This is a genomic window from Actinocrispum sp. NPDC049592 (assembly GCF_040675465.1).
Classification (GTDB): domain Bacteria; phylum Actinomycetota; class Actinomycetes; order Mycobacteriales; family Pseudonocardiaceae; genus Kibdelosporangium.
Map to the genome: position 1 here is coordinate 337,985 of NZ_JBFAPA010000004.1, position 55,864 is coordinate 393,848.

55 protein-coding genes and 2 pseudogenes (2 of these 57 cut by a window edge) are annotated in these 55,864 nt (G+C 68.3%); 35 read left to right on the top strand and 22 right to left on the bottom strand.

Annotated elements, in window-relative coordinates; genetic code table 11:
* From AB0J95_RS13815 to AB0J95_RS13835, 5 genes and pseudogenes are all read left to right on the top strand, one after another.
* Positions 1–445 carry the 3' portion of a maleylpyruvate isomerase family mycothiol-dependent enzyme gene (locus tag AB0J95_RS13815; RefSeq protein WP_364756894.1) on the top strand. The gene continues 329 nt to the left of window position 1, outside the view, so 445 of the gene's 774 nt are visible here — the last part of the coding sequence; its start codon lies off the left edge, out of view; its stop codon occupies positions 443–445.
* Positions 446–603: 158 nt separating this feature from the next.
* On the top strand, positions 604–1,152 hold the full coding sequence (locus AB0J95_RS13820) for a hypothetical protein (protein WP_364756895.1): 549 nt from the start codon (positions 604–606) through the stop codon (positions 1,150–1,152).
* Between the two features lie 77 nt (positions 1,153–1,229).
* Positions 1,230–1,724, top strand: coding sequence for a hypothetical protein (locus AB0J95_RS13825; RefSeq protein WP_364756897.1), 495 nt, complete (start codon positions 1,230–1,232; stop codon positions 1,722–1,724).
* A pseudogene (locus AB0J95_RS13830) lies at positions 1,696–2,830 on the top strand (amidase family protein); the annotation flags it as partial. The gene AB0J95_RS13825 and the pseudogene AB0J95_RS13830, both read left to right, overlap by 29 nt.
* 129 nt (positions 2,831–2,959) lie before the next feature.
* Positions 2,960–3,784, top strand: a complete 825-nt coding sequence (locus tag AB0J95_RS13835) for a DUF72 domain-containing protein (RefSeq protein WP_364757197.1) — start codon at positions 2,960–2,962, stop codon at positions 3,782–3,784.
* Positions 3,785–3,893: 109 nt separating this feature from the next.
* Here AB0J95_RS13835 and AB0J95_RS13840 read toward each other — a convergent pair whose 3' ends face one another.
* The 3 genes from AB0J95_RS13840 to AB0J95_RS13850 form a co-directional block, all read right to left on the bottom strand.
* Complete coding sequence (locus AB0J95_RS13840) at positions 3,894–4,955, bottom strand: hypothetical protein (protein ID WP_364756898.1); 1,062 nt, start codon at positions 4,953–4,955, stop codon at positions 3,894–3,896.
* A gap of 106 nt (positions 4,956–5,061) precedes the next feature.
* Positions 5,062–5,706 carry a response regulator transcription factor gene (locus AB0J95_RS13845; RefSeq protein WP_364756900.1) on the bottom strand — a complete coding sequence of 215 codons (645 nt, stop codon included), beginning with the start codon at positions 5,704–5,706 and terminating at the stop codon, positions 5,062–5,064.
* A complete protein-coding gene (locus AB0J95_RS13850) occupies positions 5,703–6,806 on the bottom strand; it encodes a sensor histidine kinase (RefSeq protein WP_364756902.1) in 1,104 nt (367 codons plus the stop codon). Before AB0J95_RS13850 ends, AB0J95_RS13845 begins: the two co-directional genes overlap by 4 nt.
* A gap of 311 nt (positions 6,807–7,117) precedes the next feature.
* Here AB0J95_RS13850 and AB0J95_RS13855 point away from each other — a divergent pair, with 311 nt between their 5' ends.
* The 4 genes from AB0J95_RS13855 to AB0J95_RS13870 all read left to right on the top strand — a co-directional run bounded on the left by AB0J95_RS13855 (position 7,118) and on the right by AB0J95_RS13870 (position 10,919).
* Positions 7,118–8,962, top strand: a complete 1,845-nt coding sequence (locus AB0J95_RS13855) for a hypothetical protein (RefSeq protein WP_364756903.1) — start codon at positions 7,118–7,120, stop codon at positions 8,960–8,962.
* Between the two features lie 296 nt (positions 8,963–9,258).
* Positions 9,259–9,558 (top strand): hypothetical protein, encoded by a 300-nt coding sequence (locus AB0J95_RS13860; RefSeq protein WP_364756905.1) that lies wholly within the window; start codon positions 9,259–9,261, stop codon positions 9,556–9,558.
* Between the two features lie 387 nt (positions 9,559–9,945).
* Complete coding sequence (locus AB0J95_RS13865; protein WP_364756906.1) at positions 9,946–10,257, top strand: hypothetical protein; 312 nt, start codon at positions 9,946–9,948, stop codon at positions 10,255–10,257.
* A 251-nt stretch (positions 10,258–10,508) separates the two neighbouring features.
* Positions 10,509–10,919 (top strand): hypothetical protein, encoded by a 411-nt coding sequence (locus tag AB0J95_RS13870; protein ID WP_364756908.1) that lies wholly within the window; start codon positions 10,509–10,511, stop codon positions 10,917–10,919.
* Positions 10,920–11,732: 813 nt separating this feature from the next.
* Here AB0J95_RS13870 and AB0J95_RS13875 read toward each other — a convergent pair.
* Entirely contained in the window at positions 11,733–12,578 is an 846-nt protein-coding gene (locus AB0J95_RS13875; protein WP_364756909.1) for a helix-turn-helix transcriptional regulator, read from the bottom strand.
* A gap of 103 nt (positions 12,579–12,681) precedes the next feature.
* Here AB0J95_RS13875 and AB0J95_RS13880 point away from each other — a divergent pair, with 103 nt between their 5' ends.
* On the top strand, positions 12,682–13,620 hold the full coding sequence (locus tag AB0J95_RS13880) for an SDR family NAD(P)-dependent oxidoreductase (RefSeq protein WP_364756911.1): 939 nt from the start codon (positions 12,682–12,684) through the stop codon (positions 13,618–13,620).
* A 255-nt stretch (positions 13,621–13,875) separates the two neighbouring features.
* Here AB0J95_RS13880 and AB0J95_RS13885 read toward each other — a convergent pair.
* Positions 13,876–15,027 (bottom strand): annotated as a pseudogene (locus AB0J95_RS13885) (IS3 family transposase).
* Positions 15,028–15,381: 354 nt separating this feature from the next.
* Here AB0J95_RS13885 and AB0J95_RS13890 point away from each other — a divergent pair.
* Positions 15,382–15,786 (top strand): hypothetical protein, encoded by a 405-nt coding sequence (locus AB0J95_RS13890; protein WP_364756913.1) that lies wholly within the window; start codon positions 15,382–15,384, stop codon positions 15,784–15,786.
* A gap of 30 nt (positions 15,787–15,816) precedes the next feature.
* Here AB0J95_RS13890 and AB0J95_RS13895 read toward each other — a convergent pair whose 3' ends face one another.
* From AB0J95_RS13895 to AB0J95_RS13905, 3 genes are read right to left on the bottom strand one after another with little or no spacing between them, the layout of a single operon-like run.
* A complete protein-coding gene (locus tag AB0J95_RS13895) occupies positions 15,817–16,974 on the bottom strand; it encodes a winged helix DNA-binding domain-containing protein (protein ID WP_364756915.1) in 1,158 nt (385 codons plus the stop codon).
* A gap of 46 nt (positions 16,975–17,020) precedes the next feature.
* Complete coding sequence (locus tag AB0J95_RS13900) at positions 17,021–17,554, bottom strand: GNAT family N-acetyltransferase (protein WP_364756916.1); 534 nt, start codon at positions 17,552–17,554, stop codon at positions 17,021–17,023.
* Complete coding sequence (locus AB0J95_RS13905) at positions 17,551–18,078, bottom strand: ABATE domain-containing protein (protein WP_364756918.1); 528 nt, start codon at positions 18,076–18,078, stop codon at positions 17,551–17,553. Before AB0J95_RS13905 ends, AB0J95_RS13900 begins: the two co-directional genes overlap by 4 nt.
* 316 nt (positions 18,079–18,394) lie before the next feature.
* Between AB0J95_RS13905 and AB0J95_RS13910 the strand changes: the two genes are divergently transcribed.
* Positions 18,395–19,630, top strand: a complete 1,236-nt coding sequence (locus AB0J95_RS13910; protein ID WP_364756920.1) for a glycoside hydrolase family 18 protein — start codon at positions 18,395–18,397, stop codon at positions 19,628–19,630.
* A 43-nt stretch (positions 19,631–19,673) separates the two neighbouring features.
* On the opposite strand, the gene AB0J95_RS13915 is transcribed toward AB0J95_RS13910, so the two are convergent.
* A complete protein-coding gene (locus AB0J95_RS13915; RefSeq protein ID WP_364757198.1) occupies positions 19,674–20,051 on the bottom strand; it encodes a YciI family protein in 378 nt (125 codons plus the stop codon).
* A gap of 114 nt (positions 20,052–20,165) precedes the next feature.
* Between AB0J95_RS13915 and AB0J95_RS13920 the strand changes: the two genes are divergently transcribed.
* The 7 genes from AB0J95_RS13920 (at position 20,166) to AB0J95_RS13950 (ending at position 27,042) form a co-directional block, all read left to right on the top strand.
* Positions 20,166–20,807, top strand: a complete 642-nt coding sequence (locus tag AB0J95_RS13920) for an SRPBCC family protein (RefSeq protein WP_364756922.1) — start codon at positions 20,166–20,168, stop codon at positions 20,805–20,807.
* Positions 20,804–21,568, top strand: a complete 765-nt coding sequence (locus AB0J95_RS13925; RefSeq protein WP_364756923.1) for a methyltransferase domain-containing protein — start codon at positions 20,804–20,806, stop codon at positions 21,566–21,568. Before AB0J95_RS13920 ends, AB0J95_RS13925 begins: the two co-directional genes overlap by 4 nt.
* Positions 21,569–21,598: 30 nt before the next feature.
* Positions 21,599–22,186: a PadR family transcriptional regulator gene (locus AB0J95_RS13930; RefSeq protein ID WP_364756925.1), complete on the top strand. Its 588-nt coding sequence runs from the start codon at positions 21,599–21,601 to the stop codon at positions 22,184–22,186.
* Positions 22,187–22,305: 119 nt separating this feature from the next.
* A complete protein-coding gene (locus AB0J95_RS13935) occupies positions 22,306–23,241 on the top strand; it encodes an ATP-binding cassette domain-containing protein (RefSeq protein WP_364756927.1) in 936 nt (311 codons plus the stop codon).
* Positions 23,242–23,246: 5 nt separating this feature from the next.
* Positions 23,247–24,029, top strand: coding sequence for an ABC transporter permease (locus tag AB0J95_RS13940; RefSeq protein WP_364757199.1), 783 nt, complete (start codon positions 23,247–23,249; stop codon positions 24,027–24,029).
* Entirely contained in the window at positions 24,026–26,314 is a 2,289-nt protein-coding gene (locus AB0J95_RS13945) for a DEAD/DEAH box helicase (RefSeq protein ID WP_364756929.1), read from the top strand. Before AB0J95_RS13940 ends, AB0J95_RS13945 begins: the two co-directional genes overlap by 4 nt.
* Complete coding sequence (locus AB0J95_RS13950) at positions 26,311–27,042, top strand: SWIM zinc finger family protein (RefSeq protein WP_364756931.1); 732 nt, start codon at positions 26,311–26,313, stop codon at positions 27,040–27,042. Before AB0J95_RS13945 ends, AB0J95_RS13950 begins: the two co-directional genes overlap by 4 nt.
* Here AB0J95_RS13950 and AB0J95_RS13955 read toward each other — a convergent pair.
* A complete protein-coding gene (locus AB0J95_RS13955) occupies positions 27,006–27,839 on the bottom strand; it encodes a PhzF family phenazine biosynthesis isomerase (protein ID WP_364756933.1) in 834 nt (277 codons plus the stop codon). The two genes, AB0J95_RS13950 and AB0J95_RS13955, sit on opposite strands and share 37 nt — an antisense overlap.
* A 49-nt stretch (positions 27,840–27,888) precedes the next feature.
* The gene (locus tag AB0J95_RS13960) at positions 27,889–29,277 is read right to left on the bottom strand and encodes a PLP-dependent aminotransferase family protein (protein ID WP_364756935.1); all 1,389 of its coding nucleotides are present in this window, start codon (positions 29,275–29,277) and stop codon (positions 27,889–27,891) included.
* Positions 29,278–29,343: 66 nt separating this feature from the next.
* On the opposite strand from AB0J95_RS13960, the gene AB0J95_RS13965 reads away from it, so the two are divergent.
* Positions 29,344–30,537: an MFS transporter gene (locus tag AB0J95_RS13965; protein WP_364756937.1), complete on the top strand. Its 1,194-nt coding sequence runs from the start codon at positions 29,344–29,346 to the stop codon at positions 30,535–30,537.
* On the opposite strand, the gene AB0J95_RS13970 is transcribed toward AB0J95_RS13965, so the two are convergent.
* Positions 30,506–31,474: an Lrp/AsnC family transcriptional regulator gene (locus AB0J95_RS13970; protein ID WP_364756939.1), complete on the bottom strand. Its 969-nt coding sequence runs from the start codon at positions 31,472–31,474 to the stop codon at positions 30,506–30,508. The two genes, AB0J95_RS13965 and AB0J95_RS13970, sit on opposite strands and share 32 nt — an antisense overlap.
* Positions 31,475–31,552: 78 nt before the next feature.
* Between AB0J95_RS13970 and AB0J95_RS13975 the strand changes: the two genes are divergently transcribed.
* Positions 31,553–32,680: an epoxide hydrolase family protein gene (locus AB0J95_RS13975; protein ID WP_364756941.1), complete on the top strand. Its 1,128-nt coding sequence runs from the start codon at positions 31,553–31,555 to the stop codon at positions 32,678–32,680.
* Here AB0J95_RS13975 and AB0J95_RS13980 read toward each other — a convergent pair whose 3' ends face one another.
* Both AB0J95_RS13980 and AB0J95_RS13985 read right to left on the bottom strand, forming a co-directional pair.
* Positions 32,681–33,382, bottom strand: coding sequence for a hypothetical protein (locus AB0J95_RS13980; RefSeq protein ID WP_364756942.1), 702 nt, complete (start codon positions 33,380–33,382; stop codon positions 32,681–32,683).
* Positions 33,379–34,527: a hypothetical protein gene (locus tag AB0J95_RS13985; protein WP_364756944.1), complete on the bottom strand. Its 1,149-nt coding sequence runs from the start codon at positions 34,525–34,527 to the stop codon at positions 33,379–33,381. Before AB0J95_RS13985 ends, AB0J95_RS13980 begins: the two co-directional genes overlap by 4 nt.
* 278 nt (positions 34,528–34,805) lie before the next feature.
* Between AB0J95_RS13985 and AB0J95_RS13990 the strand changes: the two genes are divergently transcribed.
* Together AB0J95_RS13990 and AB0J95_RS13995 are read left to right on the top strand one after the other, a co-directional pair.
* On the top strand, positions 34,806–37,607 hold the full coding sequence (locus AB0J95_RS13990; protein ID WP_364756946.1) for an AAA family ATPase: 2,802 nt from the start codon (positions 34,806–34,808) through the stop codon (positions 37,605–37,607).
* Between the two features lie 46 nt (positions 37,608–37,653).
* The gene (locus tag AB0J95_RS13995) at positions 37,654–40,005 is read left to right on the top strand and encodes a tectonin domain-containing protein (RefSeq protein ID WP_364756948.1); all 2,352 of its coding nucleotides are present in this window, start codon (positions 37,654–37,656) and stop codon (positions 40,003–40,005) included.
* A gap of 239 nt (positions 40,006–40,244) precedes the next feature.
* Here the strand turns inward: AB0J95_RS13995 and AB0J95_RS14000 are convergent, their stop codons facing one another.
* Positions 40,245–41,198, bottom strand: coding sequence for a sigma-70 family RNA polymerase sigma factor (locus tag AB0J95_RS14000; protein WP_364756950.1), 954 nt, complete (start codon positions 41,196–41,198; stop codon positions 40,245–40,247).
* Between the two features lie 134 nt (positions 41,199–41,332).
* Here AB0J95_RS14000 and AB0J95_RS14005 point away from each other — a divergent pair, with 134 nt between their 5' ends.
* From AB0J95_RS14005 to AB0J95_RS14040, 8 genes are all read left to right on the top strand, one after another.
* Entirely contained in the window at positions 41,333–42,058 is a 726-nt protein-coding gene (locus AB0J95_RS14005) for a DUF899 domain-containing protein (protein ID WP_364756952.1), read from the top strand.
* Positions 42,059–42,130: 72 nt separating this feature from the next.
* Positions 42,131–43,411: an RNA polymerase sigma factor gene (locus tag AB0J95_RS14010; protein WP_364756954.1), complete on the top strand. Its 1,281-nt coding sequence runs from the start codon at positions 42,131–42,133 to the stop codon at positions 43,409–43,411.
* Positions 43,408–43,896 (top strand): GyrI-like domain-containing protein, encoded by a 489-nt coding sequence (locus tag AB0J95_RS14015; RefSeq protein ID WP_364756956.1) that lies wholly within the window; start codon positions 43,408–43,410, stop codon positions 43,894–43,896. Before AB0J95_RS14010 ends, AB0J95_RS14015 begins: the two co-directional genes overlap by 4 nt.
* Positions 43,897–43,921: 25 nt before the next feature.
* Positions 43,922–45,193, top strand: a complete 1,272-nt coding sequence (locus AB0J95_RS14020; RefSeq protein ID WP_364756958.1) for an amidohydrolase family protein — start codon at positions 43,922–43,924, stop codon at positions 45,191–45,193.
* A 75-nt stretch (positions 45,194–45,268) separates the two neighbouring features.
* A complete protein-coding gene (locus tag AB0J95_RS14025) occupies positions 45,269–46,069 on the top strand; it encodes a metalloregulator ArsR/SmtB family transcription factor (protein ID WP_364756959.1) in 801 nt (266 codons plus the stop codon).
* Positions 46,070–46,149: 80 nt separating this feature from the next.
* The gene (locus AB0J95_RS14030) at positions 46,150–46,500 is read left to right on the top strand and encodes a YciI family protein (protein ID WP_364756961.1); all 351 of its coding nucleotides are present in this window, start codon (positions 46,150–46,152) and stop codon (positions 46,498–46,500) included.
* Positions 46,497–47,738 (top strand): RNA polymerase sigma factor, encoded by a 1,242-nt coding sequence (locus tag AB0J95_RS14035; RefSeq protein ID WP_364756963.1) that lies wholly within the window; start codon positions 46,497–46,499, stop codon positions 47,736–47,738. Before AB0J95_RS14030 ends, AB0J95_RS14035 begins: the two co-directional genes overlap by 4 nt.
* 219 nt (positions 47,739–47,957) lie before the next feature.
* Positions 47,958–48,935: an aldo/keto reductase gene (locus AB0J95_RS14040; protein WP_364756964.1), complete on the top strand. Its 978-nt coding sequence runs from the start codon at positions 47,958–47,960 to the stop codon at positions 48,933–48,935.
* Here AB0J95_RS14040 and AB0J95_RS14045 read toward each other — a convergent pair.
* Entirely contained in the window at positions 48,912–49,529 is a 618-nt protein-coding gene (locus tag AB0J95_RS14045) for a DsbA family oxidoreductase (protein WP_364756966.1), read from the bottom strand. The two genes, AB0J95_RS14040 and AB0J95_RS14045, sit on opposite strands and share 24 nt — an antisense overlap.
* Before the next feature lie 160 nt (positions 49,530–49,689).
* On the opposite strand from AB0J95_RS14045, the gene AB0J95_RS14050 reads away from it, so the two are divergent.
* Positions 49,690–49,968: an isoamylase gene (locus AB0J95_RS14050; RefSeq protein WP_364756968.1), complete on the top strand. Its 279-nt coding sequence runs from the start codon at positions 49,690–49,692 to the stop codon at positions 49,966–49,968.
* A 218-nt stretch (positions 49,969–50,186) separates the two neighbouring features.
* On the opposite strand, the gene AB0J95_RS14055 is transcribed toward AB0J95_RS14050, so the two are convergent.
* From AB0J95_RS14055 to AB0J95_RS14065, 3 genes are read right to left on the bottom strand one after another with little or no spacing between them, the layout of a single operon-like run.
* Positions 50,187–50,606 (bottom strand): ester cyclase, encoded by a 420-nt coding sequence (locus tag AB0J95_RS14055; protein WP_364756970.1) that lies wholly within the window; start codon positions 50,604–50,606, stop codon positions 50,187–50,189.
* 8 nt (positions 50,607–50,614) lie between these two features.
* Positions 50,615–50,749: a hypothetical protein gene (locus AB0J95_RS14060; RefSeq protein WP_364756972.1), complete on the bottom strand. Its 135-nt coding sequence runs from the start codon at positions 50,747–50,749 to the stop codon at positions 50,615–50,617.
* A complete protein-coding gene (locus AB0J95_RS14065) occupies positions 50,737–51,531 on the bottom strand; it encodes an MBL fold metallo-hydrolase (protein WP_364756974.1) in 795 nt (264 codons plus the stop codon). Before AB0J95_RS14065 ends, AB0J95_RS14060 begins: the two co-directional genes overlap by 13 nt.
* An 87-nt stretch (positions 51,532–51,618) precedes the next feature.
* On the opposite strand from AB0J95_RS14065, the gene AB0J95_RS14070 reads away from it, so the two are divergent.
* Together AB0J95_RS14070 and AB0J95_RS14075 are read left to right on the top strand one after the other, a co-directional pair.
* Positions 51,619–52,314, top strand: a complete 696-nt coding sequence (locus tag AB0J95_RS14070) for a TetR/AcrR family transcriptional regulator C-terminal domain-containing protein (RefSeq protein WP_364756976.1) — start codon at positions 51,619–51,621, stop codon at positions 52,312–52,314.
* Positions 52,311–53,624: a cytochrome P450 gene (locus AB0J95_RS14075; RefSeq protein WP_364756978.1), complete on the top strand. Its 1,314-nt coding sequence runs from the start codon at positions 52,311–52,313 to the stop codon at positions 53,622–53,624. Before AB0J95_RS14070 ends, AB0J95_RS14075 begins: the two co-directional genes overlap by 4 nt.
* Here AB0J95_RS14075 and AB0J95_RS14080 read toward each other — a convergent pair whose 3' ends face one another.
* Positions 53,625–54,476 carry a sigma-70 family RNA polymerase sigma factor gene (locus tag AB0J95_RS14080; RefSeq protein WP_364756980.1) on the bottom strand — a complete coding sequence of 284 codons (852 nt, stop codon included), beginning with the start codon at positions 54,474–54,476 and terminating at the stop codon, positions 53,625–53,627.
* Positions 54,477–54,560: 84 nt separating this feature from the next.
* Here AB0J95_RS14080 and AB0J95_RS14085 point away from each other — a divergent pair, with 84 nt between their 5' ends.
* Complete coding sequence (locus tag AB0J95_RS14085) at positions 54,561–55,013, top strand: carboxymuconolactone decarboxylase family protein (RefSeq protein WP_364756981.1); 453 nt, start codon at positions 54,561–54,563, stop codon at positions 55,011–55,013.
* Between the two features lie 43 nt (positions 55,014–55,056).
* Here the strand turns inward: AB0J95_RS14085 and AB0J95_RS14090 are convergent, their stop codons facing one another.
* Both AB0J95_RS14090 and AB0J95_RS14095 read right to left on the bottom strand, forming a co-directional pair.
* On the bottom strand, positions 55,057–55,491 hold the full coding sequence (locus tag AB0J95_RS14090) for a VOC family protein (RefSeq protein ID WP_364756983.1): 435 nt from the start codon (positions 55,489–55,491) through the stop codon (positions 55,057–55,059).
* Positions 55,492–55,551: 60 nt separating this feature from the next.
* On the bottom strand, positions 55,552–55,864 hold the 3' portion of the coding sequence (locus tag AB0J95_RS14095) for a class I SAM-dependent methyltransferase (RefSeq protein WP_364756984.1). Its footprint extends 596 nt past the window's final position; 313 of the gene's 909 nt are visible here — the last part of the coding sequence; its start codon lies off the right edge, out of view; it ends in the stop codon at positions 55,552–55,554.

Sequence of the window (55,864 nt, forward strand, 5' to 3'; positions counted from 1 at the left end):
GCGCTCGTCGCTGACCGTCGATCTCGGCTTCCTGCCGGAGCCGGTCCCGCTGGTCACCGCTCTGGGCATGCGGCTCAACGAGGTGGCCAACCACTCGTGGGACGTGCGTGTGGCATTCGACGCGGACGCCGGCGTGGACGCCGACTCTGCCGCGGTCCTCGTCGACATCCTGGCCGGGCCCCTGGGCTTCATGCTGGGTTTCCTTGGGAAGCCGGCCGAGCTCGCGGAGCCGGTGTCCCTCGCGGTTCCAGGCGCCGGTCTGATGATCGACGACACTGTCAGCGTGGTCGACCACCTGGAGTCACCTTCCGCGACGTTCAACGGGCCGCAAGAAGCGTTTGTCCGGCTGATCAGCGGCCGTCTCAAGGCCCCTTATGACAACGGCGTCACCATCGACGGCAACAGCACACTCGACGACCTGCGTCGGGTTTTCCGCGGCTTCTGACAGAATTATTCGTCGTCGACGCGGTCGTTGTAGCGCGCCCGGTCAGCAGTGGACACGTGCCTGGACCGGTTTTCAATCGGCTCGGATTCCCTTGCGAGCCAATGGTTTAGGGTGTCCATGGCATTGGCCATCGGACTTCTACGCGGAGGGGGCTGCGGATGACGGCGGCGCTGTTCACCCTGGCCGGCGCGCTCGTGGGGATGCTGGGCACCCTGGCCACCGAGCTGGTTCGCGGGCGGCGAGACGACCGCAAGCTCTGGCGTGAGGAGTTGCGGTCCACCTGCGCGACCCTGGCGAGTGAAGTGTCCCGCCTGCGGGATATCAGTCATGAACTGAGCAGGACACCCGACGACAGCCAGCTGCAGCGTGACGCCCGTCAGGCTCACTCGCAGGCACGAGCGTTGCAGGAGAGGCTGCGGCTCATCTCCAAATCCGTGGAAACCCAGGAGGCGGGCCGCCAGCTGATCCATCATGTGTACCACCAGTGGCGCGCCACCCAAGGCGGAGCCGCCGACTTCTGGGAAGCCCGAAGGGGGCTTGATGAATGGCTGACCAAGTTCTATGTGGCCGCCAGGGCGGAACTCGGCTTGGACAGCTCAAGCGTGTACGAGGATCCTTCCGAAAGGCTTCCCGTGCCCGGTGTGATCGGCGAGAAGGCCGCGGCCGACGTATTACCCATTGAGCCGGCTCCCGGGAAAGCACCCTGACACGTCACCATGACCGGAACAAAGTGCACCCGATTCAAACCAAGCCTTGACAGAGACAACGCCAAGATTGGGTCACTATGGACGGTCAGCCTCGCCATCATCACTACCGGTTTGCTCATGTGAGTTTGCCCAGAATCGCGCTGGGTGGAACGGTCAACCTTCGCCAGTTCGCCGACGAAGGCAAGCTCGGCCAGATGCTACGCGGCTTCTGGGATTTTGTGGGCACTCAGCAGGTGGCCGAAGAAGACCGGCTACCTGCCGATGGACTCTCCAGCGAGACGGTCACAACAGGGGACTCCACCGTCTTGTTGATCACCTTGCCACGTGCACTGAAAGCCACCGAGGCGTATTTCGTCGCGATTGCCTACCGAGCGGCCGCGGCGATCCCGCGATATTTTTGCCTCGAACACGGCACTCCGTTGTTCCCTGATACCACCATGATCGGTGAATGGGTCCAGGGGGAAGGGGGACTTTCTCACGTGAATCTCGGCGATGGACCCGAGCCGGACGCCGATGCGTTTCTCGATGCGATAACCCGCTTGTCTGCGACAACGGTCAGCGAACAGAATTGAGACATCTATCCTGTTGCGCGCACCGGAATTTCGTGTCCTTTGTGGCATACCGATAGCTTCGGACTCATGGAATGGAGCGATCTGCGTGCCGGACTTCGACCGTGCGCGGGTTGCCGCACACCGCGCCGACCAGGCACGGGCGCCTGGTGAGGACCGGCCGCTGCGCCGTTGGGACTGCAGGACATCCAGAGCTTCAACGAGATCTACGGCACCACCACCAACCCGTGGGATCACGGTCGCACGCCGGGCGGATCCTCCGGCGGGTCGGCAGCGGCCCTGGCGTCCGGGTTCGGCGCGCTGTCCATCGCCTCCGACATCGCCGGCTCGCTGCGCACCCCCGCACATTTCTGCGGCGTCTACGCGCACAAGCCGACGCTCGGACTGGCGGCCAACCGCGGCATGGTCCCGCCGTCAGAGCCGGCATTGCCGACCGACCTCGACCTCGCCGTCGTCGGTCCGATGGCACGCTCCGCCCGCGACCTCACGCTCCTGCTCGACGTCATGGCCGGGCCGGACCCGCTGACGTTCGGCGTGGCGCACCGTCGGCACTGCCGCCCGCCTGCCACGAGCGGCTCCGCGATTTCCGGGTCTTGATCCTCACGAGCATCCGCTCATTGCGACCGGGTCCGCCGTGCGGGCGGCCGTGAACCGGGTGGCCGCCGCGCTCGTCGACGACGGCGCCCGCGTCGAACGGCACAGTCCGCTGCTGCCCGATCTGACCGAAGCCGCGACGCTCTACATGCAGTTGCTGATTTCGGGCTCCCCGGCGCGTTTTCCCATCGAATCGGACGAGCAGCTGCGGATCCGCGCCGCCGGACTGAGCGCGGACGACCAGAGCCTTGACGCCGTGCGGTTGCGCGCCATGGTGTTCAGCCACCACGACTGGATCGAGGCGAACAACCGCCGCGAGATTCACCACCACGGCTGGCGGCAGCTGTTCGCTCGTTTGGGCGGGCTTGGCCACCATGCCCGGCCTGCCCGCCACCGCCATACCCACGGGCCGGTCCGCTGAGGGCCTGCCGGTCGGAGTGCAGCTCATCGGTCCGATGTTCGAGGACCGCACGCCGCTGCGGCTCGCCGAACTGCTCGAGCAGGAGGTCGGCGGGCTTCCAGGCACCGAAGTAGGGGCGTACTGGCCGGGATACGGCAGGAGCAGGTGCTGTCGAGAACAAGCTATCGTCACTCACGATCGATGGGAGTGGGGCGGAGTGGCACGTCTTCATGTCGGCTGCGCGATGTGGACCCACAAGGCGTGGCCTGGTCGGTTCGTGCCGCAGTCGCTGCCGGCCAACGAGCGGCTGCGGGCCTATGCCAGCTGGTGCAACGCGGTCGAGGGCAACACCACCTTCTACGCGACCCCTGCTCGGAACACGGTCGCGACTTGGGCGCAGCAGACCGATCCCGGCTTCTGGTTCCTCGTCAAGCTGCCCAAGGTCGTCACGCACGAACGCCGGTTGGTTGGTGTCGAGGCCGAGATGCGGGCGTTCCTGGATGCGATCGAACCCCTCGGCGAACGGGCAATCCTGTGGACCCAGTTGCCCGGCTCGTTCGGTCCTTCGGACGTTGACGCGCTCGGCCGCTTCCTGCGCAGGCTCCCAGCCGACCGCCGACGCGCTGTGGAGGTGCGCCACCCCGGGTTCTTCACCGACGCCGGCGCGACGTCGCAGCTGGAGGGGAGACTCGCTGACGCGGACGCCGAATGGGTGCCCTTCGACACCACGGTCTTCTTCCAGAGTCCCCCGACCAGCGAGGCCGAGCGGGATACCTGGACCAAGAAACCCCGGCTGCCGCGGCGGACACGGGCACTGACCGACCAGCCGATCGTCCGCTACCTGGGCCGCGACTCGGTCGAGGAGACAGTCGAGGGGTGGCGGCCATGGACCGCGGTGGTAGCCGACTGGCTGCGCGAGGGCCGGTCGCCGACGGTTTTCTTGCACACCCCCGACAACGCCGGCGCACCTGCGCTCGCCCGCCGATTCCACGATGACGTGCGAACGCTCGTGCCGGACCTCGACCCGCTGCCCGAGCCCGAGCCGGTTGAGCCTGCGACGCTGTTCTGAGCACCGAGGTCAACCGGTCGCCTCTCGTGCAGGAGTCGATCATGTCCATGTACGGCGCCTGTACGGGTTACCGAGGCTGTGAACGCCGGTGTTGTCCGCCGGTCGTGGGTCAGGAAGGGAACATGGCGGGCTCGCCTTCGTGCCGGAGTCCTTCGAGGTCGCCGGGCAAGCCGACGAGGGTCTTGCGCCGGTTCAGCTCGGCCCAGTAGGTGGGTTCGTGGTAGACCTGCCAGTCCAGGACGGCGGAGCTGAGCTCGGCGCGCCTGCCGAGGTAGAGGACGTGGTCGCAGAGGTCGGCGACGGCCTTGCCGGTGAGGCTCTCGATGAGCCCGGGCGGGTAGACGCCGGGAGCGAAGATGTCGACCGCCGGCAGCGCGCCGTAGGCGGTGCGCCGGGCGGGCGCGATGGCGGGTCGTGGCCACCCTGCGACGGTGGCCTCGACGGTGGCGTCCCGGCCGGCGGCCGTCGCCGAATGTGTGTGCACGACGCTGACGCAACCGGGGCGGCGTTGCTCGAGCAGGGTGGTCACGGTGTCCGACGTCTTGGGCAGCCCACGGTAGAAGTGCGTTGCACCGCCGACCGTGATGCACCGCCGCCCCGCGTCGAGAACCTCGCGGGTGATCACGCCCGCCCAGCTGTGGTTGCGTTGCGGGAGTAGCGCGAACAGGTCGTCCGGGCCGGCGACGCTCGACCAGTCGATCGGCGGGTCGGGCAACAGCACCCGCAGCGGCCGCGGTCTGCCGCCGTAGAGGTTGATCGCCCTGGCCAGGCTGAAAACCCGTTCCAGGGCGGGGAAGTCGCCGTTCGAGTTCGGGCTCTGGGTGGTGTCACGCCAGGCCCGTTGCAGGTCGGACCTGCGCACGATCTCCCCGGAGACGTAGGCGTCCGACATGTCCTGGTACCGCGCGTTGCCGAACTCGACCACGACCGCGTCTACGGCGTGGAATCTCGGGTGTTGCATGGACACCGCGAGGAAGTCCCACGTGTCCTGGAGGTGGTGCACGCCCTCGCCGAGCGCGACGACCGGGGTCGCCGTGAACAGGTCCAACAAGCCGTCGACACCGGGTCTGGGGTGCCCGGCTTGGGCGGTCGGTGCCGCGCTCACGGTGCCGGTGACTCCGGCGGCGGCCAATGCTCCGCCAAGGAGGGTGCGACGTCGTAGGGATGTCATGTGACAAGCCTCGTTCGGGTGCGGAGCGGGCCGCGACGGGCAAACGTCGCGGCCCTCGCACCCGCGTCGGATGACAGTGCGTGTCGTCCGATCGGGGGACACGGGCTCAGTCGATGGTCGGGAGCGTGATGAGGCGTTGCGCGAGGGCGGCGGTGACGGCGGCGGTGCGGTCGCTGACCTGAAGCTTGGTGAAGATCCGGGTGAGGTACGTCTTGACCGTGGCCTCGGAGACCATGAGCGCGGCGGCGATGTGCCGGTTGGTCGCGCCGCCCGCGACGAGGGTGAGCACCTGCCGCTCGCGGGCCGACAGCGGTTCGGGCCGGGCGACGTGGTGCTGGCGGACCAACGCGGTGGCGACGGAAGGAGTCAGCACCGACACGCCGTCCGCGACGGCGCGGATGGCGCCGAGCAGGTCGTCCCGGCCGGTGTCCTTGAGCAGATAGCCGAGCGCACCGGCGGCGACCGCTCTGGTGATGTCGGCATCCGAGTCGTAGGTGGTGAGCACGAGGACGCGTGGCGGTGACGGGAGCGCGCTGACGCGGGCGGTCGCGGCCACCCCGTCGACACCGGGCATGCGCAGATCCATGAGGACGACGTCCGGCCGCAGCACTGTGGCCAGCTCGACCGCGGCGGCGCCGTCTGCGGCCGTCCCGACAACGAGGAGGTCGTCGTGCGGTTCGATCATGGCGGCGATGCCGTCCCGGATGACGGCGTGGTCGTCGACGACGAGAACGCGGATCGGTTCGGTCACCGGTCCTCCCCGGTGGGCAGGACGGCGGTCACGGTGGTCCCGGCACCCGGTGCGCTGGTGATCGACAGGCTGCCGCCGACGGCCCCGACCCGTTCGCGCATCGTGGCCAGGCCGAACCCCGCCCTGGGCTCGGTCGAGTCGAACCCCTGGCCATCGTCGCGGACCATCACGTGCAGGACGTCGCCCCGGTGGTCGACGTCGACGACCACCTTGGTGGCACCGGCGTGCTTGCCGGCGTTGGCCAGCGCCTCCTGCACGATCCGCAGGGCGACGACGTCGACCCCGGGACGCCCGACGCCGCGGACGGTCGGTCGTGCCGGCACCCCGGTCATCTCGGTGAATCGCGCGCATACCTGGTCGACGGCTTCCGCCAGGCCACCGCTGTCGAGCTGCTCGGGCCGCAACGCCTCGACAGCGCGACGGGTGTCGGCCAAGCACGTCCTCGCCGACTGCCGCGCACGCGCGACGAGCACCGCACCCGGCCCGTCGAGGTGCTGCTCAGCGGCCTGAAGCTGGACGAGTACACCAGCGAGGCCCTGGGCGAGAGTGTCGTGCAGCTCGTGGGCGAGCCGCTGCCGCTCCGCACGGCGGGTCGCCTCCGCGAGCTCGGCGCGAGCGGCCACGAGCTGGTCGAGCAGATCCTGCCGGCGCCGGTTCTGCCGCCGCAACGCCTGCACCGCACCAGCGGTACACATCCCGGTGAGCACCGGCAAGGCGATCCCGACGATGCCCACGTAGGCAGGTCCGAAGCGGATGACAGCCCCCGGCTGCCAGCCGGTCCCAGCGAACCAGCCCCGCAACAACGGCTGCACCACCAGCGGCAACCCGGTCGCGACCACCCCGACCCCCACCGCGGCGACCCGCGACAGCCGCACGAACGTGATCGGCAACAACCCGAACGCCACAGCGGAGAACATCGGGAACAACGCCGCCCCCACCCCGGCGACGACCCCACACGCGGCCACACTCCGCCGCGCACCAACGCCCACCAGCACCAGCCCACCAGCGACCAACCAGTCCACGCCGACCGGAAACGTGACCAGGGTGGCCACCCCCGCGACCGCGAGTGTGAGGAGATACAGGCCGTTGAGAGCGTGCACCCACCGATCCCCGTCATCGCCCAGACTCCACACAACCCCCAGTCAACCCCCAACCGGATCAAGTGGAAGTAACACCAGCCTGCCGAACACCGGTCCCACCAACCGCGCGTCGGCATCAGCGGGTCACGCCGAATCGCCGATCAGCGGCATGTGCGGACGTTGCGGTCTGTGGGGACATCGTTGGCCAGCGTCGTGGTCTGGGACTGCCATACCGCGTCGATGTGTCGCGTGGGGCGCTGCCACGCGCGGGACGAAACTAGGACTGAGGTTGGGCACATGACACCGGGTAGCCGATGGCGCATCATCGTTGAATGACGGTCGAAGCGCCGATGCGCGGCTTGTGGCGCTGGGTGGGTCTGTTCTCCTGGGGCTTGACTGTGGCGTCGGCTGCTCTGATCGGTGTGGCCGTGGTGGGCTCGGTGTTGGGTGGTCTGGATCTGTCCGGGGCCGTGAGCGGTTTCGTGGTGACCAACGTCGCGATGGCTTTGTCGTTTTCGTTGTGCGGGCTGATCTTGGCGGTGCGGCGGCCGTCCAACTCGATTGGCTGGCTGTTCCTGGCGAGCGGTTTCGCACATGCGGTCACCGCGGCGGCGGTGCCGATGGTTATGGCCGGGACGGCTGCGGCTTGGCCCCTGTGGGTGGTGCGCACCATTGCGACCGCCGGGCTCTATTCCTGGCCGTGGTCGATCAGCCTTTTCCTGCCCCTGGCCCTGCTGCTGTTTCCCGATGGCCGACCGCCGAGTCGCCGGTGGCGGTGGTTGATCTGGACGGCGATCGCCGCAGCGCCGCTGTTCGTGCTGGGGCAGGGCGTCGTGCCGACCAGCCTGGTGCCGGGTAGCCCGTTGGGATACCTCACCATCAGCGACTTCGACCGCCTCGCGCCGGTTTGGATGGCCGGTGAACTGTGCCAGTTGTTGCTGTTGTGCGCCGGCGTGTCCGCTTTGGTGCTGCGTTACCGGCGTGGCAGTGAACCTGAACGTCGGCAGTTGCTCTGGCTGTTGCTGGCCACGCTGGTAACTCTCGGGGTGCTGATCCCGTGGGGGTTGCTGGACACCGGCCCGGTGCTGATGCTTCTCGCCCTCCCGCTCGTCGGTGGCGCCGTGACCATCGCGATCTTGCGGCATCAGTTGCTGGATATCCGGCTTGTCGTCTCCCGTGCAGTGCTGTATCTGCTTCTCACCGTCGGGGTTGTACTCACCTATGTGGTGCTGGTGACACTTCTCGAGTTGATGCTGCGCCGTCAGGTCGGACTCGGTGTGTCGATATTGGTGACGGTCCTGATCGCGGTGGGCTTCAACTCGATCCGAGTGCGGCTGCAACTTCTGTTTGATCGGGTCATGTACGCCGGGATGACGCCGAGTGATTCAGCGATCCGCAGTCCCGTTCGGTTTACCTTGCTGCGCTACGGTTTGTCCTCCGAAGTGGTCGACGAGGCCGAGCGCTTGAATGTCCGTTACCAAATTCGCGCCTTGGCGATACTGCTTATATTCGGCGTCGTTCTCAACAGTGCGCTCGCGGGTGGTCTGCTTCGATTGGGTTTCGCCCACCTGGATGACGAACAGGTGTGGCTGCTGGTGGTCTACGCGGCGATTTCCTCCGTGCTGACTGTCCTCTTCACCTCAGCGCTCCTTCAGTCTCTGATCAGGCGAAATATCGTAACGCACACCGTCCACCTCCTGCTTCAGGTGGTCGCCAGGCTTTCTCGACTGCAAGAGCTACGGCGGCTGAACGGTCAACTCCGCCACCGGCGACGCGTGTCCAGGATCCTTCTCACCACACGTCGTGAACTGCGCTCAAACTCGTGGCAACTGGCGGGGAACTTAGCTGTGCTGTCCGGACATGCTATGAGCGAACGAGACTGGCCACCCACAGCGCTACTGGGGCGATGGTTATGCTGGGTCTGCGAGGATCCCAACGACGCCGATCGTGTCGACGGTGCGCTGCAAGCCTGTGCGGACGCGGTGCAGCACATCATGAATTCGTCGTCCTTGGGTCGCCCGCCCCCGTTGCGGCATCCACCTAGAAAAGCACAAATGCTGAACCCCACCCGGAAAGAACGATGGAGCCGCTACGGATCCGGCGCGCGAACCGCCTTGATCTCCTCAATACCCCTGGTCACGGCATCGATCGGACTTGTCACCAAGCTAGTGCTATAAGAGTGCACGCGGGCTCCATATTGCTCCTTCAACATCCCGCGCGAACCGGACATATCGCCATTCGTCAACACCCACGCGCGAGATGGGCTTGCAAGCAATCGACAGCCCGGACCCAGTTCAACGGCCTGCATGTCGACCATCAGCACCATGCATCCGCTACGCGCGACCAGCGGCATAGAAAGACGTTCTGCGTGTCGGTCCGCAAGACGGGAACGTCCTCCTGATGCGCTTGTCGGGCTTGGTGTCCCATCGCAGGAGGAGGACGTTCGAGGGTCAGGGTAGTGGGGTTTCCAGGCGTGATCATCAGGATCGACCTGGCCGACACCAAACAGATGGTGGTCGTGACCGATCACGACTCGAAAGTGCTGGCACGCAACACCTTCCGCTGCCGCGCCTGGGACCTCGGTGCCGCGCTGGACGGGGCGGTGCATCGCGCGGCCGCGAAGGGGTTCGCCGGTGCGATGGTGGCTTGTGAACCCACCGGGTACCGGTGGCGGGTGCTCGGTCAGCTCTCGGCCGATCGTGGGGTGCCGTTTGTGTGTGTCCAGTCGATGGTGACCTCATGGTCACGGCGCACGGAAGATCTGACCTTATGACAAGACCAACGAGAAAGACGCCGTGCTGATCGCCCGGCTGACCGCACAACTTCGCTGCTATATCCCCGAACCGGTCGACGAGACCTGGGACCGGCTACGGCATCTGGGGGCCCCTGATTGTCGAGCAGGTCGGCCAAGTACAGCAGATCCGTGCCCTGCTCGAGTGCGTCTGGCCTGCAGCGCACCATAGGACGCCGAACCTGGCACGCGGTGGAGCAAACATGCTGATGAGAACTACGAACAGCGGCCAGGCCTTCAGTTGGCCACTGCCGAGCTGATGTAGACGGACCGTACAACTCGGACCACGGAGACCGCGACATCTGGACACCGCGGTGCCTGCCCAGCGACATTGCCCTCACAGCCCAAGATCGGGCATGGTCACCCATCATGGATCCTGACACCCTCTTCGACGACCTGGCCGCGGACCTCGCCACTCGGGGCGTGGCCGCCGGCGCGATGTTCGGCAAACGCGCCCTGAAGGCCAACGGCAAAGCGTTCGCCTGCCTCAAGAACGACGTGCTCGCCGTCAAGCTCGGCGACGGCACCCGCGAACACACCGCCGCGCTGGCCCTGACCGGCAGCGAACTGTTCGACCCCTCCGGCAAGAAGCGCCCCTTCAAAGACTGGGTCGCCGTTCCCATCGCCCACGCCGACCGGTGGCCCGAACTCGCCAAGGCCGCCCTCGCCACCACAGCCTGACCGCCGGCCCGCCGCCACGAGCGAATACACCTTCACCGCCAGCGGGACTACACAATGTGCGCTTCTCAGCATGATCAATTGGAACGCGCTGTCGGCGGCATGAGAGTGCATTGGTTTGGCATCTTGATCGCAAGGTTCGAACATTGCGGGCGTTGCTTTCAAGTGGGAGATAGATTGGCCGGTCATCCCGCCTCTTCGTCGGCCCGGTGTCGCCGACGCGTGGAGTCAGCGTACCTCGTAGAATCTCGCGCGTGTCGGAATCGGAACGTCTGATCAAGGAACTGTTCGGAACGGCGACCCATTGCGCATTCCCCGGATGCCTTGAGAAGCTCATCGTCGCGGACCGAGGGTTGACCACGGTCAACGTCCACATGGCCCACATCCGTTCGCCGAAGTTTGACGGTCCGCGCCATGACAAGGACTACCCGCCGGAGCTTATCCACAAGGCGCCGAACCGCCTGCTGCTCTGTACGAAGCACCACAACCTCGTCGACACTTCGGCCTCGGCGTACAGCATTACAGAGCTGGAAAGCTGGAAAGCTGGAAGCGTGACCAGACCGCCGACGGGTACGGCGGCGCGCTTCTCGATGGTCTTACGACGTCGGAGATTCTCCGGTTCTACGAAAATTCGCGCACCGCATCGCGAACGACCCGGAATTTGAACGCTGGCGACCCGACTTCGAGGAGATCAAGACCCCATCACCCCACAATGGCGCTGGTGGGTTCGCCTTTGTGGCTGGCGACCCGATCTCGGTATCGGCAGCCTGGTCGGTAGCACAGCTCATCGACGGCTTCGCACCAGCTGCCGTCGTCCTCCCACAACCCGCTTCAGCGTTCGGGGGATCTATCGCGGCATTCCTGCTTGATGACGAGGCCGGATTCACGATGCGGGTGGGACAGCTGGAGCGCTGCTGCAAGGTAGAGCCATTCGAGGCGATGCTGACGTCGCTCGCGTTCGGGGCCACGGCGGTGCGCTTGTGGGAGATAATGACCAGGCAGCCGGCGGACTTGCTGCGCGACAGTTGGGTCGCCGCTGGTCTAACGATCCCGTACCTCGCGGACATCGTGGTAGCAGCCCGATACGGGAGGACCGACCACGACCCTCTGCCCGGTCACTCAGATGACCAGCGGAAGGTGACCATGAATCTTGGCAGGGTAACCGCCATGACACTTCAGCTGGCTGTGGAGCACCAACCCAACCCGCTGGTTTCAGTCGTCCAGGACCTGCTAATTGGCGTTCAACGAGTGTCTGGGGAGTAGCCGCGAAAGTCGATACCAGTCGGGCGGCGGAAATGGCTCAGTGAACGCCGCAGGTCAGAACGGGGTCATATGTTGAAACCTCTCGTCGGCATGTGCGGGCGCGGGCAACGTGATCAATTCGCATGCGCGCGCTCGACGGCACTGAGCGGATGTCGCGGTTGTGGTGCGGCGGTGAACGCGCGGCTTGTATCTCTGCTCGCTCCGGATGTTCGTGCTCAGAGCTGTAGTGACTGAGTGCCGAGGACGATGGCGAGGGACAGGCGGTCGGCGTCTTCGGTGCCGGGCTCGGCGGTGTAAACGGTGATGCGCAGGTCATCCAGGGCGACAAACAGCGTGTCGCAGTCCAGGGTGATCGCACCGACCTCCGGGTGGTCAACGGTCTTGCGCCGGGATGGGTCGGTCAGGGGCGGCGGTGCCTCGGCGTCCCAGAGCTCGGCGAAGCGTGGGCTGCCAGAGGTCATGTCGGCGATCAAGCGCCGCAGCGCACGGTCGGCCGGGTAGCGCGAGGCGGTCAGGCGCAGGTCGGTCACGAGCCGGGCCTCGTGTTCGGCCTGCTCTCGCGCGGTGTGCACGACCCGGGAGGGTAGGCGGGTGACGTTGCGCCAGACGGCATTGCGGTCCGGGCCGCGCCAGGTGGTCGTGTCGCCCATGAGCGCGTCGTAGGGCGCGTTCGCCAGTACGAGTGTCCAGCTGGCGTCGTAGACGGCCACCGGGGTGTGGGAGAGCCGGTCGAGCAGCCGTTGCACGCTTGGCGGGATCCGCGACGACACGACGTCCGGGCCTGGCGCGGCGTGTCCGGCCAGCCGGTAGAGCAGGTCTCGTTCGGTGTCGGGCAGGCGCAGTGCCCGGGCCAGCGACTCCACCACCTGCGCCGACGGCGTGGTCGCGCGTCCCTGCTCGAGGCGGGTGAGGTAGTCGGCCGAGATGCCGGCGAGCGCGGCCAGCTCTTCGCGGCGCAGCCCGTCGGCCCGGCGTCGGCGACCCACCGGCACGCCGACGGACTCGGGTGCCAACCGGTCGCGCCAGCGGCGTACCGTCCGGCCGAACTCCCACGCTTCCACGGGGTTGAGTCTGCCCGGGCCTCGCACTCGTTGTCCTGGCCCTGGCAGTCCTACGAAAACCGGACGACTGTCCGCCACCTGGCCCTTCCCGCACGCTTCGGCCATGACCGAACCCGGAACCGTCCTGATCACCGGCCCGACCCGCAACCTGGGCCGTCGCACCGTGCTTGCCATGGCCGGCCGCCCCGAGGAACAGCGACCTGATCTCCTGCTCGTCGGCCGCGCCGGCCGTGACTTGACGGCGGTCGCCGACGAGGCCCGTGCCCTTGGCGCGCGCGTCCACGAGATCGGCTGCGACCTGGCGAGCCTGGCCGACGTCCGTTCCGCCGCGGCCACCACGCGCGGCCTGCTCGCTGACGGTGTCGTCCGACCACTGCGAGCGCTGGTCGCCAACGCCGGCACCATGTCGGCCGACACCCGGCAGGCCTCGCCGGACGGCTACGAGCTGACCTTCGCCGTCAACTACCTGGCTCACGCCCAGCTGATCGGAGACCTGCTCGGCTCGTTCACCGCGCCAGCGCGGGTCGTGCTGATCGGTTCGAACACCTACCACGCCAACTTCTGGCGCAAGTTGCTGCACGTGGCCGAGGCCGAGTGGGCCGATCCCGTTTCGCTGGCGCGCCCGGCTGCCGGTGAGCAGGTGCCGGGTATGTCGGCCGCCGGTGTGGCGTACTCCAACGCCAAGCTGGCGATCCTGTACTACGCCCACGAACTGCAGCGCCGAGCCGGTGCCGGGATCAGCGTGTCGGTGTTCGAACCGGGCTGGATGCCCGGCACCGCGCTGGGCCGCGGCGCCCCTGCGGTGTTCCAGGCGATCAGCCGCGTCCTCGGCCTGATTCCAGGCGTGTCGACACCACGGCGCTCTGGGCCGTTGCTGGCCGCGATGGCCCTCGACGACAAGTGGGCACACCTGCGGGACGGCGCGTTCGTGGTCAAGACCAAACTGACGGAGGTGCGGCCGGTCGCCCACGACCGCGACCGCGAGCGGCGCCTGTGGGAGGCGACCACCGAGCTGTTGGAACGTGCAGACGCGTCGCGTTAGTGCGCACCGGTGCCGGTCCGCAGCTCGCTGGGTCGTGGTCGTGTCGCCAACGCTGGTCACGACGCAGGACATACGCGACGGCCAGAACAACTATCGCCAAGAGCCGGTTCGTCTCGATGGAGTGGAATGCGGACACGGCGTGCTCAGGGCGGAGACGTCGCACGATGGCCGTCGGCAAATGTCCTTCAATGCAACATTGTCCTGAATGGCGATCGGTGATCCTGCCCTTGTTTCACGGAGTCGGGTTGCTGGAGTTCAGGCTACTGGGGCGATTCTGGCGTGTTGGAGTTCGTACTCGATCGGGGTGAGCATTCCGAGTGCGGTGTGGCGTCGTCGGCGGTTGTGGAACATCTCGAGGTACTCGAACAGTGCGTTGGCCAGTTCGAGTCGTATGCGCCATCGTCGGCGGTCGAGCAGTTCGGTTTGGACTCGTCCCCAGAACGATTCGATCATGGCGTTGTCGTAGCAGTCGCCGATTGATCCCATGGACGGCAGAAGCCCGGAGTCCTTGGCACGCTTGGTAAAGGTCCAGGATGTGTACTGAACTCCGTGGTCGGAGTGGATCACGGTACTCGTGGAGAGTGGGGAGCGATTGGAGATTGCCATGCCGAGCGCGTTGGTCGCGAGTGCGGCTGTCTGGCTGGAGTCGATCGACCATCCCACGACGCGCCGGGAGTGCACGTCCAGCACGACCGCGCAGTACACCTTGCCCTCACGGTCGGGTGTTCGGTGATGTCGGTGACCCACAGTTGGTTCGGCGCGCTGTGGGTGAAGTCGCGATTGATCGGGTCCGCGGCGGTGGGTGTGTCGTGATCCGGTCGTGGCCGGCGACGGTTGGGCAGGCCCTTGATCCCGTTGCGGCGCATGAGGAGTCCGACCGTGTTGTGCCCGACGGTGATCCCGTGTCCGAGGGTGAGTTCCGCGTGTATCCGCGGGGCTCCGTACACCTGGAATGACTCGATGTGGATCTGGCGGATCTGATCGGTGAGCCAGGCTTGGCGGATCGTTCGTGCGGAGGGAGCGCGGTCTCGCCAGTCGTAGTAGCCGGATGTGGACACGCCGAGGACACGGCAGGCGAGTTGGATTGACTGTCCTTCCGAGGCGATCACTGTGATCGCCTCGTAGCGTCTTTTGGGTGCTGCTCTCCTTGAGTAGTTCGGCGGCGCGGCGGTGGATGGCGACTTCGGCTTCCAGTTCGGCGATCCGCCGCCGCGCGGCGACCAGTTCGGCATTGTCGGCGCTGCTGGTTCCTGCCAGTTGCCCGGTGTCGATCAGTTCTTGGCGGCGCCAGGTGTAGATCGTCTGATGGCTGATGTCGAGATCCGCCGCGACCTGGGCGACCCGGCGGCCGGACGCGACCAGATCGAGCACCTTGCGCCGGAACTTGGGTGGGTATCGCTCGGGCATTGAGAGCTGTCCTCCGGGCTACTGAGATGAGTGATCATCCAGTAACCCGACTCCGAACAACCGGGTGAGGATCACGGTGTCCGTCACAACGGGGCAAGCTCACACCTTCGCAAGACGCCGCTCGATGGCGAGGTGGCGAGGTGGCGAGGTCAGTATCAACGATCTTGCTGGGCGCGGCTTCAAGGCGTTGATGCATGGCCGTCAGTTGCGCGCGTTTCGCGCGCGGGTTGTCACCCAGGAAAACCAGCCAGTGGGGCGCGGTGATCACCAGCGAACGGGACCTGCACGCGGGCGGGGTGTGGGTCGGTGGAAGTCGGTCGCTGGAGGTGGTGGGTAGTGGCACGATCACCGGGTATGACAACGGATCCGGCGATGGGGCTGCGCAACGTCGCCTTGGAGTGTGTGGGGTTGGTGGCCTCGCAGTTCGGTCGCACGTTGGACTGGAGTGTGGACAGCCTGGGTGAGCTCGACGTGGTGTGCGGCGAGTTGCTGGCTGAGGGGGAGTTGGCGGAGCATCGCTTTGATCTGTGGTGGAAGCTGATCGGTGCGTATACCGGTGAGGTTCTCGTGCGTGTCTATGGCGGGCAGTGGAGCACGCACGAGAAGGCACCCGGGGCTTTCGCCGTTGTGGTGAACGGGGTGACGGCGCTTCCTTTCGGTATCGCGGAACGGGTTCTGTCTGGCGAGCCGTACAAGAGCCTCGCCTCGTTCGGCCGAGTCTTTCCCGCGATCATCGAGCGGGAGGAACGGCGCGGCTGAGTCCGTCACGTCCCCGGGCGGGTGAGTGTCCTATGAGGACAGCTCGCGTTCGAGGGGCGTGCGGAAGCGGGGGATGACTCGGGTGGGGCCGAGCCATTCCTCGATACGCGCCGCGGTGTCGGCGACGGCGGTGGTGGCGCCGGTGCCGATGTCCTCCAGTAATCGGAAAACGACTTCGCCGGACGGGCGTTGGGCCCAGCCGCCGACGATGCGGCCGTCGCACCAGACGGTGGGCCCGACGTTGCCGGAGCGATCGAACAACGCGGGGCCGTGGCCGCCGAGGTACCAGTCACGTGCCTGCCACCCCATGGCGGTCGGGTCGAGGGCAGGCAACAACGCCACCCACGGCTCCGGTTGCTCGACCGGCGCCAGGTCACCGGCCAGCGCGATGCCCGAGACCCCGTCGAGGTCGACCTCGACCGGGCCGATCTCGGCCAGCGCCTTCTTGGTCTGCGCCGCTGTCCACCCGGTCCACCACCGCAGGTCGGACACCGGCGCGGGCCCGAACGCCGCCAGCCACCGGCGGGCCAGCTCCGCGCGGGCAGCCTCGGCCGACCATGGTTCCCAGCCGTCCGGCAGCCAGGAGTCCATTGTCGACCAGAGGTACTGCCCGCTGAGCCACGAGCCTTTGGGGCGTCCACGCACGATCCGCCCGTCCGCCGCGAGCAGGCCCAGCACTCGCGTGGTGATGTACGCGGTCGACCCGTAGCTCTTGTCCGGGGCGTAGACGAGGGATGTCCGCAGCCTCGGTTCGTCGGCGGCCAGCTCCGCCGCCGTCGCCGACCCACGGGCCGCCAGCGCGGCCGCGGCCGAATCCTCCACTTCGGACAGCCACGCCCCATCCCTGCCCACCTCGGCCAGGTGCTTGACCAGGTCGCGCCGCAGGCGGGCGGCGACGTCCCTGGTGCATGCCTCCTGGATGACGGGCACCAGATGCGACTCGACGACGAACATGGTGCGGCGCATCCCCAACATCCGCACCACGACCCGGTCGTCGTACAGCGCGCGCTCGACGCCGGACACCTCGGGCGCTTGCTGCCTGGCCGCGACCGCCAGGTACACGGTCGCGGCATCGGTGGCGTGCAGCGCGACCAGAGCCTCCGCCACCTGCTGGACCGTCCCCGCCTGGACGGCCAGCAGGTGCCGGAGGCCCAGCCGGGCCCTGCGCTGCTCGATACCGATTCGCATGCGACTGTTGTATCAGGGGCCACCGACAGTTCTGGGTTTGCGCAGGTCAGGCTCGGTCTATCCGGTAGATGACGTGGTCTCGGGAGTCGATCGGGTTGTCCGGTTCGAGCTCACCGGTGGCCACCTGCCGCATCCCGGCCTTGGCCAGCGCACGCCAGGACGCGCGGTTGTCCGCGTGCACCGGGATCAGGAAGCACGTCGCCCCAGGGCATTCGGCCCAGCTGCGGGTCAGCATCGAGCGGATCATCGCGGTGCCCAGGCCGCGCCCGGTGAACGCCGGCTCGCCGATCAGGTAGTCCATGCTCATCGCGCCCGGGGGAACGTCCACAATGGGCGCCAGTTCGGTGACGTACTCCGGGAAATCCTCGATCCGGTACCGCTGAACCAGCCCGAACGGCTGCCCGGACAGCAACGCCAGGTACATCTCAGCGGGCTCCCCGCCGCGCACGGCCACGCCGAAGTCCCGGTCGAGGGCCTCATCGGACGTCTCGTGGTTCCACCACCGCGCGACGAACGGTTGCTCCAGCCAGGAACGCAGCAACGGGAAGTCGGCGAGGGTCAACGGCCGCCACGTGATCATCGGACCCCTCCAGCGGGGTGCAGCCTGCGGTAGTACCGCGCCTGCCGGTCGCGGTGACTGCAGGACGGATGACAGAAACGCCGGCGCGAATGGGTCCGCACGAACACCATCGAGCATCCCGGCGCGGGACAACGCAGCAACGAATAGGGCCCGGTCACCACCTCGATGCAGGACGAGGCGAGCCGCCCGAGCACAGCCGCGGGACCGCTGACGGTGTCGGTCCACTGCGCCTGTGGCCACGAAAGGCTCAGACACACCGGAGCGGCCGCGGCGAACGAGTTCACCCGATCGATCGACGCGGTATCGGGAACCCGCTGGTCCAGAACGGCCGAGAACACCGAGTGCACGGCATCACGCAATGCCCGCACCTGCACCGGATCCGGCACGACCACACCCGGCATGGCCTCGGCGAACCAGGCCCGCACCCACTCCGCGGTGGCCAGGAAGTCGATGCCTTCGCCGTAGAGCGTGTTGGCCAGCTCGACGGCGAGCGGCTCGGTCCCCAGCACGGGTAACTCGGTCACGATGCTGACGGTAACAACCGAGTCCTGCCGTCAGCATCTGATTTTCGCCAGGTCCGGCTCAAACGAGATGACGGCGTTTCGAAGACCGGGCGAGATCACGCCAACTGTGCATTTCTCACCGCATATCAAGAGGGTCTGGTGGGTAGTTTGGCGCTCGTTGCGCCGTTCGGGTGTAGCTATGGTCTAGACCTCGAACCTAGTGTGGTCTGGACCTATTGTCGCTTGCCTCAGCCCCAGAGCGAGGAGAGTCATGTCGAGGAGGAGATGGGGTGCCACGGTCCTTTTGGCCGGCGCCTTATCGCTTACGGGAGTTGCCGTGCCCACGGCGGCACAGGCACACCAGCAAGACGGTGCGCGCACCGTCGGCTATTACACGCAGTGGAGCATCTACGACCGCAACGTCCCGCTGAAGAACCTGGTCGACAGCGGCGCCGCGGCCAGGCTGACCACACTGAACTACGCGTTCGGTTTCCTTGACGCGCAGGGCAGCTGTGTCAGCGCCGACGCATGGGCGGACTTCGACCGCCCGTTCCCGGCCGAGCAGAGCGTGAACGGCAAGGCCGATGCGGACACCCAGGTCCTCAAGGGCAACCTGAACCAGTTGCGCCTGCTCAAGCAGAAGTACCCCAGGCTCCGGGTGAACATCTCGCTCGGTGGCTGGACCGGGTCGAAGTACTTTTCCGACGCCGTGCTGACGCCCGCGTCGCGCGCGGCCCACGTGAAGTCCTGCATCGACATGTGGATCAAGGGCAACATCCCGGGCAAGCCCGCCGGGGCGGCCGCCGGCATCTTCGACGGCGTCGACCTGGACTGGGAATGGCCGGGCAGTGACGGCAACACCGGCAACGTCATCCGGCCGGAGGACAAGCAGAACTTCACCAAGTTGCTGCTGGAGTACCGCATCCAGTTCGCCAAGCTGGGGTTCTTCACCCGCAGGTCCTACGACCTGACCGCGTTCCTGACGGCCAGCCCGGCCAAGCTGGACCTCGGTTTCGAGACCGCCAAGGTGTTCGCGCTGCTGACGTTCGCCACGGTCCAGGGCTACGACTACCACGGCACGTGGGAGCCGCTGACCAACCAGCAGTCGTCGCTGCGGTCGCCCGCGGCGGACCCGACCAAGGCGAACTTCTCGACGCAGACCGCGGTCGACGCCCTGCTGCAACGCGGTGCGCCGCGCGACAAGATCGTGGTGGGCGTGCCGTTCTACGGGCACGGCTGGACCGGCGTGACCAACCAGAACAACGGTCTGTTCCAGCCCGCGACCGGTGCGGCGCCCAGCCGCTTCGACCCGGGGACCGAGGACTTCAAGGCACTGAAGGACCTGGTCACCGCGCCGGGCAGCAAGTTCAAGGTGTACCGGGACAACACGGCCGGGCACGCCTGGATCTTCGACGGCACGACGTTCTGGAACTACGACGACGCCGTGGAGATGAAGCGCAAGGCCCGCTACATCAACGACCGCCGGCTCGGCGGGGCGATGATCTGGTCGCTGGACGGCGACACGTCCAACGGCGAGCTGATCAAGGCCCTGAACGACGGCCTGCGTCGGTAGCGGAACCTCTGGTGGGGCGGACCGGACGGCCCGCCCCACCAGGTCACGCCTCCGGCACCCGGCCGACCGGCTGCACGACGATCTGCGTGCAGACCGGGAACGTCCCGTCACCCGACGAGATCCGCGCCGCGATCTCTAGCGCCCTGGCCTCGTCGGCGACGTCGAGCACCCAGTATCCGGCGAGGAACTCCTTGGCCTCGGGAAACGGGCCGTCGGTCACCACGGGGTCGCCGTCCTTCTGTGCCAGCACGATCTTCGCGTCGTTGGGGTGGGTCAGTCCCTGGGCGTCCACGAACTCACCGGACGCGACCAGTTCGTCGTTGAGCCGGCCCATGAACTCGATCATCGCCTTGATGTCCTCGGGCGACCAGACCTGGTCCATCTCCTCCCAGGCTTTGACGTTCGTGGTCATCAACAGCATGTACTTCACGGCTTGTCTCCCTTCGTCCGTCCCTGTGTCGGAGCCGTCCGCCGCGCTTCGACACGATCAAGCATCGAAATTGACTTATATAAGCCGTGCCTGTAGTTTCTTCGCATGATCGACGTGACCGAACAGATCAACGCCGTGCGCCGCACGCTCGGCGCCCGCACGCTCGACGCTGGCGAGGCCAGGGTGATGACCCTCAGCCAGGCGTACGACACGGACATCGACGACCTGTGGGACGCGTGCACGAACATCGACCGCATCCCGCGATGGTTCCTGCCGGTCACCGGCGAGCTGAAGGTGGGCGGGAAGTACCAGCTGGAGGGCAACGCGGGTGGCGTCGTCGAGCGCTGCGACCCGCCCAAGAGCTTCGCCGCGACCTGGGAGTTCGGCGGCGAGGTGTCCTGGATCGAGGTGCGCCTGTCCACGGATCCCGACGGTAGGGCCCGCTTCGAGCTGGAGCATGTCGCCCGCGTGGACGACAAGAAGTGGGCGGAGTTCGGTCCGGGCGCGGTCGGCGTCGGCTGGGACGGCATGCTGCTCGGCCTGACGCTGCACCTGCGGTCCGGCGGCAAACCGGTGGACTCCGACGAGGTCATGGCCTGGATGATGTCCCCCGAGGGCATGAAGTTCATGAAGGACAGCAACGAAGCCTGGTACGAGGCGGATGTCGCCTTCGGCACCCCCGAGGACAAGGCCCGCGCCGGCGCGGACAACGTGCTGAAGTTCTACACCACGCCGCCCGCCGGGTGACGGACTTCCGCAGCGCCGATTTCTACGACGACCTCGCCGGGACGTACGACCTCATCTACGCCGACTGGTGGTCGGCCGCGGTGCGGACCGGCGAGGTCCTCGCACGCCTGCTGGAGGGCCTCGCGCCGCCGGCGTCCATCCTGGACTGCACGTGCGGAATCGGCACCCAGGCGCTTCCGTTGGCCGCCAAGGGGTTCCGGGTGACCGGGACCGACCTCAGTGGACGGTCGATCGACCGTGCCCGCGCGGAGGCGGCGGCGCGGGGTCTGGCGGGGGAGTTCCACCAGGCCGACGTGCGGGACATCCCTGAACTGGGTGAATTCGACGCGGTCATCTCGTGCGACAACTCGTTGCCGCACCTGCTCACCGACGAGGACCTCGGCCGGGCGCTCACCTCGATCCGGCGTCGCCTGCGTCCGGGCGGCCTGTTGCTGGCGACGATCCGCGACTACGACCAGATCCTGCGCGACGGCGTCCAAGGCGTACCGCCCCGCATCCACGGCACCGGCCGTGACCGGCGGATCATCGCCCAAGCGTGGGAATGGGCCGACGACAGACGCACGCTGACGCTCAACCACATCATGATCACCCAGACCGGCACCGGCTGGGACACCGCCGTGCGCACGACCACCTACCGCGCCCTGCGCCGCGCGGAACTGGACACCGCGCTGCAAACCGCCGGATTCACCGCGATCCGATGGGCGTTCCCGGACGACAGCGGCTACTACCAGCCGGTCGTGACCGCCCGTGCCCCCGGGTGACCTCGGACGATCACACTAAGCTCAGCTGCCATGTCGGCGACACGGCTGCTGGTGCTCGGAGTGGTGCGCGGGTACGGGCGCGCCCACGGGTACCTGATCGGCAACGACCTGCTGTCCTGGGGCGCCGATCGGTGGGCGAACGTCAAGTGGGGCTCGATCTACCACGCGCTCAAGCAGCTGACCAAGGGCGGCTACCTGCACGAGGAGTGGACCGTGCCGGGCCGCACGGACTACGAGCTGACCGAGGCCGGCGAGCACGAGTTCCAGAAGCTGCTGCGCAACGCGTTGAGCAAACCCGACAACAAGGCGGACATGCTCGGCGCCGCCTTGGCCCTGTTGCCCGCGTTGCCGCGGGAAGAGGCGATCAAGATGCTCAAGCAGCGACTGGCCGCGCTGGAGGCGGAACGGGACGACGCCGGGGTTCAGCTGCGTAAGTCGGCGGAGCGGCCGCCGCATGTGTGGGAGCTGTACTCGTTGTGGGAGCACAACGCGCAGGGTGGCATCGAGTGGACGCAGGGTCTGATCGACCGGCTGAGCAGCGGGTCGTACCCGATGCGGGGCGAACCGGATTCACCCGGCGAGCCCGGTAGCTGGGCGGCTGCACTGCGCACCGACTGACGGCGTAGGCGCTCGGAGGCCACGGCGCCGAGGTTCGTATTCAAGTTTGCATAGGTGGGCCTGGCTCAGGCATACTCGCGGCTCGGTATTCAAGTTTTAATACAGAGTGGGGTACTCGAATGGCCGACCAGCTCGCGGTCCACGCGGAGGGGCTGCGCAAGCGGTACGGAGATCATCAGGCACTCGACGGGTTCGATCTGGCTGTTGGCCAGGGGACGGTGTGTGGGCTGCTCGGGCCCAACGGAGCAGGCAAGACGACGGCGGTGCGGATCCTGGCCACACTGCTGCGGCACGACGGCGGCCACGCGGTGGTCGCCGGGTTCGATGTGGCCAAGCAGCCCATCGAGGTGAAGAAGAAGATCGGCCTGGTCGGGCAGCAGGCCGCGGTGGACGAAATCCTGACCGGCCGGCAGAACCTCGAGATGTTCGGCCGGTTGTTCCACCTGGGGGCGCGCAGGGCACGGGCGCGGGCGGACGAGCTGCTCGAGCAGTTCGGGCTCACCGACGCCAAGGACCGCGCGGCCAAGACCTACTCCGGCGGCATGCGCCGGCGGCTGGACATCGCGGCGAGCATGATCCTCGCGCCCGCGGTGCTGTTCCTCGACGAACCCACGACCGGCCTGGACCCCCGCGGCCGCAGCGAGGTCTGGGACGCTGTGCGCACGATGGTCGACGAGGGCACGTCAGTGCTGCTGACCACGCAGTACCTCGACGAAGCCGACCAGCTGGCCGACCGGATCTCGGTGATCGACCACGGCCGGGTGATCGCCGAGGGAACACCCGATCAGTTGAAATCCCGGCTCGGCGGTGACCGGATCGACGTGATGGTGCACGAACAGGCCGAACTGGTCCGGGCCACGCGGGTCCTGGGCGGGCAGGCCGAGGTGGACGAGGACCGCCTGCTGATCAGCGTCCCGGTCCGCGACCGGGTCGCCGCGTTCACCGAAGTGGCCAAAGCACTGGAGCAGGCCAACATCGACATGGCCGACATCGCGTTGCGCCGGCCGACCCTCGATGAGGTCTTCCTGACGCTGACCGGGAAGGAGGCCGCGTGATCGCGCTGCGCTGGACGCTGGTAGACGGCTGGACCATCACCCGCCGCACGCTGATCCACTGGGTGCGGGAGCCCGCGCCGGTGATCTTCGGGCTGCTGTTCCCGATCCTGATCGCCCTGATGTTCGCCTACCTGCTCGGCGGCGCGATGACCGTGCCCGGCGGCGGGGACTACCGGGAGTTCCTGATTCCCGGGATGTTCGGGATGAACATGCTGTTCGGCCTGAGCGCCACCATGATCGCGGTGCGCACGGACGCCGAGCGGGGGGTCACCGACCGGTTCCGGTCCATGCCGATGGCCGGTCCCGCGGTGCTGCTGGGCCGCAGCGTCGCGGACATGCTCAACTCGCTGCTCATGCTGGCCGGGCTGATCGTCGCGGGGCTGGCCATGGGCTGGCGGCCGCACAACAGTCTCGGTGAGACGGTGCTGGCGTTCCTGCTGCTGGTGCTGCTGCGGTTCGCGTTGGTGTGGCTGGGCATCTACCTCGGGCTGGTGGCCACCAGCCCGGCCGCGACCACGGCGTTGCAGACGCTGGAGTTCCCGGTCGGGTTCCTGTCCAACCTGTTCGTCGCGCCCAGCACCATGCCCAGCTGGCTGGGCACCATCTCCGAGTGGAACCCGTTGTCATCCACAGTGGCGGCGACCCGGGAACTTTTCGGCACCCCGGGCATGGGCGGCGAGTCGTGGATCGCCCAGCACGCGGTGCCGATGGCGTTCGCCTGGCCGTTGCTGCTGCTCGCGGTCTTCTTCCCGCTGGCCGTCCGCCGCTACCGGAGGCTGAGCCGTTGATCGAGTTCGACCCGGCCGACCCGCCGCGTTCGAGCACGTTCCTGATCGAGGGAACGCGGGTCCCGGTCGCTCGCGCGCTGCCGATCCTGCTGCGCGACGAGCACTGGGGCCCGCGGGCCCGCCAGGCCCTGGAGATGGTCGCCGAGGGCAGGCTGGTGCCCGCGATCTCGCCGGGCGGCTACGACATGTGGCGGATCACGGGTGCGCCCGGCGAGTTCTTCGACGCGATCGCGGACACGTTGCCGCGCACGCCCGCCGCGCACCTGGTCGTCGGCGGCCCCGAGTACGCCTCGATGGAACCGCAGAAACTCGACACGTCGGCCACACTGCGGATCACGGTGGACTTCGACGCGATGCAGTTACGTGCCTCGATGGCGACCGATGTGCTGGCGATCCGGCGGGCCGCGATGGTCTGGCACCCGCTGGAGCGCATGCTGGACACCGCCACACCCGGCGACATCGTGCTGTCCGACGCGGAAGTGGGGGAGCTGCTCGGCGCCGGTGTGCGGCTGCTGACCGAGGCCGGGATCCAGGTGCGCTGGCCGGCCGAGGTAGTCCGGGACCTGACCGCCTCGGCGGTGCTCAGCGGCTCACCCGAAGCGGGCCGGTTCGACCTGGGCTGGCAGGTCGAACTGCGTGGCCAGGCCCTGACACCGTCCGAAATGGGCATGCTCGCCGAGGCGCACCGGCCGCTGGTGCGGCTGGGGGAGCAGTGGGTCCTGGTCGATCCCGCGTTGGCTCGCAAGGCGCGCGACCGCATCCTGGATCCGCTGCCGACTGCGGCCGCGCTGGGCGCGGCGCTGACGGCGAGTACCGAGGTCGACGGCGAGCAGGTGCCGGTCGTCGCGACCGGGTGGCTGGAAACTTTGCGGGAGCGCATTTCCGACCCCGACGCCGGTCCGCCGGTGGATCCGCCTGCGGAACTGAACGCGTCCTTGCGCGACTACCAGCTGCGGGGCCTGCGGTGGCTGGACCGGATGACCGCGCTCGGTCTGGGCTGTTGCCTGGCCGACGACATGGGCCTCGGCAAGACGATCACCCTGATCGCGCTGCACCTGCTGCGGAGGGGGCCGATGCTCGTGGTCTGTCCCGCGTCGCTGCTGGGCAATTGGGAGCGCGAGATCCGCAGGTTCGCGCCGGGCACGCCGGTGCGGCGGTTCCACGGCACCGCCCGGTCGCTCGACGACCTCGACGGGGTCGTGCTCACCACGTACGGCACGATGCGCGTCGACGCGGAAACCCTTGCGGCGCAACAGTGGGACCTGGTCGTCGCCGACGAAGCCCAGCACGTCAAGAATCCCGGCTCCAGCACGGCGAAGGCGTTGCGGACCATTCCCTCGGCCGCGCGCGTCGCGCTCACCGGTACCCCGGTGGAGAACCACCTCGGCGAACTGTGGGCGATCCTGGACTGGACCACGCCCGGGCTGCTCGGCACGTTGCCGCGATTCGTCGCCCGATGGGGTGATTCTCCAGCCGGCCTCGCGCCGTTGATCCGGCCGTTCCTGTTGCGGCGCAGGAAAACCGATCCGGGTATCGCGCCGGAACTGCCACCCAAGACCGAGACCGACCGGCCGGTCGCCCTCACCCCCGAACAGGTCGGGCTCTATCAGGCGCTGGTCGCCGAGACCATGGCGATGATCCGTGCCAGCAGCGACATGGCCCGCCGCGGCCTGATCATGAAGCTGCTCACCGGCCTCAAACAGATCTGCAACCACCCCGCCCAGTACCTCAAGGAGAACAGCCCCGTACTGCCCGGCCGCTCGGGCAAGCTGGAACTGCTCGACGAACTGCTGGACACGATCCTCAGTGAGGACGGCGCGGTCCTGGTGTTCACCCAATACGTCACAATGGCCCGCCTGTTGGAGGACCATCTGACTACTCGCGGTATCCGCACTCAGTTCCTGCACGGTGGTACTCCGGTGCCGAGGCGTGAGGAGATGGTGGACCGGTTCCAGAACGGCTCGGCGCCGGTGTTCCTGTTGTCCCTCAAGGCCGCCGGGACGGGGCTGAACCTGACCCGCGCCGACCACGTCGTGCACTACGACCGCTGGTGGAACCCCGCGGTCGAGGACCAGGCCACCGACCGCGCCTACCGGATCGGGCAGACCCGGCCGGTGCAGGTGCACCGGCTGATCGCCGAGGGCACGCTGGAGGATCGGATCGCGGACATGTTGCGCGCCAAGAAGAACCTCGCCGACGCCGTGCTGGGCTCCGGCGAGGCGGCGTTGACCCAGCTGACCGACGACGAGCTCGCCGAGTTGATCGAGCTGAGGGAGACGTGGTGAGCGACGCCCGCGGGTTTCCCGCCTTCCCGCCCGGTGCCCGGCGACGCGCCAGGTTCGCCCGATCATGGTGGGGCGATGCCTGGATCACCGCGATCGAGGACGCCGCCCTGGACTCCGAGCAGCTGCGGATCGGCCGCAAATACGCCTTCGCCGGGCAGGTCGGGCCGATCACGGTGAGCCAGGGCCGGATCGCCGCCACCGTGTACGGCAGCGACCGCACCCCGCACGCCGCGACTGTCCACATCACACAGTTGAGCGATTCCGAGTGGGGACGTCTGCTCGATTGGGTGACCGCGAAGTCCGGGTTCGTCGCGGCGTTGCTGGACAAGGAGATGCCGCACGACCTGGCCTCGGCGGACGTGCCGCTGCTGCCGATGATGAGCGACCTCGAACCGGACTGTGACTGCGACGGCTGGGAACTGCCCTGCCGGCACGCGGCCGCACTGTCCTATCAGGTCGCGTGGCTGCTGGACGAGGACCCGTTCGTGCTGCTGCTCATCCGCGGCCGCGCCGAACAGGATCTGCGCGACGAGCTGCAGATCCGCAGCGCCCCACCGGAATCGCCGCTGCGCTACCTGGTGCTGGACGCGGCCGCCCGGGCGAGGTCGCTGCTCGCCGGCGCGGACCTGCCGGACCTCACTGAGGAGCAGGACCTCGCGCGGTGGGCGGCCACCTACCCGGCCCTACACGGTCAGCTGACAAGGGCAACCGGTCGTGAACTTCCCTGAAGCTCACCGTCTAGAACCGTCACGGCCCGTCCGGTCAGCAGCACCCGGTCGTCACGCACTTCGGTACGAACAACACCCGATCGTGGCGAAGCCTGGAGGCCGACCAGGTTCGTCTTGCCCAGCCGCGCACCCCAGAACGGCGCCAGCGCGGTGTGCGCGCTGCCGGTCACCGGGTCCTCGGGAATGCCGTCGGTGGGTGCGAAGAACCGTGAGATGAAGTCGTACTCGCTTGCCTGTGCGGTGACGATCAGGCCGCGGATCTTGTGCGCGCGCTCGATCGCGGCGACAGCGTTCATGTCCGGGGCCAGGCCGCGAACGGTCTGCTCATCGGCGACCTCGACGAGGAGGTCGCCCAGCGGCCCGGTGTCGTAGGTCGCGACCACGTCAACCCTGAGCGCGTCGGCGAGCCCGTCCGGGGCGGGTGTCTCGGTGGTGGGCGAGGCGGGGAAGTCCATGGTGATGCTGCCGTCGGCGAACGTCTGCACGGTGAGGATTCCGCTGCGGCTGCTGAAGGTCACCGTTGCCGGGCCGCCCCGGTCCACATGCAACGCGTGCGCCGCGGCCAGGGTCGCGTGCCCGCACATGTCGACCTCGCGCATGGGCGTGAACCAGCGGATCCCGTAGTCCGCGCCGTCTACGCCGGGCAGGGTGAACACGGTCTCGGACAGGTTCATCTCCGCGGCGAGGCGGCCCATCCACGTCTCGTCCGGCCAGGAGTCCCCGTCCAGCAGGCAGACCGCGGCCGCGTTGCCACGGAACGGTTCGTCGGTGAAGGCATCGATGATCCGGATACGCATACCGTTGACGCTAGAACCCCCAGCGGGCCCAGTCGAAGGCCAATTCGCGCTAATTGGTTCTCACCCTGCGCAGCCCTTCACGGATGTTGTCCAGCGAGATCGCCCCATAGCCCAGCACCAGGCCGTGCTGGACCGGCCCGGCGCAGAAGTCCGCCAATGCCTGCACACCAACCTGTTTCGCCCGCGCCGCGGCCACAACCGGCTCCACGTCGGCTTCCGAGCGCACACACAGGTGCAGCCCGGCGGCTGAGGGCACGAGGTCGAGCCACGGGAAGTCCTTCTCCAGCGTCTCGACGATCAGCTCGTGCCGCCTCGCGTACTCACGCGTGGCTTTGCGGATGTGCCGCGCCAGCAGGCCTTCGTCGAGGAACGTCGCCAGCGCGGCCTGGTTGATCACGTCGCCGTGCCAGTCGGTGAGTTGCTTGGCGGTCCGCAACGCGGGCAACAACGATGCCGGTGCGACCAGGAACCCGATCCGCAGCATCGGCAACAGCGTCTTGGAGAACGACCCCACGTACACGACGCGCCCGCCACGGTCGATGCTCTGCACCGGCTGCAGCGGTCGGTCGGAGAACCGGTACTCGCTGTCGTAGTCGTCCTCGACCACCACCGCGTCGTGTTGTTCCGCCCACGCCAGCAGCGCCGTACGCCGAGCCAACGACATGGGTGTGCCTAACGGGAACTGGTGTGACGGCGTTGTGTACACGAGCCGCGCGTCGTCGGGCAGCGCGGACACGTCGAGCCCTTCGTCGTCCACGGGGACACCTACAACACGCGCGCCGTGCGAGGAGAACAGCCGTCGCGCCGGTACGTATCCCGGTTCCTCAGTGGCCACGCAGTCGCCGGGCTCCAGCAGCACTCGCGCGGTGATGTCCAGCGCCTGCTGCGCACCCTGCGTGACCACGACGTCGTCCGCGCCCGCGTGCACCGACCGTGACACACCCACATAGCGTGCGATCGCCGCCCGCAGGCCTTCGTGGCCGGATGGGTCGGTGTAGTCGGCGTTGTGCACCACTTTGGCCCGCATCTCGCGCGCGACCAGCCGCCGCCAGGTCTCCAACGGGAACAGCTGCCCGTCCGGTGTGCCGAGCCGGAAGTCGAACTCCAGCCACGGCAGAGGCGTGGGCTGTGGCAGGGTGTCCCAGATCGGGCGCGGCCGGGCGACGCCGTGCGCGGCCCGGCGTTCGGCGCGCTTGACCGGCTGCTCGCTGACGAACGTGCCCGCGCCGACCTTGCCGACCAGGAAGCCTTCGGCGGTCAGCCGGTCGTAGGCGTCGGTGACGGTCGTTCGGGAGACGTCCAGGCGCTGCGCCAGCTCCCGGGTCGGTGGCAGCCTTTCGCCAGGTCGCAGGCGTCCGTCGACGATGGCGTCGAGAAGTTCCCGGTAGATGCGGGCGGAGAGGTCGCCGCGGCCGGCGAGGCTGACATGGAAGTCCATTGGTCTGGTTCGTTTTCCAAGAATTGGCTATTACTCCCGACCAATGTAGCTCATACCGTGACTGGCATGCGGAAACTAGCGGCGGCCCAGCTGGCCAACTCGATCGGCGATGGCGCGTTCTACGTGACCTCGGCGCTGTACTTCACCCGGGTCGTCGGCCTGTCCGCGACCCAGGTCGGGCTCGGCCTGACCATCGCGTGGGCGGTCGGCTTCACCGCCGGGGTGCCGTTGGGCCACTTCGCCGACCGGTTCGGTCCCCGCCGCACGGCGCTGCTGCTGGCCGTGATCACCGCCGGCACGATCGCGACCTTCCTGGTCGTGCGGGACTTTCTGCCGTTCGTGCTGGTCTCCAGCCTCTACACCAGCGCCCAGTGCGGGCTCATCGCCGCTCGGCAGGCGCTGCTGGCGGGGCTCGTCGAACCCGCGCAGCGCACCAAGACCCGCGCGGTCATCCAGTCCGCGGTGAACGCGGGCCTCGCGTTGGGCGCCGGCGCCGGTGGTCTGGCGCTGTACTTCGACACCCCCACCTCCTACATGGCGGTGTTCGCGATGGACGCGGCCAGCTTCCTGGCCTGTGCGCTGATCCTGCGCGGCCTGCCCGAGGTACCGCCCGCGCCGAGCACGACCGGGTCGAAACTCGCCGTGCTGCGCGACCGGCCGTACGCGTTGCTGTCCTTCCTGAACATGATCATGCTGCTGCACATCCCGATGCTGACCCTGGCCATCCCGCTGTGGATCGTGCAGCGCACCGAGGCGCCGCGGTGGATGGTGTCCGCGCTGCTCGTGCTGAACACGTTGACCGTGGTGCTGTTCCAGGTGCGGGTCGCCCGCCGGGTCGTCGACCTGCGCTCCGCCGCCCGCTCCACCCGCCGCGCCGGTGTCGTGCTGCTGATCTCGTGTGCGGTGTTCGCCCTCTCGGCGGTCGGCACCTCCGCGTGGCTCTGCGTGGCGATCTTGCTCGCCGCCGCGATCCTGCAGGTCGTCGGCGAGATGATGCAGTCTTCTGGGGCGTGGCAGATCAGCTTCGACCTGGCGCCGCCGGACAAGCACGGCCAGTACCAGGGCCTGTTCGGCAACGGCCTGGCCGTCGCCCGGGTGATCGCCCCGCTGCTGCTGACCACGCTGATCGTCGAGTGGGGCATCCCCGGCTGGCTCCTGCTCGGCGGGATCTTCGCGGTCACCGGTGTCCTGATCGGACCGGCTGTTCGCTGGGCCGAGCGGTCCCGGGTCACACCGGCAACAGAGCTCCAGCCCGTTTGACGGTCCGGATCACCGGAGCGGTCTCCATGCTGAGCACAGCGTCCAGCATGGAGACTTTCTCCGTGAGGAACCGGTAGAGGTCGGCGTTGTCCCGGCAGGCGACGGCCGCGATCAGGTTCGACGGCCCGGTCGTCACCGCCACGAAGGACACCTCCGCACAGCCCGCCAGCGTCTCCGCGACCGCCACCACCGCCCTCGGCCGGACCGTCATGAACAACCTGGCCTCAGCGTGGAACCCCAGCGCTCCCACCGGAACGTCGATCAGGTAGCCGAGCACGCCCGCCCGCCGCAGGTGCTCCATCCGCCGTCGCACGGTCGAGTCCGACGAGTTCGTCACCGCCGCCAGCTCGGCGTATCCCAGCCGGCCGTCCCGGGACAACGCGTCGAGCAGGGCCTGGTCGCTGGCGTCCACAGTGACCGGTGACGTGTCCGGGGTGGGCGGTTCGGGGCGCAGCTCGGCGGATTGGTTGGCGTTGAGCCAATGCAGGCCCGGCCACTGGTCCGGCAACCGGAACGCCCTGAGCAGCGAATGCGCGGACACCGCCGTGACTCGCTTGGTGCGGGGGAGTTTCGACAGCAGCAGCGCGTCTCTTTCGCTGGTGCTGCGGGCTTGTGTGCTGCAGGCGATCTCCGTGCCACCGGACAGCAGGTACACCCACGAGGTGTCCGGCCGGTCGGCCAGCGCCTTGGCCACGCCGGTCGCCGCGTCCGGTGTGCACTGCAGGCGGATCGTCCACGCGGTGTAGCCCAATCTGGCACCGTTGACCACCCCGACGACTCGCAACACACCCGCGGACCGCAGCCGCTGGTAGCGCCGGGCAATGGTGTTCTCCGAGACGCCGATGACCCCCGCTATCGTGCGCAGCGGGGCCCGGCCGTCGATCTGCAGGGCGTGCAGCAGCCCCCGGTCGACGTCGTCCAAGGCGACGGTATCCACCTCATGGAGGGTAACCACCGACGGTTTCCACCGCAGAGGATCGACTTGTCGCCGGGTTTCATCGCTAGGGTCGACGGCATGACGATCGACTCGTTCCGCGTCTCGGTTCCCCAGGCCGATCTGGACGATCTGGGGGAGCGGATCGCACGTACCCGCTGGCCGGACGAGCTGCCGGGAGCCGGCTGGGACTATGGGGTTCCGCTGGACTACCTCAAGGATCTCGCCGAATACTGGCGCACGGGTTACGACTGGCGGGTACATGAGGCCGAGCTGAACGCGTTGCCGCAGTACGTGACGCGGATCGATGGCCAGACCGTGTACTTCTTGCACGTCCGGTCGCCGAAGCCGGACGCATTGCCGCTGCTGCTCACCCACGGCTGGCCCGGCTCGGTGGTGGAGTTCCTGGACTGCATCGGCCCGTTGACCGACCCTCGTGCGCACGGCGCCGACCCCGCCGACGCGTTCCACCTCGTGATCCCGGCGATCCCTGGTTTCGGCTTCTCCGGGCCTACGACCGAGACCGGGTGGGGTGTGCCGCGGGTCGCTGCGGCCTGGGCGGAACTCATGCGCCGCTTGGGGTACCCGCGGTACGGCGCGCAGGGCGGCGACTGGGGTTCGTCCATCTCCCGGTGGCTTGGCGCGGAGGATCAGGAGCATGTCGTTGGTGTCCACGTGAACCTGATGGTGTCACTGGGCAGAACAGACTCCCCGGTCGAACTGTCCACTGAGGACCAGGAGCGGATCGCCGCCGTCCGCAAGTACATGGCCAACCCGGCGGGATACCTGCGCCAGCAGTCCACCCGCCCGCAGACGCTGTCCTACGGCCTGACCGACTCCCCGGTCGGCCAGCTGGCGTGGATCGCGGAGAAGTTCAAGGAGTGGGTCGACCCCACGGTGACCATCGACCGCGATCGCCTGCTCACCAATGTGATGCTGTACTGGCTGACCGGCACCGCGGGCTCGTCCGCCCGCATCTACTACGAGTCGACGCACCTGCGCGGACGGAACTTCCCCAAGTACACCGGCCCGCTCGGCGTCGCTGTGTTCCCGCACGAGATCGCCCCCGCCATCCGCGCCCTCGCCGAACAGGACCACAACATCACCTACTGGTCGGAGTTCGACCGCGGCGGCCACTTCGCCGCCCTCGAAGTCCCCGACCTCCTCGTCCCCGACATCCGGACGTTCTTCCGCCCGCTGCGGCCATGATCAAGTGCAGCCGGTCGCCGTGTTGGCCACGTCCGCCGGGACACGCCAGACCACGCCGTGATCGAGAACCACGGTGACTCCGTCGGCAGAACCAAGGAGCAGCACGCAGGTGTCCGCGCTCGGGCGCGAGGCGGCTTCGATGCCGGTCAGGCGGACGGGCGTGGCCCGGATCGCGTTCACCGGCAGCCCCAGGAGGTTCAACGACACCGGCCGACCGGCCTGCGCGTCGTCGGCTGCCGAGGAGGCCGACATGATCGACAAGGTCGCCATGGTTCCGGCGAGCAACACGATCAGCGCCACCAGGTAACGGCGATATCCGACGGCTCCTTCCAGAACGCCCAGCAGCGCGAACGCGGCCACCCCGGCGAGCAGGAGGGTCAACAAGCCCAGGCCGCGCCAGGTGAACAGGGTCCCCTCGCGGAAGAAGGTCATGATCAGGAAGACCGCTGCCACCCCGCCGATGGCGATGGCCAGCCTGCCCAGCGCGATGACGATCAGGCCGGTCGTGGCGGTACCGATCATGATGAGCAGCGTGGGCGCCACCAAGGAGTCGTAGCGCAGGCCGACTTCCACCGGCAGCACGTCGAAGCGGCCATAGAAGGTCTCCACCACCACACGGCCCAGAACGTACGCGAGCGGGCCGGACAGGGCCGTCACCCACGCCAGCATGGTCCAGCGGGAGATCGTCTCCGGTTCGGTCATGACCGCTCGCACCTCGCCGTCGCACTCACCACGTTCTGCGTCGGCACCCGGAACACCTGGCCTTTGCGCAGGAAAACCGTGATGCCGTAGGCGTTTCCGAGCCGGTGCACGCAGTCGCCGGCTGGCAGGCCCGGCGGTAGGTTCTGGCCTTCGACGGCCCAGACCCGGACGGTCGGCGCCCACAACGCGGCCACCTGGATGTTGAGCAGGCTGGGGGTGGCCGGTTCGTCCCGCTCCACGTTGAGTTTCACCTCGTCGGCGGTCCCGTAGGCCATCACCAGCAGTCCCACCAGGACAAAGCCGGTCACGACAAGCACCCATCGTCGCGACCGCGGCCGCGGTGCCGGAACCCACTCGGATGTGCCGGCCCCGATGGCGCCCAGCACCGCGCCATCGATCAGCACCCCACTCCAGCCGGATGCCCAGGCACCGAGCAGCGCCCCGATCACGGTGAACAACGGCACCCGCACGGCGGGGTGGCGGACCTGCCGCCAGATCCCGTCGACCAGGAGGATCCCGGTCGCCACCAGGATGCTGGTGATACCCGAGGCGAGCAGGAGGTCGACCGTGGTCAGCCCGACCTCCTCCGGGGTCACCCCGAACGAGCCGTAGAACCATTGCGCGGCAAGCCAAGAAGCGCCGTACAGGGTCGCCACGATCACGCCGAGCAGCACCTGGCCGTCGCGGAGCACCTGGCGGGCTTCGTCCTTGGTGACGCCGAACCCTGGATTCGACCGCGTCAACGTCGTGGTCACGCCGTCGCCCAGCGCCGATACGGCTCGCCTGAACTGTTTCCCGGCACCGCGGAGAATGTCCATTGTGGTCGGCCGGGTCATCTTGCCGGGCAGGCCGGTGACGGCATCCCAGGCACGCTGTCCGAGCCGGAGCCACAGATCCAGCGCACCGACGGTCAACGCCCCGGCCAGCAGATACAGCGGCAGCCGGTCGGTCGTGGGCTCGTCGGTGTACACCAGGTAGCCGATGCCCGCGCCGAGGATCATGCCCGGCCACAGCCGCGGCCAGGTCAGCAGCACACCGACCCCGCCGCCGACGAACACCAACGTGCCGTCCTCGGGCTGCAGCGAATCCGGGATGAACAACGTCCCCACGGCGGCCACCACGCCCGCCAGGATGGTCAGCCACACGCGCGGCCGGACTCCTCGTGCCGCCAGGACCCACCTGCGGAGCCGGTCCATTCACCCCTCGCCCAGGTCGGATGTCGAGACGAACCACAGGTGGATCGAGGTGACCACGCGGACCGTTACCGCTGAGCGGCGAAAACGGGACCAGAGATCCCATCGGCGCGCTGACAGGCAAACCCGGCATCTGGGTGTGTTTTCCTACCCTGGTGTCATCCCGTAACCATGTTGCCCGGCCGGCCGACAGTGTGGTGCTGCGACGGTGTCACGGGAAGGGCCGGCGGGTGGGCAGCTTGATCGAGCGCGAGTCGGAGATCCATGTTCTGAAGAGGTCGTTGACGCGACTGGGAACGGGTCGAGGTGGTCTGGTCGTTTTGGACGCGGGCGCCGGACTGGGCAAGACTGCCTTGCTCCGGCAGGCCCGTGACCTCGCGGTGGCCGACGGCTTCGGCGTGTTGTCCGCGCGCGGTGCCGAACTGGAGCGGGAGTTCACGTTCGGTGTCGTGCGGCAGCTCCTCGAGCCCGCGGTACCCCGCGATGCCGACGCCCGGGCAGCGCTGTTCACTGGTGCCGCGCAGGCCACCGAAGGTCTCTTCACGACCGTCCAGTCCGCTGCGCCCGGGGCGATGTACGCGTTGCTCAACGGCCTGTACTGGCTGCTGGTGAACCTGGCGGAGCGCTCCCCGCTGGTGCTGCTCGTGGACGACGCACAGTGGAGCGACTCGCCTTCGTTGCAGTTCCTGGGTTTCCTCGCGCGCAGGCTGGACTCGGTGGCGGTGGTGGTGATCATCGCGACCCGCTCCGCCGAGCACGACGACGACGGCCTGCTTGAAGACATCCTCGCCGCGGACGAGCTCACGTTGCTGCGATTGAAAAGCCTGAGCGAACCGGCCGTGGCCACCTTGGTACGCCGGGAAATGGGATCGGACGCGGATGAGGAGTTCTGCGCGGCCTGCCACACGGTCACGACCGGGAATCCGCTGTTCGTCCGGGAACTGCTGCGGGTGCTGGTCGCCGCGAACGTGCGTGCCGATCTGACCGGGATGTCGGCGGTGCAGTCGGCCGGCCCGGAGGCGGTGCACTGGTACGTGGCGGCCCGGCTGCGTCGTCAACCGCCGGATGTGCGCAGCGTGGCGCGAGCGGTCGCCGTGCTGGGCGACGACACGCCGCTGCCCTTGGTGGCCGCGCAGGCCGGGCTCGAGTTGCCGATAGCGACGCGGGCAGCGGAACGGCTCAAGCGGTACGGGATCTTCGATCGGGTGGATCCCCCGGCATACGTGCACGCGATCGTGCGTGATGTCGCCTTCTCGTCGGTGCCGCCCGCGGACCGCAGCGCCGAACACGAACGCGCCGCCTCGGTGCTGCGGCAGGCGGGTGCGTGCGTCACCCAGGTGGCCTCACACCTGCTGAGAGTCGCCCCGAACGGGGTCGCCGAGCGAGTCGATGTGCTGATCGCCGCGGCGATGGACGCGATGCGCCGAGGATCGCCGGAAGGCGCGTCGGTGTTCCTCGCGCGGGCCCGGGCCGAGCCTCCCGTCGCCGCGCTGCGCGCCGAGATCAGCCGTCAGCTGGGCAACTGCCAGGCGCATCACCTGGCCATCGCCGACGCCGAGGTCCACTTACGGGAAGCGCTCACCCTGGCGGACAACCCGCGGCAGCGCGCGTTGTGCGCGTACAGCCTGGCCCGGTTCCGCAACGCCTGCGGTGAACCCGGGGAGGCCGTGCCGTTGCTCATCAGCGCCGTCGACGACCTCGATGAGCTGGGCGATCCCGCGAACCTGCCGCAGATCCTGGAGTTCGAGGCCGAGCTGATCGGCATCGCCCGCTGTGACCTGTCCAGCCGCGCGGAACTGCTGCGCCGTATCGACTCCTTCGCTCGAAGACCCGGCCGGTCGGACGCAGTGCTGGAATCACAGCGAGCGGTGGACGCCGTGTTCACCGGCAGACCGATGGCCGAGGCGCTCTCCGCGGCACGCTCGGCCCTGGCGGGTGACGCGCTCACGCCGGAACGAACCGGGCTGTGGGCGGCGGTCAACACCTTGATGATGGCCGACCAGCTGGACGAGGCCGAGCGGCGGATGCACCGGGCGCTGGACACCGCCGTCCACCGTGGACTGTTGTTCCCGATGGGCATCATCCGCGGCTACCTGGCCAGGATCGCGTGGCTTCGCGGCGATCTGGCGCAGGCGGCCGAACACGTCGAGCTGGGCACAGCTGCGGTGCCGAAGCCGAACATCGGGCTGCCGTTGCTGGACGCGACCTCGGTGCGGTTGCTGATCGAGGACGACCGGCTCGCGGAAGCCGACGCGGTGGTGGAATCCGGTGTGCTGTCCGGAGATCGGCTGCCGCACGCATCGGTTCACCTGTGGCTGCTGGGTGCACGGGCACGGCTTCGGATCGCCCAGGGCAACTACCGTGCGGCCGTCGCGGACGCCGTCGCCTGTGGACGGTTCTGCGAGCAGCTGGGCACCACGCTGATGTGGGATGTGCCGTGGCGGTTGTACGCGGCCGACGCGCATTTCCTTGCCGGACACCATGAACAAGCGACCTGCCTGGCCGACGAACAACTGCGGCTGGCGCGAGACCTCGCTGTGCCCCGGCACATCGCCGTCGCGTTGCGCACCGCGGCCCGGTTCGCCGACATCACGGACGCTCACCAACACCTGAAGGAGGCGGTGGATCTGTTGCGTGACGGACCCGCGCGCCTGGAACTCGCCCGGACGCTGTCCGACCTCGGGGAGCTGCTGATGCGCGACGGCGACCGGCGCGCCGCGCGGGACACGATCCGGCAGGCCGCCGAACTGGCGCTGGAATGTCACGCGCCCGCGATGGCCGAGCGGTTGAACGCCAGTCTGACCGCCGGTGGCGGGCGCCCGTCGCGACTGAGCGTGTCCGGTGTGCACGCGTTGACGCCGTCGGAACGCCGGGTGGCCCGGCTGGTCGCCGACGCGCTGACCAACCGGCAGATCGCCGAGCGCCTGTTCGTCACCGAGAAGACCGTGGAAGCTCATCTGAGCCGCACGTTCCGCAAGCTCGGCGTTCGCTCCCGCACCCAGCTGACCAGCAAATACGCGGGTTTGGTGTAGGGATTTCCCGGATGGATCGGGGCTGGGGCGTTCATAGCCTCGCCGTATGAGTGAACAACCACAGGGAACACCGAAGCAGCCGTTGTCCTGCGTCAGCGCGGCGGCGGACGGATCGGTATGGGGCATCGACAAGAGCGGAACCGTTCTGCAGTACCTGAGCGAGTCGGGAACGTGGCGGGCGCTGCCCAACGCGCCGCAGCTCGTGCAGCTGAACGCGGGCAGCGCCAAGGACATCTGGGGCCTGGACAATGGCGGCGCGATCCTGCGCTACACCGGCGCCGAGCAGCCGTGGCAACCCGTTGCCGGCACCCTGACCAACGTCAGTGTCGGCGCCGACGGGACGGTGTGGGGCGTCAACCGCGCCGGGACGATCTTCCGGTATGTCGGCGGATCGCCGGTGTGGGAGGCGATTCCCGGTCAGCTGACGCAGATTTCCGTGGGCAGCGCGACGAACGTCTGGGGCGTCAACAAGGCCAGGAACATCTACCGGTATGTCGGCGGGAGCCAGGTCTGGGAGCAGGTACCCGGCCAGCTGTCGCAGGTGGTCGTGGGCGGTGACGGCGCGGTCTGGGGAATCTCGCACGACGGCAAGGTGTGCGTGTACACCGAGGCGCCCAACTACTGGTACGAGACCGCGGCCGCCGCGCACGACCTGTCCGTGGGAGATCCCGCCAACGCCTGGGCGATCCTGCCGGACCAGACCGCCGTCAACCTCGTCGGCTTCGCGGGCGAGGAAGGACACCACGGCCCCGCGGCCAATGCGCACCTGCTGCGCTGGGACGCCGAGGACGTCTTCGACGAGCGGCAGAGCACCCACCTCTGGATCGTCAACCACGCGGCCGCCCTGGCCAAACAGGACCCCGACGTCGGCAAGCTGATCTACGACCTCGTTCAGCCCGGCAAGGGCCGCGTCGGTGACGACGGCTTCCACGACAACTTCTGCCAGGGCCTGTACGACGCCGACTGGAAAGCCCCGTACAACGACCCGGTCGTGTTCGGGCTGACCAACTCCTACAAGAGCCACTTCTACGACCCGGCCGACGGAACCAACTGGATGGGCGAGACCGACCCGACCGCGTTGACCAGAGGACGGGAGTTCTTCCGCCAGGCCAGGCAGGCCTACCGCAACGGCGACATGAAGAACGCGGGCTACAACCTCGGCCTGTCGCTGCACTACCTGACCGATCTGACCCAGCCCATGCACGCGGCGAACTTCACCTGGCTGAGTTCCATCGAATGGGGCTACCACACCGGTTTCGAGTCCTACGTCATGTCGATCCAGGACCGGACTGTCCTCCCGGACCGCTACGAGCCCAGCGGGCTCGGCCTGATCCCGGACAACTACCTCAAGGCCGCGGCGACGAAATCGAAGCAGTACATCGACAGCATCTGCAAGCCGCAGTGGACGCTGACCTACAAGACGATCCCGGACCAGGTGTGGCAGGACGCGGTCCGGCCGGTGGTGCTCGAACACCTGCTGCCCGATGCCATCCGGATCGCCTCGCAGTACCTCGTCGCGTGGATGCGCTCGGCTACCCAGTCCGACACCGGCCCGAGGCTCCGCGTGTTCCACCGCGGCTACGAGGAGAGCCAGGAGATCTGGTGCAGCGTCTACACCGAGCCGACCTGGGAGCTGGACCAGCGGACCAACGCGTTCCCCGCGATGACCAGCCTGTCGTCCGTCACGTTCAACGGGCAGCTCTACTGCTTCATGCAGGCCGGTGGCCAGCTGTCGATGGCGAAGATCGGCAAGGACGGGCGGGCGGTCAGCAACGTCACCGTGCCCAGGACCGGCGCGTCCGAAAGCCCGTCCGCGGTGGTGTTCAACAACCGGCTCTACTGCTTCCACCAAGGCCACGGCCTCAGCGGTGAGCTCTGGTACAACACCTTCGACGGAACCAACTGGTCCGGGGACACGATGGTTCCCCGGACCGGTATGTCGGCCAGCCCGTCGGCGGTCGTGTTCAACAACCGCCTGTACTGCTTCCACCAGGGTTACGGGAAAAGCGGCGAGCTGTGGTTCAACACGTTCGACGGCCGGAACTGGTCCGGAGATGTGCGTGTTCCCGGAACCGGTACGTCCGAGGGGCCGTCGGCGGTCGTGTACAACGGGCGGATCTATTGCTTCCATCAGGGTTATGCCGAGAACGGTGAGCTTTGGTACAACGCGTTCGACGGCGCCAACTGGACTGGCGACACGCGAGTGCAGCGAACGCTGATGTCCGCGAACCCGTCGGCGGTCGTGCACAAGGACCGGCTCTACTGCTTCCACCAAGGCTACGAACGCAACGGCCAGCTCTGGTACAACACGTTCGACGGTCACAATTGGTCGGGTGACCAGCAAATGCACGGGGTGAGCATTTCCGCCTCGCCGAGTGCCACGGTCGCCGACTTCTGAGCAGGATCAGCTGACCACGCCGGACGGCTCCGTGTCGTCCGGCGTGTCTGTCCGCCCGTCGCTCGGCGCCAGCGGCCGTCGGGCTGCCGACCACGCGGGATAGTGCGTTTAGGAGCGCCGCTCCGATTGTGCCTTCTAGGACGTGACCGGAGACGGCGACACCCCCACGTCGCCGTCTCCGTCAGCCCCGGCCCTTCTAAGACACCGCCGACGGCTCGCGCGTTGCATTCGTGCGCGACCTAAATCCGTTCGGGGAGGCCGAACATCGGGAACAGGGTGGGGTCGAAGAACGCCACCGAGTGGGTGACACCGGCCGAACTCAGCGTCAACGCCTCGAGCTTGAACGCGTGGTGCCTGCCGTCCTCGCCGCGGAGGTAGCTGGCGAACCCGGGCTGGGCGTTGAGGGTGATCGGGATCAGGCGGAGGTCACCGGGGGCCGCGGCCGGGCACCAGTTGGCGGCCAGCCGGCCGATGGCTTCGCCGCCGAGGTACCAGTCGCCGAACGGCGGCATCTCGGCGATCGCGTCATCGGTGAACAGCGCGACGATCGCGGGGATGTCGTGGTCTTCGAAGGCTTTGGCGTAGCGGTCGAGCAGCGCGCGCTGCTCGGACTCGGTCGGTTCGGTCATCGCGTCGCGGTCCGGTGCGACATCCGACAGCTGGGTGCGGGCGCGTTGCAGGGCGCTGTTCACCGCGGTGGTGGTCGTGCCGAGGATGTCGGCGACCTCGGTGGCGCGCCACTGCATGACGTCACGCAGGATCAGTACCGCGCGTTGTTTGGGCGGGAGGTACTGCAGGGCCGCGATCAGCGCGAGGCGGATGCTTTCCCGTGAGCACACCGCGGCGTCGGTCTCCGGGAACGGCTCCAGCCACAGGACCTCTTCGCGGACCATCGGCGGGGTGGCGGGGTCGCTGCGTTCCTCGCCGAGGCCCACCGGCAGCGGCCGGCGCCCCCGGCTGTCCAGCGCGGTCAGGCAGGCGTTGGTGGCGATCCGGTACAGCCAGGTCCGCAGCGACGAGCGGCCCTCGAACCGGGAGTACGCCCGCCACGCGTTCAGGTAGGTCTCCTGCACCAGGTCCTCGGCTTCGTGCAGCGAGCCCAGCATCCGGTAGCAGTGCGCGAGCAGCTCCGGCCGCAACGGGTCGAGCTTCTCCCGGAAGTCCTGGTCGACGGCTGCTGCCCTGGTCACCATCCCGATCCTCTCCGTGCGTCTGCCGCTGTCACTAGTACAGACCAGGTCCGCCGGGAAAACTCATCGCCGGACCGGTGACTTTCCGCCGCGGGCGCTGTCAGTACATCCGAGAAGACCCGAGAACGGAGGATCCGGTGACCAACACACTGCCCCCAGTGGTGTCCCGCGAGGACTGGCTCACTGCCCGGAAAACCTTGCTGGCCAAGGAAAAGGCCGCCACGAAGGTGCGTGACGCGCTGAACGCGGAGCGGCGCAGGCTGCCCATGGTCAAGGTGGACAAGGAGTACCTGTTCACCGGCCCGGACGGCAAGCGCACCCTGGCGGAGATCTTCGAGGGCCGCAGCCAGCTCTATGTGCACCACTTCATGTGGCTGGACGACCAGGACCGCGGCTGCCCCAGCTGCACCGCCGCGGCGGACCAGCACTTCACCCCACAGATCCTGGCCGAGCTGCACAAGCGTGACGTCACGTTCGTGGCCATCGCCCGCGCGCCCTACGCCAAGATCGAGGCCTACAGCGAGGGCCGCGGCTGGCAGTTCCCCTTCTACTCATCCGACGGCACGGACTTCAACTACGACTTCCACGCCACCCTGGACGAGTCGAAGGCGCCGGTCGAGTTCAACTACAAGTCCAAGGACGAGCTGCTCGCCCAGGGCTTCAAGGAGACCGATCTGCGCGGCGACTGGCCGGTCAACTCCGTGTTCCTGCGGGACGGCGACTCCGTGTTCCACACCTACAGCGCGTTCGCGCGGGGCCTGGACCACAACGTGACCATCTACAACTTCCTCGACCTCACCCCCTACGGGCGGCAGGAAGGCTGGGAGGACTCGCCGGAGGGCTGGCCGAAGCTGTTCCGCTGACGGTTTCGATGACCTTGCCGGCCCCGGTCGGTACGGTGAGACCCGCCGAAATGCTGACGATGGGGGCGGGCTGTGACGGTTGCCGAGACACATCGAGCGATCGACGCCGTGTGGCGGATCGAGTCGGCCCGGGTGATCGCCGGGCTGGCCCGGATCGTGCGCGATGTCGGGCGCGCGGAGGAGCTGGCGCAGGACGCGCTGGTGGCCGCGCTCGAGCAGTGGCCGAAGGAAGGTGTGCCCAAGAACCCCGGTGCCTGGCTGATGGCCACGGCCAAGCACCGGGCGATCGACCACGTGCGCCGCGAGCAGGTGCTGGCCCGCAAGGTCCAGGAGCTCGGGCACGAGATCGAGACCGGCGGCGCCAACCCCGAGCCGGACATCGACGCGGCGCTGGACGACGACATCGGCGACGACGTGCTGCGCCTGGTGTTCACCGCGTGCCACCCGGTGCTGTCCACCGAGGCGCGGGTGGCGTTGACCCTGCGCATGCTGGGTGGCTTGTCCACCAAGGAGATCGCGCGCGCCTACCTGGTCACCGAGTCGACCATCCAGCAGCGGATCGTGCGCGCGAAGCGCACGCTGGCCGACGCCAAGGTCCCGTTCGAGGTGCCCGCCGCCGACGAACGCCCGCAGCGGCTGTCGTCGGTACTCGAAGTGATCTACCTGATCTTCAACGAGGGCTACTCGGCCACGGCGGGCGACGACTGGATGCGCCCCACCCTGTGCGAGGAGGCGCTGCGGCTCGGGCGCGTGCTGGCCGGGCTGGCGCCGAAGGAACCCGAGGTGCACGGCTTGGTGGCGTTGCTGGAGATCCAGGCGTCCCGGTCGCAGGCGCGCACCGACGAGCAGGGCGAGCCGATCCTGTTGCTGGACCAGGACCGTTCCCGCTGGGACCAGGTGCTCATCCGCCGTGGCCTGGCCGCGCTGGAGGAAGCGCACCGGTTGACCGACGAGCCCGGCCCGTACCACATCCAGGCCGCCATCGCCGCGTGTCACGCCTCGGCGCAGAAGCCCGAAGACACCGACTGGAACGCCATCGCCCAGCTGTATGCCGCGCTGGCCGAGATCGTCGCCTCACCGATCGTGGAGCTCAACCGCGCGGTGGCGTTGTCCATGGCCGACAGTCCCGCAGCGGGACTGCGGATCGTCGACGGGCTGCGCGACGAGCCCGCGCTCAAGTCCTACCACCTGCTGCCCAGCGTGCGTGGCGACCTGCTGGCCAAGCTCGGCCGGTTCGCCGAGGCGGCCGAGGAGTTCGAGCGGGCGGCCGGGATGACCGGCAACGCTCGTGAGCAAGCCCTGCTGACCGAACGCGCAGCCGCCTGCGCCCGTGGAGAGGCACCGAAGCGATGACCCCGCAGATCGTCGAACGCGAAGAGCAGCCCTACGTCGCCGTCCGGGGCATGGTCACCATGCGGACCATCCCGGAGATCGCCGACCGGTTCCCCGAGGTGTTCGCCTGGCTGGGTCGCAACGGCATCACCCCGGCCGACGCGCCGTTCTTCAAGTACAACCTGATCGACATGGACCGGCACCTGGAGATGGAGGCCGGGGTGCCGATCGACGCGTCGGTCGCCGCGGACCGGGAGGTGCTGGTCGGGGTGTTACCCGCGGGCCGGTATGCGACGGTGTCGCACGTCGGCCACCCGCAGGAACTGGTCGAGGTCACCGGCAAGCTGCTGGAGTGGGCTTCCGCCGAGGGCCTGGCCTGGGACATGACCACGACCGACAAGGGCGACCGGTGGGCCTGCCGGCTGGAGCTGCTGCTGACCGACCCCGCGGTGGAGCCGGACATGGCCAAGTGGGAGATCCGGCTGATGTTCAAGCTCGCCGACTGACTTTCGGGACTTGGGGGAGCACGCAGTGGCTACGACCATCGTGAACGCGAGGGTGTTCGATGGGTCGACGTCGCGGGACTGGACATCGGTCCGGTTCGCGGACGGGGTGATCACCGACTGTGCGGCGGTCTCGGTGGCCCGGGAAGGCGACGAGGCGATCGACGCGGCGGGCGGGACGGTGCTTCCCGGTCTGATCGACGCGCATGTGCACCTCGTGCCCGGTGCCCTCGCGCAGTCGTTGATCTTCGGCGTGACCACCGTGCTGGACATGTTCAGCACACCCGGCCTGGTGGCCGAGGCCAAGCAGCAGGCGGGCTCCCAGCTGGACGTGGCCGATGTGCGTTCCTCGGGTGTCGGTGCCACCGCGCCCGGCGGCCACCCGTCGATCATGTACGCCCCGTTCCCGACGTTGACCGCCGCCGACGAAGCTGATCAGTTCGTCGCGGACCGGGTCGCGGAGGGCTCGGACTATCTGAAGATCTTCTCCGGTATCGGGGGTCTGTGGCCGTCTTTGGACTCCGACACCGTCGCGGCTCTGGTCACCGCCGCGCACGCCCGCGGTTTGCTCGTCGTCGGTCATGTGAGTTCGAAGGCCGGTGTGGAGCAGGTCGTGTCCGCCGGGGTCGACGTGCTGGCCCACGTTCCCGCGGACGCCGAACTGGACCAGGCTCTGGTCGGCCGCATTGCCGAGGCCGGGATCGCGGTCGGTCCGACGCTGGCCACCATCGAGAACACCCTCGGTGAACCGGGTGGCGCCGCGGTGGCAGCCGACCCACGGCTCGCCGGGCTGCTCGGCGACGGCTGGGCCCGCCGGTTGACCTCAGGTGCGCCGGGGCTGGGCGGCCGCGCCATGCCGCCGTACTCGCGGGCCGAGGACAACGTGCGGCGACTGGCCGACGCCGGGGTCACTCTGCTGGTGGGTACTGACGCGCCGAACCCTGGGACCGTGTTCGGCGCGAGCCTGCACCGGGAGCTGGAACTGCTTGTCCGGTGCGGTATCAGCCCGGCGCAGGCCCTGGCCGCTGCCACCACCGAACCGGCGCGAGTGTTCGGCCTGGCCGACCGGGGACGGATCGCGGCCGGGCTGCGCGCGGACGTGGTCCTCGTGTCCGGTGATCCGTTGACGGACATCACCGCGACGCGCTGCATCGAGCGGATCTGGCGCTCTGGCACCGCCTGTGACCGGCGTGCGTTCGTCGCGAGCCCTGCCGAGGCCGAGCAGCTCGCCGCGTTCGACGCCCAGGTCGCCAAAGCCGTGGCCGCCGTCCGTGAACGCCGTCCCGGCCCGGTGCGCTAGCCCGACGGTTGACATGCACCCTTCCGGCTGCCTATTCTCGGACATGCAGCCAAACGGCTGCCTATTGGAGGCGGCATGGACGAGGTGTTCAAGGCGCTCGCCGACACCAGCCGGCGGCAGCTGCTCGACAGCCTGAACCGCCGCAACGGGCAGACGTTGCGGGAGCTGTGCGAGGGGCTGTCGATGGCGCGGCAGTCGGTGAGCAAGCACCTCGCCGTGCTCGAGGCGGCCCAGCTGGTGACCACCACCCGGCGTGGACGGGAGAAGCTGCACTACCTCAACGCGATGCCGATCAACGCCATCGCCGAGCGGTGGATCCACCAGTACGACCGTGAGCGCGCGCATGCCCTCGCCGATCTGCAGAAAGCCTTGGAGGCCACCCCCATGAGCGACACGTCGTTCAGCTACACCAGCTACATCCGCACGACCCCCGAACAGCTGTGGCGGGCGCTGACCGAGCCGGAGTTCACCCGCCGCTACTGGGGCGGGGTGGCGCTGCGGTCGGACTGGCAGGTCGGGTCCCCGGTGCTGATGTCCGACAGCGAGACCGGCGAGTTCAAGGACCGTGGCCAGCGCGTCCTCGCCGCCGACCCGTACACCCTGCTGTCCTACAGCTGGCACCTCTACCAGCCCGCGCACGCCGAGTTGTTCGGCTGGGACGAGGCCGAACTGGCCGAACACCTCAAGGAACCGCGGTCCCGGGTGACCTTCGAACTGGAACCCAACGGTGCCACCGTCAAACTCACCGTCACCCACGACGGGTTCGAGCCCGGCAGCCCGATGCTGGAGGCCGTCAGCGGCAAACGCGACTTCAGCGGCGGCTGGCCCGAACTCCTCGCCGACCTCAAGACCGTCGTCGAGACCGGCAGACTCTGAAATCTCGTCGGCGGAACTGTCGATCCCGGTGGGCTGTGTTCGTGTGAACGGTGCATGATCGGCCACAGGAGGGATCGACGATGACACAGCAGCAGTACCTGCTCAGCATCTACCAGCCGGACGGGCCGATTCCGGAGCCGGACGTGCTGGCCGGGATCAAGGCCGAGCTGGATGTGCTCAACCGGGAGATGAAGGACGCGGGGGTGTGGGTGTTCTCGGCGGGGCTGACGCCGCCGAGCAGTGCCACGGTGCTCAAGGCGCGGGGGCGGGATGTGCTGGTGACCGATGGGCCGTTCACCGAGGGCAAGGAGCATCTCGGTGGGTTCACCATCATCCGGGCGGCCGACCTGGACGAGGCGATGGGCTGGGGGAGCAGGCTCGCGGGGGTGCTCAGCCCGCTGAGCATCGAGATCCGGCCGTTCCAGGGATGACGAGCCGCGTCGCGGAGATCTTCACCGCGGAGTACGGCCGCGCGGTGTCCGTGCTGGTCAAGGTGTTCGGCGACATCGACATCGCCGAGGAGGCCGTCCAGGACGCGTTCACCGCGGCTGTGCAGCGCTGGCCGGCCGACGGCGTCCCACCCAGCCCGGCCGGCTGGATCATCACCACCGCCCGCAACCGAGCCATCGACCGGTTGCGGCGTGAGGCTGCCCGCGACGACAAGTACGCGCAGGCAGCGCTGTTGCAGGCCCAGGACGACGAGCCAGTGGAGGAGGGTGCCGTGCGCGACGAGAGGCTGCGCCTGATCTTCACGTGCTGCCACCCCTCGCTGGCCGTGCCGGCCCAGGTGGCGCTGACCCTGCGGCTGCTCGGCGGGCTGACCACGCCGGAGATCGCCCGCGCCTTCCTGGTGCCGGAACCCACGATGGCGCAACGGATCGTGCGCGCCAAGGGCAAGATCCGGGACGCCAAGATCCCCTACCGGGTGCCCTACGAGGCCGACCTGCCCGACCGGCTCAAGTCCGTGCTGGCCGTGGTCTACCTGATCTTCAACGAGGGGTACACCGCCAGCTCCGGCGACCGGCTCATCCGCGAGGACCTGTGCGCCGAGGCGATCCGGCTCGGCCGCCTGCTGGCCGAGCTGATGCCCGACGAACCCGAGGTCACCGGGCTGCTGGCGTTGATGCTGCTGATCGAGTCCCGTCGCACCGCCCGGACCACCGGCGACGGCGGCATGGTCCTGCTGCGCGACCAGGACCGCGGCGCCTGGGACCGTGACCTGATCGCTGAAGGCCAAACCCTGGTGCGGCAATGCCTTCGCCGCAACCAGCCGGGTCCGTACCAGCTGCAGGCCGCGATCAACGCAGTGCACAGCGACGCCCCCGACGCGGAAACCACCGACTGGGGTCAGATCCTGCAGCTGTACAACCACCTGCTGACCATGACCCCGACCCCGATCGTCGCGCTCAACCGAGCCGTCGCCGTGGCGGAGGTCGAGGGACCGCAGGCGGCGCTCAGGGTGGTGGACGAGCTGAACCTGACCGACTACTACCTGTTCCACGCCATCCGCGCGGACCTGCTCACCCGCCTCGGCCGGTCCGCCGAAGCCGCCGAGGCGTACGGCGAGGCCATCGCCCGCGCGGACAACGCGGCCGAACGTGAGCTGTTGGAACGCCGTTCCCGCGCAACGCCAGAGCCTGTTGCCAATTCGCCGGAAATCCCCGAATGAGAGGCAAACGACTCTTGCGCACCGGACAACACCATGGTTGCCCCGAGCTGGCCGGGGCGCGGGATCGCGAGCCACTATCCCGCCGTTGTTGATCACAGCCGGCGACTGCCCGGTGACCCGCATTCGATCTTGTGACGTAGTTCGGCCAGTTAATGCAGCGCTTGTACCAGCGTGTTTGTGGCACCGTGGGCGGGAGTTCAGCACGGGAAGGAACTGGGGATGCACAAGCACAGGCTCGGGCGCACCGCTGTGGAGATCACGCGCCTGGGAGTCGGTGGCGGCCCGATGGCGGGGTTGTTCGCGCCGATGGCGGACGCGACGGCCGCCGAGACGCTCGCCGCCGCGTGGGACGGCGGGATCCGCTATTTCGACACGTCACCGCACTACGGCCTCGGCCATTCCGAGCGGCGGATCGGCGAGTTCCTGCGCCAGCGGCCGCGGGACTCGTATGTGCTGTCGACCAAGGTCGGCAGGTTGCTGGTGCCGCAGGAGGCGAAGGGGCGGATGGACCCGGTCGGGTTCCACGTCCCGGCCGATCACTACCGGGTACGGGACTTCACTCGTTCCGGGGTCCGACGCAGCGTCGAGGACTCGTTGGAACGCATGGGCGTCGACCGGTTCGACGTGCTGTTCCTGCATGACGCCGAGGACTGCTTCGACGACGCGCTGCGCGACGGGTATCCCGCGCTGGCGGAGTTGCGCGACGAGGGCCTGGTGCGCGCGATCGGCGCGGGCATGTACGACACATCCATGCTCACCACGCTGGTCAAGGAGACCGATGTGGACGTGATCATGCAGTCCGGTGGGTGCACGCTGCTCAACCAGGGCGCGTTCGAGACGTTCCTGCCCGCCTGCGCGGAGCGGGGCGTGTCGGTGATCGCCGCGTCGATCTTCAACTCCGGCCTGACCGCGACCCCGCGTCCCGGCCCGGACGCGCACTTCGACTACCAGCCCGCGTCGGCGGAGATGATCCAGCGGGCACACCGGATCGCGGATGTCTGCGAGGCGCATGGCGTGACGCTGCGGCAGGCCGCGATGGCGTTTCCGTTGCGGCACCCGGTGGTCGCGGGCATCGTCGTCGGGATGAGCTCACCCGGCGAGGCGCGCCAGGACGTCGAGGACTTCGGCGTGGACGTGCCCGAGCAGGTCTGGACCGACCTGCGCGATCAGGGTCTACTCGCCCCAAGCCTGCTGTAGGGCTCGGGCGAAGACGTCCACGGCCTGGCCGCCGGCAACACCGAGCCGGCGGTCGAACACGAAGAACGGCACCCCGGTGGCGCCCAGCGCGGCGGCTTCGCGTTCCTCGCTGCGCACGGCGTCCGCGTACGCGGCGGGGTCGTCGAGCACGCGGCGGACCTCGTCCTCGGGCAACCCGGCCTTCACCGCGATCTCCTGGAGCGTGTCGCCGGTGAACAACGGCTGCGCTTCGGCGAAGTTGGCCGCGAACAGGGTGTTCACCAGGTCGTTCTCGAGGTCGTGTTCGCGGGCCAGGTGCAGCAGGCGGTGGGCGTCGAACGTGTTGCCCACCTCGCGGTCGGTCCGGTAGCCGAGGCCTTCGGCGCGGGCGAGCTCGGCGACGTTCTGCTCCATCTGCGCGGCCTGCGGGCCGTAGCGTTCGGTCAGCATCCGCTCGATCGACTGGGTGCCGGTCCGCGCCGGGTCGAGCTCGAACGACCGGAACTCCACGCGGACCTCGTCGCGGTGCTCGAACCCGGCGAGGGCCTTGTCGAACCGGGCCTTGCCGATGTAGCACCACGGGCAGATGACGTCACTCCAGATCTCCACAAGCACACCGTTACGGTAGGAAGATCGGCACCGGCGGTGAAGTACCCACTTCAGGGTAAGGAAATGAGCGCAGAGTAAGCGTGCAGGTCAGGTGCGGGGTGACCCGATCGGGTGTGACGCACATGTGATTCGCTGGCGCGGACCGCCTTCCCCTGAAGGGACTTCGATGATCAAGACGCGTCGCACGAAGAACGGCCAGGTGACCGTCACCTGGGTGCTGCCCGCGGATGTGCACGACGGTCCGGTCAGTGTCGTGGGCTGCTTCAACGACTGGACGCCGGGCATGCACGTGCTGGGCAAGCGATCCAACGGCACCCGCTCCGCCTCGTTCACCACCACCGCCGGCACCGAGATCCGGTTCCGCTACCTCGGCCACGGCGGCCACTGGTTCGACGACCCGGAGGCCGTCCCGGACGGCACCAACAGCGTTGTGGTAGCCCTCTGACCCAGGCGAAACGGCTGAGCTTCGCGGAGGGGCCCGATCTGGACGCCGCCGGGGTTGATCCCCTAGCCGGGCCTCCTCCGCCGCTCACCGCCCCTTCAGCACGTTTCCGCAGGTCAGACGCCCTCAGGGTAGACGTGGACGGTCGCGCTGAACCCGAGCAGGGGTGCGCCACAAGGGACACCACCGGAAGTTCAGGCTGAGGGCCACCGCCTACAGGTTCACCGGCTGGCGAGAGCGGGTTCGGTGGTGTCGGTGAGGCGGGGATCGGGTGTGTCGGCCGACATGGCGAGCAGGCCGCGCAGGCATTTCAGCGCGAGCAGGATGTTCCTGGGCCTCTTCAGGTCCAGGCCGCCGATGAGCTGTCTGAGCATGGTCAGGGTGTCGAAGTAGATGCGTTCGCAGACCAGGTTCTCGCCCGCGTCGAAGATGAAGTACGCCGTCATGCGGACCCGGAAACGGCTGCCGGTCGGCGGAATCCTGCCCAGCGGGCCGAGGTGGGTGCCCATCAGCCAGAACTCGACGATGACGGCGTCGGCGCTGTGGCGCAGTGCGATGAGTTCGTGCCGCTGGTCGGGGAACGCGACCCGGGTGTCGTGGTAGTAGCCGCGGACCGCGTTGTCGCCGTCGTGCACGGTCATGGTGGCGATCAGTTCGTAGTGCGGGTGCGGAAGGTCGAGAGCGTGGAGTCCCAGTCCTGGGCGACTTCGTCGCGGAAGTGGTCGAGCACCAGCCGTTGCCGGGCGGCCAGCACGTCGGGGGCGGGAAAGTCTAGTTCGGACACAACAGTGCCTTTCGGGCGAGGCGGTGGAAGAGGGTCGGATCGTGGGCCGAGAACACGTCGACGTCCGGGTGGTGCGCCAGTTCGGCGAGCCGCCGGTGGTTGTCGCGGACGCGTCGGCTGTCGAAGGCGATCATGCGTTCCTGGAGCGTCAGGGTGAGCGGCTGACGGCCGCGGCCGTCGACGACGCTGCGGTCGTAGAAGGAGTCCCCGGCGTGGAAGAGCCAGCGGCCGTCGGTCTGCACGGCGTAGGCGACGTGACCGCGGGTGTGCCCGGGCAACGGGATCATGACGATCCGTGGGTCGATGTCGGCGAGTTGCTGCGCCGCGGGAAAGCCGAGCCAGGGCTCACCGGTCGGCTCGTGAGCGATGAACCGCGGACCATGGGCGAACTGCGCGGTGCGATACCGGAGTTTCTCGCCCAGGGTCCGCCCGGCTAACGCGCTGGCCAGCTCCCCGGCGGAGACGTGGACTTGGGCGTGCGGGAAGTCGGCGAGGCCACCGGCATGGTCCATGTCCAGGTGCGTGAGCAGGATGTGCCGCACGTCCTGCGGCGAGTAGCCCAGTCGTGCGACCTGGTTGACCGCCGCTTCGCTGGGGTCGAGCACGGGTCGGACGAAGGCGCGTGCGGGCCCGAGGCGGTGGCCGGGGTTGGCGATGTCGAGCAGCCCGTAGCCGGTGTCCACCAGGACAAGGCCGTTGGCGGTCTCGACGAGCAGGACATGACACACCAGTGGCGCGCCGGGGAACTGCATGGTTCCGCAGTTGAGGTGCCGCACCCGCACGCCCGGCCTCCATTAAATCTACGTTGTAGGTAACCACGCCGAAGATAAACCTACGATGTAGGTAAGACAAGCCCTATGCTGATCCACATGACCTCATCGCCCCCCGCCGCACCCCGTCGCGGCCGACCGCCGCGCGGTGCGGCGCCGGGCCTGTCGCGGCAGCGGGTGCTCGACGAGGCGCTGGCCCTCGTCGACGACGAAGGCATCGGCGAGGTGAGCATGCGCAAGCTCGCGCGACGGCTCGGCGTCGACCCGATGAGCCTGTACAACCACGTGGACAACAAGGACGCGATCCTCGACGGCATCACCGAACTCGTGCTGGCCTCGACCGAGTTCCCCGCGCCGACCGGCGACCTGCGCGCCGATCTGCTGGAGATGGCCCGCGTGTTCCGGCGCACCATGCTCAACCACCCGCGGGCGGCACCGCTGGTCCTGACCCGCCAGCTCGCCTCGTCACAAGCCTTGGCGCCCACCGAGATCGTCCTCGACCGGCTGTGCACCGCGGGTCTGCCCATGGCCGACGCGGTGCACGCGCTGCGTGCCGTCCTCGCTTTCCTGATGGGGACGCTGATGCGTGAGGTGAACGCCGGTCCCACGTTCGGCACCGGCAACCCGCAGGCGATCGAGGCCCGCCGCACCGAACTGGCCGAGTCCGGCCTGCCGACCGTCTCGGCGGCGGCCCCCTATCTCGCCGTCTGCGACCACGAAGCCGAGTTCGAGTTCGGCATGCGTGTCCTGCTGGAAGCCCTCGACGCCGAACTCGCCCGCACGGAGGCCCGATGAAGTCACGACTGCTCGACCAGGCCGGTGACCACGTCAAACCCGTCATGCGCTGGGGCATCAACCACGCCCTGCCTCGCGCGGTGTTACGCGTGGCCGCGCGCACAGGCGACCTGCAAGGCCGGATGGCCATCGAAGCGACCACGAACACCGACCTGACCGGCCTGTTCGAGGACATCCGGTCCCGCGGTCCGGTGGCCACCACCAGGATCGGCCACATCACCACCTCGCACGCGACCGTCAAGGACATCCTGACCAGCGACGCCTTCCAGGCGGCCCGGCTGCGACCGGGCAACGGCCTGCTCGGCCGGCTGGCGACCTGGTCGGCCACCGATCAGCTGCATCCCGCCCAGCCGCCGTCGCTGTTGGTCAGCGAACCACCGGAGCACACCCGGTACCGCAAACTGGTCACGCGCGTGTTCACCGCCCGCTCGGTCGAGCAACTGCGGCAACGCACCCAGGACATCGCCGACGAACTGCTCGACAGCCTCGACCCCAGCGAACCGGTCGATCTGCTCGACGCCTACTGCGGCCTGCTGCCCGTCACGGTGATCAGCGAGATCCTCGGTGTCCCACCGGAAGAACGCGCGACCGTGCTCGCCCTCGGCGAGGCCGCCGCACCCAGCCTCGACCTTGGCTTGTCGTGGAAGACCTTCCGCACTGTCGAGTCCACATTGGCCGCGTTCGACTCCTGGCTCAGCCGCCACCTCGACACCCTGCGCGCCAACCCCGGTGACAACCTGCTGAGCAAGCTGATCGCCGCGCGCGAGGACGGCGTCGGGCTGACCGAACGGGAGCTCAAGGCCACCGCGGGCCTGGTCTTGGCGGCCGGGTTCGAGACCACCGTCAACCTGCTCGGCAACGGCATCGCGCTGCTGGCCCGGCACCCGGACCAGCTGCGCACGCTGCACGAGCAGCCCGAACTGTGGAGCAACACCGTCGAGGAGGTCCTGCGGTTCGACCCGCCGGTCCTGCTCACCGGCCGGATGTGTGTGCGCGACACCGAGATCCGGGGCGTCACCATCCGCCGCGGCGCCCTGGTCACCACCGTTCTGGCCGGCGCCAACCGCGACCCGGAGATCTTCGACGATCCGTCCGTGTTCGACGTCAGCCGGGCGAACGCACGCGACCACGTCTCGTTCAGCGCCGGGCGGCACTACTGCCTCGGCGCCTCCCTGGCGAAGATGGAAGGCGAGATCGGCCTGCGCGCGATCTTCCAGCGTTTCCCGGACCTGCGGCTGTTGCCGGGCGCGCACCGGCGATCGACCCGGATCCTGCGCGGGTTCGAGCGCCTGCCCGTGGCGCTTGGCTGATCACACCGGTTCCGGCAGGTCCAGCTTGGCAAGCGTGGCCGGGTTGGCCACCGCCAGCATGCGGACGATCCGGTTGTCGACCACGGTGAACGCCAGGACCGACAGCGGTGTGCCGTCGGGACGCCACGCCACGATCCCGGGCAGGCCGTTGACGAGCACCTCCCGCACACCCATGACCCCGCCGCTGGACAGCCGCACGTTCGGGGCGACTTTCGTCGCGCCCAGGAGGATGACCTCGCCGCCAGGGGTGTCGATGGTCAGTTTCACGTCGGGGTGCAGGATCTGCAGCAGGCTCTCGAAGTCGCCGTCCCGGGCCGCCGCCAGGAACGCCCGGACCACCTCGCGCTGTTGAGGTCCGGCCGTCGTCGGTTGCCCAGGCGCCTGGACTTTGCGGCGGGCGCGGCTGGCCAGCATCTTGGTGGCACCGGTGGACTTGCCGAGGATCTGGCCGATCTCGTCGAACGGCACCGCGAACAAGTCGTGCAGCACGAACGCCAGCCGCTCACTCGGTCCCAGCGACTCCAGGACGACCAACAGCGCCAGCCCGACCGAGTCGGCCAGCGCCGCGGTCTCCTCGGGCACGGGACCGTCGTCGACCGTCACCACGAGCTCGTCGTAGGACACCTGGGGATGAGTCTGGCGTGATCGCAGCACGTCGAGGCTGATCCGGCCGACCACAGTGGTCAGCCAGCCGGCGAGGTTGTGGATGGTGTCCGTGTCCTGGCGGGTGAGCCGCAGCCAGGCCTCCTGGACCACGTCCTCGGCGTCGGCGTGCGAGCCGAGCATGCGGTAGGCGACCGCACGCAGCCGGTCGCGCTGGGCCTCGAACACCTCGGCTATCGGGTCGGACATGGTGGTTACCTTCCTCGGTTCGGCTTCGTCGTGGGTGATGACGGGCCCGGAGGGGCACAGGTAACCGATGAAGGAGCATGACCGGTGGAAGCACGCATCACAGCGAGCAAGCCGAACCCCGATGTGATCACCGCGATCCAGCATCTCACCAAAGCCATCAACGCGGGCGGCGCCGACCCGCTGCTGCTGTCGCTGGTCCATCTGCGCGCGAGCCAGATCAACGGCTGCAGCCCGTGCGTCTACGGCGGGGTCGCCTCAGCGAAGAAGCAGGGCGAGACCGACGAACGCCTGCACAACGTGGTCACCTGGCGCGAGACCCCGTTCTTCACCGAGCCGGAGCGTGCGGCTCTCGCGTTGACCGAGGCCGCTACGCGCATCCAGGACGGCTCACCCGGCGTCACCGACGAGATCTGGGCGGACGCGGCGAAGCATTTCACCGAGGACCAGCTGAGCGCGATCATCCTGGAGATCGCGATGACCAACTTCTTCAACCGCATCAACCGCGCAACCCTGCAGCAGGCCGGCAAGAGCTGGTGATCCGGCGGGGCGTCATCCCCGATGGCGCCCCGTTCCCCTGTCCTCAGTCGAGGCAGAACTCGTTGCCCTCGATGTCCTGCATCAGCAGGCACGACTCGTTGAAGCCGTCGGCGACCAGGAGCCGCACCCGGGTGGCGCCGAGCGCGACCAGCCGGGCGCACTCGGCCTCGAGCCTGGCGATGCGCTGTTCACCCACGAGCCCGGTGGCGACCCGCACATCGAGGTGCACCCGGTTCTTGACCACCTTGCTCTCGGGAACGCGCTGGAAGAACAGCCGCGGGCCCACACCGGTGGGGTCACTGCAGGCGAACGCCGAACCCCGACGCTCGGCCGGCAGTGAGTGGTCGAAATCGCCCCAGCTGGCGAATCCCTTCGGTGGCGGCGGCACGACGTAGCCCAGTACTTCGCACCAGAAACGAGCGACCCGCTCAGGTTCCGCACAGTCGAACGTGACCTGGAAATGATTGACCGACGCCATTGATCAATCCTAGTGACGCGAGGCGTTCATTCCTGAGTGGATCCCCGTGCCGTGCCGTCGTCACGTGAGGGTGCCGCTGACGTAGCGCATGTCGCCCATGCGCAGGTCGTCGTCCGCCATGGGCGGCAGGTTGTTGGCGGCGAGCAGCTCGCGGATGGTGCTTCCGGTCAGCGTCCAGCCGAGGCCGGTCAGGTAGGGAGCGGCTTCGTTGCGCTCGCCGAAGTACCGCGCCTTCACCATGTCGGTGTCGAAGTTCTGGGTCCGCCAGTGGTCGGAGATGCGGTTGAGGCGTTGCTTCGTCTTCTCCTCGTCGCCCGGCCGCGGGTTGGGCCGGTTCTCGGTGGCCACCCGGCTGCCCGGCGCGCTGAGCTCG

What these genes read in the sequence shown, in the direction of transcription:
- AB0J95_RS13965 (WP_364756937.1), top strand. Translation starts at nt 29,344, where the DNA reads ATGCGGAAACTAGCGGCGGCCCAGCTGGCCAACTCGATCGGCGATGGC.
- AB0J95_RS13865 (WP_364756906.1), top strand. Translation starts at nt 9,946, where the DNA reads ATGGATCCTGACACCCTCTTCGACGACCTGGCCGCGGACCTCGCCACT.
- AB0J95_RS13935 (WP_364756927.1), top strand. Translation starts at nt 22,306, where the DNA reads ATGGCCGACCAGCTCGCGGTCCACGCGGAGGGGCTGCGCAAGCGGTAC.
- AB0J95_RS14075 (WP_364756978.1), top strand. Translation starts at nt 52,311, where the DNA reads ATGAAGTCACGACTGCTCGACCAGGCCGGTGACCACGTCAAACCCGTC.
- AB0J95_RS13975 (WP_364756941.1), top strand. Translation starts at nt 31,553, where the DNA reads ATGACGATCGACTCGTTCCGCGTCTCGGTTCCCCAGGCCGATCTGGAC.
- AB0J95_RS13895 (WP_364756915.1), bottom strand. Translation starts at nt 16,974, where the DNA reads ATGCGAATCGGTATCGAGCAGCGCAGGGCCCGGCTGGGCCTCCGGCAC.
- AB0J95_RS13820 (WP_364756895.1), top strand. Translation starts at nt 604, where the DNA reads ATGACGGCGGCGCTGTTCACCCTGGCCGGCGCGCTCGTGGGGATGCTG.
- AB0J95_RS13920 (WP_364756922.1), top strand. Translation starts at nt 20,166, where the DNA reads ATGATCGACGTGACCGAACAGATCAACGCCGTGCGCCGCACGCTCGGC.
- AB0J95_RS14015 (WP_364756956.1), top strand. Translation starts at nt 43,408, where the DNA reads ATGACCCCGCAGATCGTCGAACGCGAAGAGCAGCCCTACGTCGCCGTC.
- AB0J95_RS13890 (WP_364756913.1), top strand. Translation starts at nt 15,382, where the DNA reads ATGACAACGGATCCGGCGATGGGGCTGCGCAACGTCGCCTTGGAGTGT.
- AB0J95_RS13955 (WP_364756933.1), bottom strand. Translation starts at nt 27,839, where the DNA reads ATGCGTATCCGGATCATCGATGCCTTCACCGACGAACCGTTCCGTGGC.
- AB0J95_RS14035 (WP_364756963.1), top strand. Translation starts at nt 46,497, where the DNA reads ATGACGAGCCGCGTCGCGGAGATCTTCACCGCGGAGTACGGCCGCGCG.
- AB0J95_RS14070 (WP_364756976.1), top strand. Translation starts at nt 51,619, where the DNA reads ATGACCTCATCGCCCCCCGCCGCACCCCGTCGCGGCCGACCGCCGCGC.
- AB0J95_RS14000 (WP_364756950.1), bottom strand. Translation starts at nt 41,198, where the DNA reads ATGGTGACCAGGGCAGCAGCCGTCGACCAGGACTTCCGGGAGAAGCTC.
- AB0J95_RS13840 (WP_364756898.1), bottom strand. Translation starts at nt 4,955, where the DNA reads ATGACATCCCTACGACGTCGCACCCTCCTTGGCGGAGCATTGGCCGCC.
- AB0J95_RS13980 (WP_364756942.1), bottom strand. Translation starts at nt 33,382, where the DNA reads ATGACCGAACCGGAGACGATCTCCCGCTGGACCATGCTGGCGTGGGTG.
- AB0J95_RS13855 (WP_364756903.1), top strand. Translation starts at nt 7,118, where the DNA reads ATGACGGTCGAAGCGCCGATGCGCGGCTTGTGGCGCTGGGTGGGTCTG.
- AB0J95_RS14030 (WP_364756961.1), top strand. Translation starts at nt 46,150, where the DNA reads ATGACACAGCAGCAGTACCTGCTCAGCATCTACCAGCCGGACGGGCCG.
- AB0J95_RS14050 (WP_364756968.1), top strand. Translation starts at nt 49,690, where the DNA reads ATGATCAAGACGCGTCGCACGAAGAACGGCCAGGTGACCGTCACCTGG.
- AB0J95_RS13825 (WP_364756897.1), top strand. Translation starts at nt 1,230, where the DNA reads ATGGACGGTCAGCCTCGCCATCATCACTACCGGTTTGCTCATGTGAGT.
- AB0J95_RS13915 (WP_364757198.1), bottom strand. Translation starts at nt 20,051, where the DNA reads ATGCTGTTGATGACCACGAACGTCAAAGCCTGGGAGGAGATGGACCAG.
- AB0J95_RS13960 (WP_364756935.1), bottom strand. Translation starts at nt 29,277, where the DNA reads ATGGACTTCCATGTCAGCCTCGCCGGCCGCGGCGACCTCTCCGCCCGC.
- AB0J95_RS14055 (WP_364756970.1), bottom strand. Translation starts at nt 50,606, where the DNA reads ATGACCGTGCACGACGGCGACAACGCGGTCCGCGGCTACTACCACGAC.
- AB0J95_RS13880 (WP_364756911.1), top strand. Translation starts at nt 12,682, where the DNA reads ATGACCGAACCCGGAACCGTCCTGATCACCGGCCCGACCCGCAACCTG.
- AB0J95_RS14080 (WP_364756980.1), bottom strand. Translation starts at nt 54,476, where the DNA reads ATGTCCGACCCGATAGCCGAGGTGTTCGAGGCCCAGCGCGACCGGCTG.
- AB0J95_RS13930 (WP_364756925.1), top strand. Translation starts at nt 21,599, where the DNA reads ATGTCGGCGACACGGCTGCTGGTGCTCGGAGTGGTGCGCGGGTACGGG.
- AB0J95_RS14040 (WP_364756964.1), top strand. Translation starts at nt 47,958, where the DNA reads ATGCACAAGCACAGGCTCGGGCGCACCGCTGTGGAGATCACGCGCCTG.
- AB0J95_RS13835 (WP_364757197.1), top strand. Translation starts at nt 2,960, where the DNA reads ATGTGGACCCACAAGGCGTGGCCTGGTCGGTTCGTGCCGCAGTCGCTG.
- AB0J95_RS13900 (WP_364756916.1), bottom strand. Translation starts at nt 17,554, where the DNA reads ATGATCACGTGGCGGCCGTTGACCCTCGCCGACTTCCCGTTGCTGCGT.
- AB0J95_RS14025 (WP_364756959.1), top strand. Translation starts at nt 45,269, where the DNA reads ATGGACGAGGTGTTCAAGGCGCTCGCCGACACCAGCCGGCGGCAGCTG.
- AB0J95_RS13995 (WP_364756948.1), top strand. Translation starts at nt 37,654, where the DNA reads ATGAGTGAACAACCACAGGGAACACCGAAGCAGCCGTTGTCCTGCGTC.
- AB0J95_RS14090 (WP_364756983.1), bottom strand. Translation starts at nt 55,491, where the DNA reads ATGGCGTCGGTCAATCATTTCCAGGTCACGTTCGACTGTGCGGAACCT.